Origin of the sequence: Gleimia hominis (assembly GCF_032085515.1) — a bacterium.
Lineage (GTDB): Bacteria > Actinomycetota > Actinomycetes > Actinomycetales > Actinomycetaceae > Gleimia > Gleimia hominis.
In genome coordinates, this window is the sequence record NZ_JASXSX010000001.1 from 23,558 (window position 1) to 81,228 (window position 57,671).

Consider the following 57,671-nt stretch of genomic DNA (forward strand, 5'->3'; position numbering starts at 1 on the left):
GCGCGACCCCGACCGGACTTGAACCGGCGACCTCCGCCGTGACAGGGCGGCGCGCTAACCAACTGCGCTACGGGGCCTTGGTACCCCCAACGGGATTCGAACCCGTGCCGCCGCCGTGAAAGGGCGGTGTCCTAGGCCGCTAGACGATGGGGGCCTTAGTCAGTGCCATGACTGACTTAAGAAAGTGTACTCAACACCAGTTTGTTTTGGCAAAACCCCCGACTGTGAATCGACTCACCGAACCACCTGGTGACAGCTGGAAATCGCAGTGGGAAGCCCGTTGTGACGCCACCCTCAAGGCTTAACGCGGAGCGGAACGCGCAATCACAATCCCAGCCACTTAAGCTGGAAGCATGGGATGGCAAACGCTTGGACTCAAGCTTCAAAACAACATGCTCACACTGAGCGGCAGCGGTTTACAACCAGCTGCTGATAACCCCGATGACGCCGTAGAAACCGCGGTGAACGTCCTGCAGATCGCCGCTGGCGTGGCGGTTGGTGCGGGAATCTCACTACTGGTCGGCATCGTCATCTGGTGGGTGCTGAAAATCAGTACGCGCCGCATCACTAACTTCCAACTACTGATGCGCCGCGCCAAAATCCCCTACTTCATCCTGTTTATCCTGGCTGGTGGCTGGCAGGGCCTGGATTACATCAGCGGTGTCCTCGACCCCGATAAGACGCAGAACTGGATTCCCCCAATCACCCACGTTTTGTTCATCGCTACGATCGTGGCTGCGGGGTGGATGCTGTTCAGCGCCGCATTCACCATCCAAGACATTGCGAAGCGGGGGCAGAAAACGGATCACCCGAACCGGTTGACGACGCAAGCGCAGATGTTCCGCCGAATTCTGCAGGCCCTGGTGGTGGCGGTGACCGTGATTTCGGTTATTCTCACGTTCCCGCAGGCACGGGTCGCCATGGGGTCCCTACTTGCATCCGCCGGCGTGGTTTCGCTGGTAGCTGGTATTGCCGCGCAAGACTCGTTGTCGAACACGTTCGCGGGCCTGCAGTTAACGCTCACGGACGCGTTGCGGGTTGGGGACGTGCTGGTGGTTGATGACGTTTTTTGCACTGTTGAGGAAATGACCCTCACGTACGTGGTGCTAAAGGTGTGGGATGACCGGCGGGTGATTGTGCCCTCAACCCGGTTCACCAAGAACAGTTTTGAAAACTGGACGCGGCTGCACACCAAACTGTTGGGCACCGTGTTGTTCCACTTCGATTGGACACTTCCGCTGGCGCGTTTCCGCGCGGAAGCGCGGCGCCTCATGAACCAATCTGACCTGTGGGATGGGCGCACCACGTCGATACAAGTTACGGACACAACCGCGGAGTACGTGGAGGTCCGCCTGGTGGTTTCCGCAGCGGACTCCGGGGATTTGTGGGACCTGCGGTGCTACATGCGTGAGCACCTGTTGGAGTGGGTGGTTGAGAACGCGCCCTACGCCCTCCCACGCAACCGGTGGCAGCAAGAGAAACTGGTGGAGCAAAACCGGGACCGTTCTGAAGAAGAGGTGGCGCGGCTCGCGCAGGAACTAGCGAATATTGAAAACCCGGGTGACGAGCAGCAGACCCCACCGAAGTCTTACCAGGACGCGCGAGTTAAGGCCTCTAAACGCAGGGCCGGGAAGGTGCGTAGGCGCCGGCTGCGGGGCCGGTCCGTTAAACGCGTGCCCACCCACGGAGAGGAAACGACTCAGGTGCTGAGTTTGAAGGACCTCAAGAACGTGGTGAAAATGACGGAGCCGAACAGTAAAGAATTCCCGGTGAAGGTCAAACCGCACAATGCGCACATGACTCCTGGCGACAGCGCCAAAGTACCCGACGGCGGCAGCGTACCTGGCAGCGTACCCGACGGCGGCCACGTTTCCGGCAGCGGCGACTACTCCTCGAACGCCGACCACGCTTCCGGCAGCGGCCACTATTCATCCGAAGCTGACCACGAAAACCCGGTAAGGAACCATGCTACCGACGCAGGCAACCCGGTCCACGTCAAGAACAGTTCGCCCCAAACCAACCACGCGGACCGGGCCGGTGCACATGGTCCCAACGCTGATGATGAGGCGGATACGGCAGAGGTAGAGTTGTCGAGTGACCGCATGTTCTCGGGTAGTCCGGAGGCTGAGGAGCGCTCGCAAGCGTTCAGCGGTCCGGGTAAGCAGGTGCAGCGGGAGCGGGAGCAGGCCCTCACGGGTGAACAAGAGGCCGTTAACGCGGAAACCAAGAACTCTGCGCGCGACGCGGCTTCCAACACTGCAACAGATGCCGCGTCTGCCAAGGTTTCTGCGGAAGACGCACGCACCAAAGATTCTACAGATGCCGCGTCTAACAAGGTTTCTGCGGATGAAACGGCAATTGACGGGCCGGCATCTGCGGGTGAACGCGAGGAACAAACACGGGAACTGGATGAAAGGGGCTGAGGGATGAGTGATGAACTGAAAGTAGATCCGGCAGCGGCAGCGTACACGGATGCGCAGTGGCGGCAGAAGTTGACGCCAATGGAATACCACGTGCTGCGGGAGGCCGGTACGGAACGCCCCGGCACAGGCGCGCTTTTGAACGAGAACCGGGCGGGCACGTATTTTTGTCGGGCGTGTGGGCAGAAACTGTTCCGTTCAGACGCGAAGTTTGATTCCGCGTGCGGGTGGCCTTCATTTTTTGAGGCCGAAGATGGAGCGGTGGAATACCTGCACGACGATTCGCACGGCATGGATCGCACGGAGGTGCGGTGCGCTAACTGCGGGTCGCACTTGGGCCACATTTTTGATGATGCCCCCCAAACTCCGACGGGCAAGCGGTACTGCATGAATTCCGTGTGTTTGCAGTTCCAAGCGCAGTAGCCTGCGGCAACAACTAGACCTTGCGGCTGCGTTATGCGCATAGTTACGTGGAATATTCAGCATGGGCGCGCGAACTTCGCTGCGTTTGAGGGAAGTTTTACTGCGTTTGAGGGAAGTGGCGCACCCGCCCCGAAAGGCCCCGCTTTAGGCCAGCAAACACCAGCTCGAAGCGGGAATGAAATAAGGGCAGAAATTCGACACCCGAGGGGCAGTGCGGGCCGGGTTGACGCGGACCTGTTAGCCGAAAGCGTGCGGCAGTTGGCGCGCCTGCAGCCCGACGCGATCGCGTTCCAAGAAGTGGATCGGTTTCAACCACGTTCCAACTGGTTGAACACTCCCGAGGTGATTGCCCGCGCGCTCCCTGGCTACTGGTTCCACTACGCTCCCATGTTCATCGGGTTCGCGGGTGGGCCCCGCATCGCACCCCCGCAGGTTCCAGTAGGTTCGCAGAGTGCCTTTGCTAAAGAGTGTGCCTTTGCTAAAAAGTTTTGTGCCGCGCGCCGGGTGTGTACCCACAGTTGGCCGGCCTACGGCCTCATGCTGGCACTACGTGAACCACCCGTGGCATGGAAGGTAGCGCGGTTGGGGCGAGCACCACTGCAGCGGATACCGCAACAGACCGGATGGTGGGCAAAAACCCTGGGGTGGCGGCCACTGCCTGGGCAAAATCGGAGCCTGCTGTGCGCGGTGCAGGCCGACGGCACAGTTTTCGCCACCACGCACTTAGAAGTACACGCCCCTACGGCCCGCGCGCAGCTGCGCCGCAGCCTGGAACTTCTGCAGCCACTGGGTAGCCCCGTGGTGCTGTGCGGAGACTTCAACTTGGGAGCCCAGGCGGTGCAAGCGCAACTACCGGCCGACAGCGAAGTTATCAGCGCCCCCACGTACCCTGTCGACGCACCCACGCAGTCGTTAGATCAAGTAGTAATCACGCCCGCTCCCAAAGGTGGAACGGAGTATTTGACACCCCCAACGGAGCGTTTGACACACCCACACGCCAACAGCGTATTGTTACCTGTATCCGACCACAGGGCATTGTACGTAGAGACCACCCAATAGGTCTTTGACAGTCTTCAGCTGCGCAGATCAACTCCCCCTGGGATGCTGGCGGCTGCGTAATCAGCGCGTCCCTTGCGCGCAAACCTGCTGGCGGCTGCGCAAACCTGCTGGCGGCTGCGTAAACCTGCGCGCGGCCGCATAAATCAGCGCGTCCCTTGCGCGCAAACCTGTTGCGAAAGGAGTGTCATGAAATCGAGAATCCAGTTAACAGCAAATACCGCTCCCCTCCTTTTGATAGGTTCAGGTCTCACTCAGTATGTGGGCGCTGCGCTCGCGATCGTTTTATTCACTCAGGTGACACCCGCTGCGGTGGCGTGGTGGCGGGTTGCTGTGGCAGCCACCGTTTTCATTCTTTGGCGCAGGCCCTGGCGGATGCGGCTTTCGCGGGTTGATTGGGGTCGTTCCGCTTTGTTTGGCGTGGTTATGACGCTCATGAACGTCCTGTTTTACGAAGCGATTTCCCGCATCGCACTGGGCGTTGCGGTGTCTTTAGAGTTCCTCGGCCCTGTTGCCGTTGCAGTTATGGGGTCGAAGCATTGGACTTCACGGGTCGCAGCTGTTGCAGCGTTGGCTGGGGTGGTGTCCATTTCTGGGTTCGGCGTAAACGTTCAAGATCCGAAAACTGCCCTCGGGATCATATTCGCGTTGGGCGCTGGGGCCTGCTGGGCCGGTTACATCGTGTTGGGGCAGCGGATCGCTTCGCAGCGTTCCGGGATTGATTCCTTGGCAATAGGCACGTTAGCGGGAGCGGTCGTTTTCCTTCCGTTTTGCGTTACGCAGATTCCGAAGGTAGTGGCGTCCCCCGTTTTGATTGGCGCGGTTTTGGGGGTGGGCTTACTGTCCACTGTGGTGCCTTATTCGCTTGAGGCACTAGCCATGTCTAAAGTTCACGCGTCCGTGTTCGCACTGCTCACGGCTTTGCTGCCCGCCACGAGCCTGCTGGTGGGGGCGGTGGCTTTGCAGCAGTTCCCGGCATGGCCTTCAGTGGCTGGTTTGATTCTGATTTCACTGGCGGTAGCGGTTGCGTCACGCGACACCACGCAGGGAGCACAGAACGCTCGCGAAGTAATTGAGAATGCGGAAGGAATATCGGATTAAGGAAAACTGTGGCCCATAGCATTTTGATAATGATTTGATAACTTTATTGTCCCAATTCGTCTAAAACCACCACTATGACTAGAAACCGTTGTGGTGTATCGCTAGCGTAGTATTTGTTCGAACTACTTCGAGAGCATGCTTATGCGTGCAAAGTTAAGGAGAGTAACTATGGGATACTCACTAATCGGATACATTGTTGCCGGTGCTATTATTGGTGCTCTTGCCCGCCTGTTCATGAAGGGCAAGCAACCTTTGGGGATCGTTTGGACGATCATCCTCGGTGCTTTGGGCGCGTTCCTGGGTGGCTGGATCACCGGTTTGTTCATGAATAACAACAGTGGTTTCATCGCCTGGGTGGTGGCCATTATCGTTTCTATCGGTTTGATCTCCGCCTACTTGGGGATCACGAACAAGAACGCTGGACAGTAGTTTCCACGCTCTAAAAGTGGCCCGTCAGGCTCTAACCCAACTGGGTTTCAGCCTGGCGGGTCACTCGTTTTTGTTACAGCGCCTGGACATGGTAAATTTTCCAGGTAGCTACGGCTCAGGTGTTCACCTACTCCAGTTGGCGCAGGTAAGCGCAAACCCGGGTGGCACCGAAAGGCAAGTAGCGGGCCTATAGCTCAATTGGCAGAGCAACGGACTTTTAATCCGTGGGTTCGGGGTTCGATTCCCCGTGGGCCCACAATCCCCGCGTGAACAACGCGGGGTTTTGTTCTACTCCCCCGCGGATTTTGTTTTAATCCCCTCGGAGTTTTGTTGCCCCCCGCCCAGGGCTTCGAAGAAAGTACCTCAAGTTCTAATATCGACTTCCAACCATGGTGGCTCTTGGGCACGCGCCGGAGCGGTTGCCGCCAGCCCCTAACCAAGCCGTATGCTTTAACCATGGGCTTATTGGAACCAGTATCGACGCCAGAAGACGCGATTGTGACCGCGCGTGGCCTCACGAAAATTTATGGTAAAGGCGACGCCGCAGTACAGGCGTTGCATGATGTTGACGTGCAGATTGGACGCGGGCAGTTCACCGCGATCATGGGGCCATCGGGCTCTGGTAAATCCACTTTGATGCACTGTCTGGCGGGTTTAGATTCCATTAATGAGGGTCATTTGGAACTCGATGGAACTACCGTGTCGAAAATGTCGCAGCGTAAACTCACGAAGTTGCGGCGCGACAAAATCGGGTTCATCTTCCAAACTTTCAACCTGATTCCCACGTTGAATGCGAAAGAGAACATTCTGCTGCCCGCCAAAATTGCGAAACAAAAAGTTGATCCGAAGCGGTTCAACCAGGTGGTGGACGCAGTTGGGTTACGTGAGCGCTTAACGCACCGCCCCGCGGAGCTGTCGGGTGGGCAGCAGCAGCGGGTGGCGTGTGCCCGCGCGCTGGTGAGTGAACCAGCTGTTATTTTTGCCGACGAACCGACGGGGAACTTGGATTCGAACGCTTCCGCGCAAGTACTGCGTTTTCTTCGCAGTGCGGTTGACGAGTTCGGGCAGACCGTGGTGATGGTGACCCATGAGCCAGATGCGGCAGCTTGGGCCGATCGGATCCTCTTCTTAGTTGATGGGCAGGTGGTAGCCCAGTTGACGCAGCCGAACCGCGACCGCGTGTTGGAGGCACTGCGCGAACTCGGTTCCGACGACGAGCCTGAACCGACGGCAGGTTCCACTGCAGCTCAGACCCCGGCCTCGACGGCCGCCGAAACAAACGCAGCGGCCACCAATGGAGCAGGAACGCCAAATACCACTGGTGCGCACTCCGCCGATGCTTCCAATACAGACGTTCCGCCTACCTCTAACGCAGGGGCTCCACTAACCTCCGATACGGATGCTCCGCCAACCTCTGATACAGACGCTCCGCTGCCCACTGGTACAGGTGGGCGGCCAAGCAGTCAGCCAGGTCCTCAAGCACGAAATACGCTGGTGGACGCGCAGTTACCGGGCGAAACCCTAGACCAGACGCTGCGCAGACTAGCGCCCGCAGGCGAGTTGGAGCCGGAAGCGGCCCGCGTGGTGGATGCGGCGCAAGAAATCTTGGCGAACCTACCTGGTTCTGTTGTTCCGGAGGAAGAGGACCCGGTGACCGGCTCGATCCCGGTTGTGCCCCGCAATGGCAAGCACCTGAACGAACCTCAAGAAAATCCGGTGAGCGATACGAGGGAAACTGAGGAAATACGCGCCGCAGGCACTGAAACGAATGCCGCAGGCACTGAGGAAATACGCGCCGCAGGCACTGAGGAAACGAATGCCGCAGGCACTGAAACGAATGCCGCAGGCACTGAGGAACCACACGCCACAGACGCTGAGGAGACGCACACGGTAGACACCGAGGAGACACAATCGTGATTAAACTCGCGCTGCGAGACGTGACGGGTAACTTCACCCGTTTTATCGTCACCATTTTGTCCGTCGTGCTGGGTGTCGCGTTCCTGTCGGGCACACTCGCGCTGCGCGCGAACCTGTCCGACACCCTGTCACAAGCCCTGTCGCAAACCGTTTCCGGCACGCTCCACGTTGAGGGCAAGAAGCTCGGGAAGCAAGAAAGCCCGCGCGCAAAAGTGCCTGCGAACCTCGTGGATCAGATCAAAGAGGTAGATGGCGTTCAAACCGTGCGGGCGCAGTACATGGTGCCCGTAACTGTGCTGGGCAAAGACGACGTCCCCCAGTCGAACGGCGGCGGGTTCATCACCGCTTTGCTGTCTGCACCAACTGGCTTCCAACCCTGGACGTTCGACGGCCCCGAACCAACTGAAGAAAACGACGTCACCCTAGAAGCCTCGTACGCAAAACGCCTGGGCAAACACACCGGCGACACTCTCACGTTCGTGATACAGGGCAAAAAGCATGAGGCACACATAGTTTCCACCGCCACCACGGGTAAACCAATTACCCTCATGAACGCGATAATGATGCCGCAAGAACATCTGAAAGCGTACGTGTCGGACCCGAGTATGGTGCAAAGCATTTCGATTCAAACTAAGTCGGGTGCAAACGTGCAGCAGGTGAAGAAGGCGGTTGTCGACAAGGTGGGCAGCAACCTGGATGTACGCACAACCGCGCAGGTGGTGGACGCGCGGAACCAGGCGATGGATACGGCGCTCGCGTTCGCGACCACGCTGCTGCTCGTGTTTATTGTGATCGCGCTGGGCGTGTCCACCTTTATTATTGCCAACACGTTCACGATGGCGGTGAAGGCCCGGCAGAAACAGTACGCGTACCTGCGGGCAGCGGGGGCGTCGCCGGGGCAGATTTTTGCGACCGTTGCGCTGCAGGCACTGTTCATCGGTGTGATCGGTTCCGCGATCGGCTTGCTGGCTGGGAACGGGCTACTGTGGGCGGCGCAAACCGGGTTGGAATACTTGGGGCTTGAGGCCGAATCCTCCCCGTTCTTGTCCACCCACATCATTGTGATCTCCATGATCGTGGGCACACTGGTGACCGTGGTGGGCGCCATTATTCCTGCACGCGAGGCCGCGAACACCCCACCTGTGGAAGCGATGCGCGAAGTTTCGGGTGTGCGCGAACCGTCATTAAGACTGCGCTCCACCTTGGGTTTCATTGGAATCGTCGGGGGGCTCGCGTGCTTGTGGATGGGGGCGAAGCAAATCACTTCTTACCCAGGTACCCTGCTTGGAGTTGGCTCTGTCGCACTGCTTCTTGGGGTTCTGGCGGCTTCCCCGCTGCTAGTTAAGGTCATCATTGGCGCGTTGGGTGCGCCTCTGCGGGTAACGGGCCCACTCACCGCGCGGTTAGCGGTGGGCAACACGATCCGGAATCCGCGCCGCACCGCAGCTACCGCGGGCGCATTGTTCGTTGGTATGGCCCTGGTTGCAGCCGGGATGGTGATTGTTGACTCGGTGCGTACTTCCACGGAAGACGCGGTGCGCAGCGAAGTTAAGGCCGACCTTGTGATCAGTTCGCAAACCGGGATGGAACGCATTAGTGACGAACAGGTGGACAAGATTCGTTCAGCTGCTGGCGTTGGGCAGGTTAGCGCTGATTACCAGGCTTCCCTCACGCCAATAATTACGAATGAATCGCCTGAGGAACCGACCCCCACAGTGTTTTTAGCGGCTAACCCCGATCAGTTGAAAGCCGACTACAACATGGAGTTCACTGAAGGTGGTTTGAACGCGCTTTCTGAGGGCAAGATTGCGGTACCGAAAACGTTCGCGACCACTCAGAAGTTGAAGCTGGGCGACGAACTGACGCTGCTGACGGATAAGGGTCCGCAAAAAGTGGCGGTCGGGGCAATCACGGACTCCACGTCGGGCGGACAATCGCTGCTTATTGACAGTAAGAAAGCGAAAGACCTGGGAATGACGATGATGGGGCGCACCACCGTACTTGTGCGGGTCGCGGACGGAGCTAAAGTTGCGGACGTGAAATCGACGTTGCAGCACGACCTGAAGGATGCGTACACGCTGACGGTATCGGATAAGGCGGATATGGTTGGCCAGATCGGCACGTATTTGAATATGGTGCTCGGCGTGCTGTACGCGCTGGTGGGCCTGTCGATTGTGATTGCGGTGCTGGGGATTTTGAACACGCTGGGGCTTTCTGTTTCGGAACGCGCCCCAGAGATCGCATTGCTGAAAGCGATTGGGTATTCGCGGGTAGCGAACGGGGCGATGATAACCGTTGAAGCGGTTCTGACTGCCCTGTATGGCACGATCCTGGGGATTGCTGCGGGCGTGGCGTGTGGCAGTGCTCTGGTGGTGTACTTGAAGGATTCTGGGATCTCTACCCTGTCGATACCCTGGCCGACCGTTGGTTGGGTGCTGCTCGCCGCGGTTGGGGTGGGGCTGGTGGCCGCTGTTCTACCGGCTATCCGCGCCGCAAACCAACCGATGCTTGCCACTATCGCCGCGGAGTAATACCACCTACTATTGCCGCGGAATAAATTGGGGCTTCCCCAGATGTTGTGGCTGGTTAGAATAGTTGTTACGGGTAACGAAAAGACGCGAAGACCGAGTAGACATGACAAACTAGCGTTATGACCTGTTTACGGTAGGTCCTACTTACGAGGAGTGAACTATGGCTGAAGATACGCGACCAACACCGCCCGTGGCGGTCGTGAACACCACGCAGTCCAGACCGAACACTAGTATCGGTGAGCTGTTTGGCGAACTTTCGAACCAAATTACATCACTGATCCGCGGTGAGATTGAGCTGACGAAGCTGAAAGCCACCAGCACAGTGAAGAAGGCGGGGCTGGGCGCTGGCCTGCTTGCCGGCGGCGCCGTGTTCGGCTTGTTCATGCTCGGGTGGATCTTCAGGACCATTGAGAAAGCTATTGCGTTGGCGCTGCCGGAGTGGGCAGCGGCCCTCATCGTGGTGGGGATCTTGCTGGTGATCACCCTGATCCTCGTGCTGGTAGGGATCCAGGCGTTGAAGAAGGGGATGGCGGAAAAGCCAGACCCGTCCACGAACCTCAAGTTGGATGTCGCTGCGGCGAAGATGGGATTGGACAAGAAGTGAGCGAAGAAAAACCACGGACTGTGGAAGATATTGAGTCGGAACTGCAGCGGACGCGGCTTGCCATGCAATCCACGGTGGATGAGTTGACGAGCCGGTTGGATCCGCGGGCGCAGATGGATCAGGCGAAGCAGAAGGCCCGTGTGAAAGCGGACGAGTGGAAGAGTTTCGCCACCAAAACGGTTGAGGATGCGAAAGAGGGCGACAAAACCGCGATTACTCGCTTAGCGTCCGTGGCGGCCGGTGTGGCTGCTATTGTGGGGATCGCGCTTCTGCGTAAGAAGTAGTTGTTTCCGCGGCCTCTGTATCGCGGTATACGACAGAAAAGTCCATAGAATGGAAAATTGCCCCGTTGATTTTGTACAATGGGGCCGAAGACAGCGTTAAACCTACGGATTGGATAGACCAGTCCGTTCGACATGTGGAGGGGGTCGACGCCTATGGGGCGCGGCCGTCAGAAGGCCAAGCAGACGAAAGTCGCTCGTAAGCTGAAGTACTACAGCCCAGAGACCGACTATGCAGCTCTGGAGCGGGAACTGGCAGCACAGCGAGGCGAGATAAAGAAAAGTGAGTACGGGGAAATCCCCCCGGCTACCGACGAAGATTGGGATGACTACCGACGGTAGAAATCCTACAGATTTGTGGGGCAGCGACTGGTTAGGTCGCTGCCCCACAAGTCTATGCGGGAGGACTTTAAGTACCGCTCCCCGACCTTCCGAGTCTTCTTGTCTTTAAGAACCTGCCTGTTCCTCCGCCCCAGCCTGCTTTTCGGTTTTCCCATCGGTAGCGCCCTCGTTTTCCGCGTCTGCATCGTCTTCGGCGTAGTCTTCAGCGTCTGCGTCGTCTTCAGCGTCCCGGTAGATGTCCCCTAGCGGGGTGCCGTCGACTTTCAGGTCGTCTTGTACTAGAGCGTCTAGGTCCCCTTGCCCTGTCCGGTATGCTGCCCGAGCCATAATATGCGTCCCGATCGGCGCGGTCACGGTTTGGAACAGTAGGATCATCACCGCGAGCGCCACCCACGTCACCGTCCGCATGGTCAGCACCATCCCTAAGCAGCAGAGGAATAGGCCGAACCACTGCGGTTTCGAGGCTGCGTGCATGCGGGCGAACACATCCGGGAGCCGCACCAGCCCTATCCCCGCGATCAGTAAGAACGTGGCGCCAGCCAGCAGAAAAACCGCCCCAATATAGTCCAAGACAATCATTTAGTGCCCTCCTTCCCCGCAGTATTTTCACCTGAGGTACTGTGGCGCGCGCTCGCTCCCGGTTTATCCTCGTGGCGCGCCCGGGCTTCACGCAGCGCCTCAGCTTGCTCTTTCTCTTGTTCCGCATGCGCCTCTCTGCTGAGGGCCTCCTGCTGAGCCCGCGCTTCCTCAGGCGTCAAAATCCGTTTCCGCGGATCCACACGTTTCGTAAGCCGCCCCACGCTCACCGGAAGAACAAAACTGATCATCACCATAATCGCCGGTAAGAACATGACGTCGGTGCGCCCAGTGGTGACGCACACCAAAATGGTTGCGATGATCCCAGCGACGGAAATGACGTCGGAAGCCAAGACCCGGTCCATCAAAGATGGGCCGAGCGCTAACCGCACCAAGCTCAGAATCATGGTGATCACAACTGCGGCAGCTACCAGAAGGTAAATCACATGCAATGCGCTCACGAGCCCATCACCTGCTCAATCTCCTCGCGGGTACCGAGCGCGCGGATAACCCGTTCCTCCTGGCCACGCGTCATTTCGTTAATGCCTTCGGGCCCGCCTTGCGCGTCGATGTCGAACACGTGCAAATACAGGTTGGAATTCTCTTGATCTAAAGACACCACTACCGTGCCAGGCACCAGGTTCGTCATCGCCGCCACAATCGCCAGCACAATGTCGCGGTCAGAGCGCAAATCCACCTTCACAATCGAACACCGATAGGCACGCCCCGTGAGCACCACGGTCGCAACCATGATGGCGGACAGCATCATGTCCCACAAAAACCGGGCGATCAACACGAGGGTGGGCCACGGCCTCACGCGTTTAAAGAACCCTGAACGCGGCAGTGGGAAAACGGCTTGCACGGCCACGGAAACTACGATGCCAGACAGCACTGTGAGCCACGTGATCTGGTGGAACAAAAACAACCAAACGGCGAACAACCAGATACTGAGGAACACGGAGAACCGGGCGCCACGCACCTGCTGACTACGGTCACTCATGAGAGCTTCCTTCCGTCTGGCGCGCTCCCGGTGTGGGCACGTTTGAGGAGCCGGCGCCGCGCCCTTCATCACCAAGTACTGCCCGCACGTAAGCGCGCGCATCAATCTGGTCGGACGCCGCGTTCGTGGCGTAGTGATACAGCGGGCCCGCGCCTATGGTCATTGCGAACATCACGCCCAGCAGCGCCCAGCCGGAGGCGTACATGAGTTTGGATGCGCCCGAGGATTCGCGTTCGCGCCGGGTGCGGGAGGCCGTCAGCAACCGCGTGTCCCGATCTGCGATCGTGTCCGCGTACTGCATGTAGCGGCGCAGTGCCCGCTGCCGCCGGGTAATCGCTTTCCCCTTCAGCTCCGTGTCCGTCGTAGCCGTATCCCCGCGGGGCTGCCAGAACGCAAGGTTCCAAACTTTCACAATCACATACAGGGTGAGGAACGAGGTGAGCATCCCGAATGCCAGTAGCACGTACCCTTCCCAATGCCCGTTCAGTACTGACGCTTGTGCCAGGCCGAGTTTGCCAATAAACCCAGTGAACGGGGGGATTCCCACCAGGTTCAACCCGGCGATCATGAACATGCCCGCCAGCATCGGGTGGGTTCGAATCAAGCCGCCGAGGGTACGCATCGAGGTGGATCCCTCATGCCGTTCGACAAGACCCAAAAGTAGGAAAAGGGTGGTTTGCACCAAAATGTGGTGGATCGCGTAGAAAATGACGGCCGCCAAACCAGCCTTATTGCCCAGCGCCAACCCCCACAATAGGAAACCGATATGCGACACGAGTGTGTACGACAGTAGGCGGCGAATATCATCCTGGGCAACGGCCCCCAGGATCCCCACGATCATGGTTAGTACGCCCACGACGGCCAATAGGTCACTGACGTTCTGGTTTGGGAAAAGAACCACTTCCAGGCGGATAATCGAATAAATCCCCACCTTCGTCAACAGACCCGCGAACACAGCAGTGACGGGTGCGGGCGCAGTCGGATACGAATGCGGCAGCCACGCCGCCAGCGGAAACACAGCGGCCTTAATCGCGAACGCCACCAGCAGTACGAACTGGATAATGCCCGCTACGGACGGGTCGATATGCTGGAACCGCACGGCCAGCAGCGCAATATTCAACGTGCCGGTCGCGGCGTACGCCAACGCGATCCCAATCAAAAACACTACGGAAGACAGCATGGAAACCACCACGTACACGGTGCCCGCGCGGGTGCGGGTGCGGGTGCCCCCAATGGTGATCAGCACAAACGACGCGGTGAGCAGGATTTCGAAACCCACGTACAGGTTGAACAGGTCACCGGTTAGGAACGCGTTCGACACGCCCGCTGTCAGCACCAGATAGGTGGGGTGGTAGATCGCGATGGGCACGTCCGGGTCTTCGTCCGCTAGGTTCTGCGCGATCGAATAGGCGTGCACCCCCAGGGTCACGATTTGCGAGATTACTAGCATGAGGGCAGCGAGCCGGTCGGCGACCAAGGTGATGCCTACGGGGGCGGACCAGTTACCCACGTCCAGCACCACTGGCCCGTTGCGCGCCCCTAAGGCCAGGCCCACGCCCACCACCAGTACTGCAATCAGCACTACGAGGGAGATCAGTTGCTGCACCCGCGGGCGGCGGCCAGCTGCGAGCGCCAGGCCGGCTCCGAACAGGGGCAGGAGGACGGGCAGGGGAAGCATCCAGCTCACGAGGTGGCCTCCGCATCGTAATCCACCCCGGGGTCCAGTTCCCCGGTTGATTCTGCAGCGAGGTCCTCGAGCACTTCTTCGCGCTCTTCCCGGCGGGCCACGCGCCGGTCTTCCACTTCGTCTATGACTTCGTCGTGGCCAGTTAGGCGCCACGACCGGTACGCCAATGCCATCCCGAACGCGGTAGTTACCATGCCGATGACGATCGCGGTGAGGATCATCGCTTGCGGCAGGGGGTCAGACATTTGCTCCGGCGCGGTGGATTGCAATAGGGGTGGCCCACCCGGCCGGCCTCCCGCGGCGATAATCAGCAGGTTCACGCCGTGCCCCAGAATCGCCAACCCAATCACGATCCGCGTTAGGGTGCGTTCCATCACCAGGTACAGGCCGGCTGCAATCAGGAACCCACCTAGTGCGATTACAGTTAACGATGGGGTGTTCACAGTTTCACGTCCTTCTTTTGGCTCTGGGATGGCTCTTGTCTCTGGCGCTGTTCTTTATGCAGGTTTTGGCGGCCCGGTTCGGCTTTCCGCACGGCTTCGTTTTGGCGGCCCGGTTCGTCTTTCCTTGCAGCCTGGTCTTGCCGCTGCGCTTGAGACTGTTCACGGTCGCGGTCGATTTGGGCGCCTAGGGAAGCCAGTAGGTCTAGCACGAGGGCGAACACGAGCACGTACACACCAATGTCAACCACGAGCGCGGTGGTGAAGTGCAGTTGGCCAACGAACCCGAGGGGAATGTCGATGGGGGTAGATTCCAGTACTCGTTTACCTTGAGCCAGGGGCATGAGCGCCCCGATCGCGGCGATGAACAGGCCCAGTCCAAGCATGCGGCCTGGCGCAATCGGTAGGGCCGACCAGAGTTCCGCGCGCCCTCCAGCTAAATATCGCAATACCAGTGCAATCCCGGCCACTACCCCACCTGCGAACCCACCGCCGGGATTGTTGTGGCCTACCAGGGTGAGCCAGATGGATACGACAATCAGGGTGGGGAACATGAGTCGCACCCCGATTTCTAGCATCACGGATCGCTGCAGCGGGGATAGGCGGGCGGTGGAGGGAAGCCAGGATCCGACGGATACGCGTGGGGCCCGTTCAATGCGGGTGTGGCGGCGCGAAAGGTAAATCAGTGACGCCACCCCAGTTGCGGTCACTAGCACTACGGACAGTTCCCCAATGGTGTCCCACGCTCGGATGTCCACCAGGGTGACGTTCACGATGTTTGTGCCGTATCCGAATGGGAGGGCTTCTTTTTTCATGAGGTCTGAGGACGGTTCGTGAACCCGGGCTTGCACGGCGAAAATCGTGGCTACGGAAACGGCAGCTCCAACGGTGCATGCCAGGGCTAGGCGGAGCCAGCGGGAGATCTGCAGGGGTCGGTTCGAGAAGAAGCGGGGTAGGGACCGCAGCACGAGGGCGAACACGATGAAAGAGACGATTTCAACCACGGATTGGGTGAGTGCCAGGTCGGGAGCGCCGTAGATCACGAACAAAAGCACCATGGTGGAGCCCACTACGCCCAGGGCAATCACGGATTTTATTCGCCTCCGTGCCTGCACGGCGACCACTGCGGCGGCAGCGCAAACAACGGCGATCCCCACTTCAAGCGGGGAGTTCCACAAGCTCAGCTTAACCGTGGGGTCACTAATGTGGGCGAGTGCGTAAACCACGATAGCGGCGAACACTGCCAGGATAGTGTTCACGTCCCACGGTAGAGAGCCGGGGTGCAATATGGCGGTGATGCGGGCCGAGAAGTTCTCTAGTGCTATCACGGACCACCGGTAGGCACTGACGACGTTCACGTGTTTGGGTTGCAGGCGTCGTTGCAGCCGGGCGACGGCGGGGCGTTTAACAGCCATGTAGGCACCCCCAATTAGGATCGCGCCCGTGCACACCGCGGGCACAACCCCGGACCACAGGGCAATATGACTATCTCCGGGCATGCCCGTTGCGATCAGGTTCGTGAGCGCATCCATCCACGCGGGGAACGCTCCCGCCAGGGATGCGGCGGCTAGTAGCGCGATCGGTGCGATGGATACCGCCGGGGTGGGTTCTACTTTCATGTCTACTTTTACGCGTTTGGGGGCGAACGCGCCCCACCAGTAGCGCCAAGAATACGCAACTGTGAACATGGAGCCCCCCACGAGGACCGCGAGGCACCCTAGTTCCACCGCGCGCATTCCCAGGGTCGAGACTGGGCTTAGTTCCAGCAGCCACACTGCGTGCGTACCGTCTACGAGCGCGGTCACGAACGCTTCTTTCCCCAGGTATCCCAGGAGCAGGGGCACGCCCGCCATTGAGATTGCGCAGATCCCACCCGCTGCGGCTAGCCATGGTTTGTACCGCATGAGGTTCGATAGTTCCCGCAGGTCCCGCGTGCCCGTGGTTTTTTCAACCAGGCCGACGCTCATGAACAGGGCGGATTTGAATACGGAGTGGGCGATGAGCATACCCAGACCCGCCGCCATGGTGGCGGAGGTGCCGAATCCGAGGGCTGCGCTGATTAACCCTAGTTGCGACACGGTTCCGTATGCGAGGACTAGTTTGAGGTCGATTTGGCGCAGTGCTCGGTATCCGCCCAGAACCATGGTTGCTAGACCGATTATGACGATGAGTGGGGACCAGCCGGGTACGTATGTCAACGCTGGGGTGAGCCGGGCGATGAGGTATACGCCGGCTTTTACCATGGCGGCGGCGTGTAGGTAGGCGGACACGGGGGTTGGGGCTGCCATGGCGCCGGGCAGCCAGAAGTGGTGGGGTACGAGCGCGGATTTGGCGGCTGCACCCCAAATGATTAGGATTCCGCCGACTATAACCAGGGGTGAGTGCACGTCGTAGCTGCCCGCTTGGATGGCGGCTACGAGCGCGGAGACGCGGTAGGATCCGCCCGTGGGGTGGGCAACCATGACGAAACCGGCGAACATTACCAGCGACCCGGCGCCAGTTACGTGTATGGCTTGCCGGGCGGCGGCGCGGGCGGCACGGCGGTCGAAGTGGTGGCCGATTAGGAGGAAAGACAGGATGGTGGTCATTTCCCAAAACAAGTAGACCATCATCAGGTGGTCGGCGGTGACGAGGCCGAACATGGCGCCAGCGAACGCTGTGAACACGGCACTGAACCGACCGAGGGAGGCGGCGTTTTCAGAGAAGTATCGGGCAGCGTACACCATCACCAGCGCCCCGACACCGCTGACGACCAGCACCATGAGCCACGACAGAGGGTCTAAGCGAAAAGCCACGTCAAGGGAGAGGGCGGGCACCCACGAATACTCCTCTAGGGGGGTGTCGCCACTGAAGACACTGCTGGTGTGTGCGAGCGCCCAGACCACGCCGGCTAGGGGGGCGGTTGCCAGCATGAGCAGTGCGTTCCGGCCCAGGTATCGCACTGCCACGGGGGCGAGTGCCACGGCTAGCGCGTGAATCAATAGTATTGCAATCACTTACCAGACCCCACTTTCGCGCCCCTCAACGTCAAAAACTGCTCCCAGGGTCACTGTACCGGTTATCACCGCTTAGAAGCACGCGCAGCCATTATGCGTCCGCCAGCCATCCGAGTGATGGCAGAGCCGTTTATTATGATACGAACCAGGTGATCGGTAGGGGTGTGGGTTATTCAAATGCAACCAGGAACTGGTCTTCGTCCAGGACTTGGCCGGCGGTGGCGCGGGCGATGGTGCCGGCTAGGGATTCGATTTGGTCTTTAACGCGGATGCGTTCTAACCGCACGGCCCGCCCGGGTTTAGACAGGGATTTGCGGTACACCTGTGGGGGTATCCACATGATTTGGTATTCCACGGCCCGCCCCTGGGGCCACTGTTCGAACCTGAGCGTTGGGGGGATGTAGTCCGCTGGGGTTGCGGTGATTTGGATTCTTGAGGTGTTCCCCGCCGATGCGACCAGCGCGTAGCCGCGGACCACAAAATCTTCGCGCGCTGCTTTTTCATCTGCGATTCGTGCTACCTGCGCGGCTTGCGTAAACTCGTTTTCGGGAATGTCAATGGCTTTCGCTACTTCCTCACGGGTTTGCACGCGCTGCGGGGAGTCAATGGGGGGCAGTGACGCCAGTTCACTTACGTTCACTATGTCCGGCAGGTAGCCTTTCAGCAGTTCCGTGAGGTCGTTTTCTTCTACCCAACGTGGGGAGAATACGCTCATTGTCACCGCAGAATCCGCGTCGGGTTCAAGGATTCGCCCCGAGGTGTTGATCCGGATTGCGCCTGCGAGCCGGCGGGCGATTCGCCGCAGTGCCTCAAGAATTTCTAACTCAAAACCGGTGGGCATGCCCTCTGGGAAGGCGGCAGCCAGGTCGTCTACTTTGCGGAGCACTTCGGGTGCGGGGTCGGTACGGGTTTGCGCCACGTCCACAACCCACGCTTGGTTGTAGCTGGTGGGAGTCCCCAGAGTGCGGCGCACAGTATTGTCCACCCGCCAGGGCCCGCGCAGCCGCGCATCCCGCGTTAACCGCAGAACTCCGGGTTCAATCCACCCCGCGTCGTCCCAAATGGACACGGCCAACGCTTCCAGCTCACGCGGGTCCACGCTTTCGTGTACGAGCAGGAGGTGGTGGTCCTCGCCTTTCGCCGGGTCCAGGTGGTCGGCGTGTGCGAAATCGACGCCCGCCACGTCCACGGCGGCACGCACGTCTGTTGCCTGCAAAGCCCCCGCCTGCGTCACGGTTAGCGTTGGGCCGTGCACATCCTGGTTCACGTCCCCCACCTGCGGGGTACCTTGTGCGAACAGGTCCGCTAGCGTGGGCGCGGGTTCGAGTGAGAGGGGTTCGTCGTCGAGTTTCGCCATGCGTTCACTGATGGGAATCCGGTCTGGTTCCGCGTTCCCCTGTTCCTCCTCATTATTTTGAGGGCGGTTCGGCTTACTAAAACTCATAGCTGCTTGCCTTCAAAATCGGCGGATGCGGGCACGTTAACGCATTCAAACCCGAGGTGTGAGCGTGAAGCCGTGGGGCCGCGTTGCCCTTGGTAGCGAGAACCCGTGGCGCCGGACCCGTAGGGGAACTCGGCGGGTGAGGACAGTTGGAAGAAGCACAGTTGCCCCACCTTCATACCGGGGTAAAGCAGGATCGGCATCGTTGCGGTGTTCGATAGTTCCAAGGTGACGTGCCCGCTGAAACCGGGGTCGATGAATCCGGCGGTGGAGTGCGTCAGCAGCCCCAGGCGCCCCAGGGAAGATTTCCCTTCTAGACGGGCGGCGACGTCGGCTCCGAGGGTGACGCGTTCGAACGTGGAGCCGAGCACGAACTCTCCGGGGTGCAGCACGAATGGTTCTTCTTGCCCCACGTCCACCAGGTGCGTGAGGCTTTCTTGTGGTTTCGCCGGGTCGATTACCGGGTACTTGTGGTTGTCGAACAGTCGGAAGTACCGGTCTAACCGCACGTCCACGCTGGAGGGTTGCAGCATGGGTTCGTCCCACGGGTCCAGTGCCACGCGCCCATCGTCGATTGCGCGGCGGATATCGCGATCACTTAACAACATGCTTCCATTTTGGCATGAACGCTTCGGGCGTGGTTTATTTATCCAGATCTGTTAACAATTGTCCGGCGTCCATCCGGTAGGTGTGGTGGGCGCGGCGGATCGCTTCGGGGTCGTGGGACACCATGAGGATCGCGGTGCCTTTGCGGGCGAGTTCTTCCAGGAGGTCCAGCACTAACCCGGTGCTTTGCGCATCCAGATCACCGGTGGGTTCGTCTACCAGCAGCAGTTTTGGTGCGCACACCAGCGTGCGGGCAAGGGCTACGCGGCGGATTTCTCCGCCGGAGAGTTCGTGCGGGTAGGCGTCCGTGAGTTCCTCGATTTGTAGTTGCTGCAAGTACTTTTGTGCCCGCTGTTCGCACTGCGGATCCGCGTTCTTGTACATGCGGGCTGGGAATAATACGTTGTGCCACACGTCTAGGGAAGGCAGCAGTGTTTCGCGTTGCGTCACGTATCCGACGGTGTGGTTGCGTAGCGCGGACGCGTGGGCGTCGTCGAGTTCGGTGATGTCTTGGCCAGCTATCCGCACGGTGCCGTCCGTTGGGTCCAGCAGGCCAGCGATCATGTTCAGTAGCGTGGTTTTCCCATTTCCAGACCGCCCCACGATCGCGAGGAACATGCCTTCACTTACCGTAAAGGACACGTCGTCTACTGCGGCAAACACGGTGCCGCGGCGGGTGAACTCGCGGGTAAGCCCAGATACCTCTAGCAGTGGTTCGCGCGTGGGCTTTAGTGTGCCGCTGGTGGTCACTGCCCCTCCCTCAAGGTTAAATAAGTTTCTTTACTGAGCATGCGGCCGCTACTGGTGACGCACGCAAGTACGCTAACTAGGGCGGCGCCGGCGATACAGGCGACGGCGAGCCACACGCCAGTGGTGAAACCGCTTTCTAAGTACGGTAGTTGCACGGTTTGGCGGATAAAGGACGCGAACGGGAACATGACGAGCGCACCCAACCCAGATCCGATCGCACCACCGGCAACGCCGATCACAACTGCTTCTTGCATGAACATGCGGGCCAGTAACCGGCGGGTGGCACCCATTATTCGCAACGAAGCGAGTTCTTTTTTGCGGTTTTGCGCGGCCGAGGTGAATACGGCGAACAGAACTGCCAGGCCAGCTACCCAGAATAGGGCCACGAAACCGGTGACGTATAGGGTGACGATGTCCATTCCGGCTTTGACTTTGTTGGTCAGAGTGGCGGGCGAGATGGTGACGGTGTCCTCCATGCCGGGCAGTTCCCGGATCCGGTCTTTCACTTTTTGCGACTTGTACCGGTCCCCCACGTTCACCATCACCGCGGAGACGGCGTTGTCGATTTGCGATTCGGGTAGGGTCCGCCGTCCGATTCCCGCGGCTCGTTTACGCATGTCGCGGATGGTGTTGCGGTTTACAAATACGGTGTTGTCGTATGAGGTTCCAGTACCTGCTAGCTGCGCGGCTACGGGGAAGCGGTGGCGGAACAGACGGATTTTTCCGTCCGAGGACGGGTGCACGTTGGATCCGACAATCAGTTCCCCATCTTTGAGGTTCCCGCTGTACGCTGTTTTGATCCACGGTTGAATCACGAAGTCTGTTTGCGGGTCAAACCCGATGATCTGCACTTTCGCCGCGCAGCACCCGAGATTTAGGGAGGCAATGAAAGTTTGTGCCGTGGCTTCTTCTACGCCCGCCACGGATTTGATTTGCTCCAGCACGTCCGTGTCAAAGTAGAAAGTTTGCGGCCCACCTTCGAGCATCACTTGTTCCGCTTGGTCACGAGCGTCTTTGGGGACGATCATGAGGTCCGCGCCCATCCGGTTTTGCAGGTTAGTTAGCCCCGAATACAGGTTGAGGGACATGAGTGACCCAGCGTAGAACACGAACGTCAAGATAGCTACCACGGTGGTAAGAACCCCGGTGCGCAGCCCTGCTTGCCGCAGATTCTGTACCGCCAGGTACCGCCACAACCCACTCCCCTGTTTCACACTTCCTCTTTCTAACTCTGTTCTGCTGCTAGTGGTTCGCCTGGTGCGCTAACGGTCTCGATGGTTGCTCGGGTTAACGGATTGCTGGCTGCTTGGGTTCGCGGTTCGGTGAGTGCCGGTGCTAGTGCCGCGCTGGTCTAGCGCGAATGCGATACCCCCACACACCATGGCGAGTACGGATACGACGATTAGGGTGGGTTTCATAACGGAGTGGCAGTGCATCATTGGGTCGTCACACACGCCGATCAGTACGGTCACAACTGCGAGTTCTAACGCGCTGGTGAGCACCACTCCGATAGAGATCCCCGCTCGCATCGCCGGTGGAGCCATGAGGGCGAACGTTCCCATGAGTGCGATCACGACACCGATTCCAAGTGAAGCCTGCGCGGTCCAGTGGCACGCCATCGGCATGCCCGCCACTGGGCATGGGGTAGCGAATGTTTGGGGTGCAATGGCGATGAGAAGGCCAAAGATGATGGCCGGTGCGCTGGCAATTATTTTGTTACGCATTGTGTAGTTTCGCTTTCACTGTGGGCAGGTCTGGGTGGGATCACTGCCACGTGGTACCCCCATTTCTTCGGGCGCGCACCAAAAAGATGCGCGCCCTTCGTTGGGAGAGACCCTCGTTTCGAGGACTAGAAGAATAATAGGCCACATCACTCACATTTAGCAAGGTTCACCTAAGTTAGGTGTAGAGAACCGCGCAAAAGACTTGTCTACGCACTAAGCGTGGGCAGTGCCTCAAAAACTGCTTATGGGCCAGAGCGCACGCCTCCCTCAGGGCACGTGCTCTGGTGAAGCACTATGGTGGCTAGTATGGATTTTGAGTGGTTGAACTTACCGGCTCCGCAGGCGGCGCGTGAACTGTTGGGCTGCCGCCTGGTCAGCACAATTGGTGGCGACCGCGTGGAAGCGCGGATTGTGGAGGTTGAAGCCTACGATCAAAACGACCCCGCGAGCCACACTTTTAAAGGCCAAACCCCACGTAACAAAGCCATGTTTTTGTCTGCCGGCCACGCGTACGTGTACCTCAGTTACGGGATTCACCATTGTTTGAACGTGGTGTGCGGCCAGGCGGGTTTTGGTGCGGGCGTTTTGGTGCGCGCTGTGGAACCTGTGGTGGGGCTTGAGGTAGTTGCCGCTCGCCGCCCCACCGCACGGAAAGAGTGGACGAACGGGCCGGGTAAAGTGTGCCAAGCGCTGGGAGTTGACCTGGGGCTCACTGGGCATGATCTTTGCGAACCACCGCTGCAGCTTGAGCGCGCGCAGTTGCGTGCGCATGAGCGGATTCTTGAAACCACGCGGATCGGTATTTCTAAGGCCGCGGAAGTGCCGCACCGGTTTTACATCTCAGAACACCCCGACGCCTCTAGGCGCGACCGCGCAGCAGAGCGAAAGCTACGCAGCCTTCCCTGAGTGAACTGCACGGCCACCCCTATATTTACGGGCTCCCTAATTTACTGCGCGGCCTCCCCTCAGTTATTGCGTGAACCGCCGCTAGGTTAGTTCGCGTAGGTTAGTTCGCGAAGCGGTCTTTGAGGTCTTGGACTAGTTCGCGGCGTTTGTGCCGCAACTGTTTCGCCCCCTGCAACGCCCGGTAGTACAGGGGGTGTACGGGCACGTCCCACGGTCCCGGGACCTCGGTGACTTCTTTGGAGTATTTGCGTTTGAACCGGCCCACGCCCGCCAGTTCGGGGGCTCGTGGGGAGTCGATTCCCATGAGGTCCAGGTAGTGCGCACCTTCTTTCGCTAGTGAGCAGGCCATGAAGTAGTACAGCAGGTCGGACGCTCCGGCTTTGCGGCCTTTAGCGTTTGACGCCCCGTAGTAGTACGCGGAGTCTTTTCCGTGGATTGTGGCGATCGCCCACGACACCGGTTCCCCATCTAACCGCGCGGTGTAAAGCTTGCAGTATTTAGGCCCGAGCATAGACAGCATTGTTTGGTACGTGGTGCGGGGGTTAATGGTGAACCCGTCGCGGTCCGCGGTTTCTTCTAAGATTTCGTACCGTTGGTCGAACACGTCCATCGCCTTATCCGTGTCATCCGTTGCGGACAACGCGGGGTTGCGTAGGCGTTGACGTACTGCCCGGCGGCCTTTGGCGTCAAAGGACTTGAGGATCTGGTCATCACTAAGCCCAGCGAGTTTGATCACCACGGTGCGGTCGTACCCCATGGTTTGCAGTAGGTCCTCAAGATCATCGGCTTCATGCCACGTGTGTAGGCGAACGAACACGATAAGGGGGTCGATCCGTTTAACTCCGGCCACTAGTTGCTGGCGGAACGCGTGTTCTTCTGCGGCAGTGGGCTTATCCCCCACCCAAATCGGCCCTTTTTTGGCCCACAGGTAGCGGAACCCGGTGTCCTGGTACAGAGAAAGGCTAATCATGGCGCGTGGCTGCCCGTCCACGTACCACACGAGCTTTCGCCACGGTTCCCGATCGTCCATCGCCTGGTCGTACCGGTCCCAGTGTGGGGTTTGTTCTATTGGTAAGGTCACGTCCAAATCCTGCGCTATTTGCAGAAACTGGTTACCGGTTACTTCCTCAAATTTGCCTACAACCATACTTCAACCTTACATGACCCCACTCCCCCACTTACCGCAACCCCGCGTGACCTTTGGCGCCACCCCTGGGCGATTTCCACGCGGAACCTGCGCTTGACCTGCGCCTGACCGACCCTGCCTACCAGTACGCGCTAGATTTTCCCGACGCCCGCGTGGCGCCAGCGGCTCAACACTTGTTTTGCACAGTTTTTTGTAAGCCGCACCTAGCTTTCACGCGTGGTTGTTTACCCGATATCATGAATGGGTTTTGTTTGAACAGTGTTGGGAGTGGGGCAGTGCCTCAAACGGGATTGGAACTGAAGCAAGCGGACGGGAAAGATGTTGCCCGCACGCAACGCGCGTACGAGGAAATTAAGGATTTTTTAGCGTCTGAGGTCACGTACAGACATTGGCACACAGAAAATCACCCGTCGGAGCAAGACATCCAGCGGTGGATTGAGCGCGGGCAGATGTTCATCGCGCTCCATCATGGGGCGGCGGAGCTTGGGGCGCGCAGCTCAGCGGCTGGCAGTGCAGCTGACACGAATGCAGGCGGCCAGGAACCGGCCGATGCGGAACTGGTTGGGGTAATGGCCCTGGATCAAGCCGTCCCCCAAGGATATGAGGCGGCCCCGTGGCTGGTGGACGCCGCACCCAGTGAGGTACTAGCTGTGCACGCCCTTGGGGTTGTGCCCGGGTATCAGCGACGTGGGGTGGCGAAGTTTTTGTTGGATGGTGCGCTGGAGGTTGCGCGTGAGCTCGGTTGCGTAACCGTGCGGTTAGATGTGCTGGCGCAGAACACGCCGGGGATGAAACTGTACGCCGATTATGGTTTTAAGGACCTGGGGTTGTTCCACGTCGACTATGACACCACAGACCTGCACGACTTCCACCTGTTTGAATACGTTTTAGACCAGCCGTGTAAAAGCGAGGTCTAGCCGGCCACGTAAAAGCGAGGTCTAGCCGGCCGCGTAGAAGTGGGGTTTAGCCAGCCGTGCAAAAGCGGGGTTTAGCCCACTTGATTGAGACGTCGTTTACTGCGCGTCTTTTTCGCGGCGTTTACCAGCCAGCAGTAGGCCGAATCCGATTGCGGATGCTGCGAGCAAACCTATTCCCAGCACGGCTGCACCGGTTCGTACCAGGTGGTTGTCTGACTTGTGCGGCTTATCTGTAGGCGCAGGTTTAGCAGGCTTTGATGGGCTGGGTTTAACCGGTGGCGTTGTCGGTTCCGGCGTGGGTTGTTCTGGTGCCCGCTTCGGGGTTACGGAAATGTGGTAGACCCATTCGTTGGTGGCGTCGTTCCACGTGGGCACGGTGAGTACGAACGGCATGGTGGGTTCGTATTCTTTCGGCGCGTTTTCCGCCACGACTTCTTTCACTAGGTACACGGCGGGTTCAAGCCCGTAGAACGTGACTTTACCTTCCGAGTTCGTCACTCCCTCACGCGTATTTTCTAAACCGTGTTTTTGCGCGGTCTCGGGCGTGAGTTTGCGGATGGTGTCCCAGTTTTCTTTGTTCAGTTCCAGGCCGGAAACGCGGGCGATGCTGTATTTGATGCCAGCTACGTTGGTGGTCCACCGGGTGGCGTTGTCGTTGTATGGGTTGTCTGCAGTACGTTGGATTTCGAGGCTGCCGTCGCGGCTGTGGTCGATGGTGGCGAGGTCATTGGGGTTGGGGTCGCCACCTATTGTGGCCCACGCTCCTGCGTTTACCCCGAAGAGGGTAACTAGGATTGCGGCTACCCCGGCGAGAATCCTATTTCGTAGCGTGTTCATTTCAGCTTTCCTTATTGGCCTGTTGGTCCGACTGTGGGTTGTGCCCGGTGGTGTCGTCACTGTGCGCCGTTGTTGCCTGGTGCTCAGGCCGTGGCTGCAGTTTCGGTTTTTCTAGTATTGTACGTCGAGTTTGGGCACGTTTGGCGGCCCTTTGGTTTTGACGTGTTTGTTCGCGTTGTTTGCGGCGTTGGTGCCGGCGCCACAACCAGTATATGAGCAGGAGTAATGCGAGCAGGCAGATGATTGTGATTGCGATCATCCACCATGTCCACGTGATTCCGTTTGTTTTAGTGAATACTTGCGGGTTGTCTAATGGTGCTCGTTCACCTGTGACGAGCAGCCGGTGCGTGTTGATTCCGTATGGTGTGCAGGTGAGTACGGTTAGTAGGTCTTTGCCGTCTGCTACTTCGAGTCCGTCTACTTCGGTGGGGAGTACTACGCGGATGTCGTTTACTTTGTAGCGTAGTTTTTCGCTGCCGACTTGTATGTAGATGGATTCACCTTTGACTACTTCTTTGAGGTGGTCTAGGAGGGTTGCGGATGGGAGACCGGAGTGTCCGGTTAGTACTGCGTGGGTGTTTTTGCCACCTACTGGGAGTGAGGAGCCGTAGAGGTGTCCGATTCCTTTTTCAAGGGTTTTCGGGTCGGTTCCGTGGTAGATGGGTAGGTCCACGTTGATTTTTGGGATTATGAGGCGTCCCATTTGTGGTGCTAGCGAGAGTTTAGACAAGTACGTTTGGTATGGGTTGTTGTCTTTGGACACGCGGGCGAGCCACGGGTCTAGGATCGGCATGCCGGGTACTTGTTTGTTGTATTCGCGGGCTTCTTTGATGCTTTTGTTCCACGCGCTCATGTCTTGCCCGGCGACTGCTTTGGAGTATTGTTCCGCAGCTTCGTTTTGCCTTAGGTTGTTCCAACCGGTGGCGATTACGGGGTACATGAGTACGAGGATTCCAGCTATTGCGAGCAGTATGGGTAGCAGGGCGGTGCGGCGGGTTTTTACCGGTTGGCCGTTGCGGCTTTTGTTGTTGCGCTTCCGTTTGTGGTGTGCGCGTTTCCCGGGTTTTACCTGTTCCTGCACCGATTCTCCCTGCTACCTCACACTTAATCGAGGAGGTGTTCAGCCGGGCCCCGCTCCCCTCAGTTTTTGTTACCTGAGGGGGTGGGCCGGCCTGTACCTACTTACGCCTGCTCGCGCTGCTTACGTGCGTAGTAGTACGCACCACCAAGCAGCCCAGCACCAATGAGGAGGAACAGGGCGATACCTGCACCACCAGTGAGAGGCAGGTGCTGACGGATCGAATCAGACGAAACGTTCTGGATATCAACCGTGTTCTTCGCATTGTCCATATCTACCGTGTGGACAACCGGCGAAGCTAGCTTCTCGTAGCCAGCAGGTGCTTGCGTCTCAACAATGCAAACCTTCGAACCAGTGATCACCTTTCCGATAGTGGCTTTACCATCAGCATCCGTTGTCCACTCGGATGCACCATCGGTCGTAACTTTAATCGCGTTGCCCGTGGCCTTGTTATTGGCATCGCACTTGTAGATTGAGAACTTCGCGTTCTGTAGTGCCTTGCCATCCTGGTCGGTCTTGTTGATGGTGATGTCCTGAGCCTTAACGACTGGGTTCTCCGGGTCGTCCGGCGTAGTCGGGGTGAAGGTGTTCCCGCGGTCCGTCTCAATGTTTGCGGTGGCCGAGTTTCCAATACCGTCAGCGGGGTTACCCACAACGGTCATTTCGAACTCAACACGCAGGAACTTGCCCTGGGCTGCCTGAACCTTGGCTAGGCCTGAGTCAGTCAAAGATACCGTAGCTTTGTGAGCGTCAGTATTTGTGAAGTTGTAGTCGCCAGCTTCCAGCGTCACTGCATCTTGACCCGCAGCGGTATCTTTTTCAGTAACAACTTGAACCTTCAGAACCTTACCGTTCTCACCATCAGTCTGCAGTGCACCGGAAGGAGTATCTACAACCTCGAACTTTGTAAACTTCTCAGCTTCCGTTCCCTCGGCTGCTTGAGCCAACGAAGGGATGGGGGTATCCACGCGGAACTGCATCTTCGACCCTTGTACTACCGGCGTGTTCTCGTCAGTAATATTGGTTTTCGAAATGTTCTCTAGAGTCTTGCTCTTGGGGTATACGTGCACGTCGTACAGGTAATCCGTACCGTTGCTTTCCGGGTCAGTCATTGGGATAGCGACAATAGCGGGGGCAATCCCTGTGGTGCCCTTGGGGGTGACAGTTTGCTTCAACAGGTAGATACCTGGATCTAAGTTACCGAAGGTCACTTTTCCGTCTGCACCGGTTGCGTCTGAAGTCATGGTGCCGTTTGTACCAAACGCGTTGTCAGTAGCACCAAAGTTCAGCGGGGTAAGATCCTTGGCCTTAGCGAAGTCTGCGTTGTCCAAGCGGTTCAGAGTGGACTTCTGCAGTGAGAAGACTGCACCTTGAACCGGGGTGGATTCTGGAACCTCGGTCAGTTCCTTACCTGTTGGATCAATGGCTGTCGCACCTTCCTTAAGGTTCAGTGCGTGAACTGTGATTGAGCCTTTGTGGTTCGGGTCAATCTGCGTTTCTGCTTGGGCGGCTGTCACGCCCATTGCGGTTAATGCCAGTACGCCAACCGCTGCTACTGCGGAGCGCACCAACCTTCTAGTTTTCGTAAACATTACCTATCCTCGATTTCTCGTGATCTCTCTTGGGTTGCTATATTTTCTTACCTTTACGATCCCCACAGTGTGAGGACAAACCCACCCCGTGGGGTGTGGGAAACCTCTGTTAGTGCCCTACTCCAGCTCCTTCCGTCGCCGGTACACCACATAGCCACTGGCCGCCAACAAGCCCAAACCAGCCGCAATCACCCACGGGAGGAACCCACCCGTGAACGGCATAGCCCCAGACTTCAAAGTAGCCACGCTAATAGTCGGAACATCCACCTGGCCATCAGACGTCGGATTCTGAACCGTAACCAAACCCGCATGCTCCGTATACTCAGCGAGTTTCACCACGTAATCCTCACCAAACGAACCAGCATCCGCGTTCGGCTCATTCACAGCCACCACGTCAAAACGCCACAACTGCGGCATCAACTCACCCACACCAGCACGCACTTCCTCAAGGAAATACGACTGCCCAGGTTTCACATCAGCCTTAAACCGCCACTCACCCGCATCATTTTGAATCCACTCAACAGGCACCGGATTATCCAGATCAGGCCGCGAACTCGAACTCTCCAACGTAGAATCCGCATCCCGATTCGCCACAGGCGCGTCACCATCCACAATCGCCGGATAGATCTTAAACACCTGCGCGCCATCAGCGACCTTCTCACCACCCGTCGCATCGCTATCACGGAACGGGCGGTCCGCATCCCCATCAGTGGCAATCACACGCTGCACGTGAATCTCGCCCTTGTCTTTATAAACGGTCACCAAAACCGCGGCAAACGCCTTATCTTCAGTGTCCAACACGAACCCGTTCTTCAAATCCAAAGCCGGACGTTCCGTACTTTCAAACTTCGGGTCCTTATTATTCACAGTCGACGCGATCTCATTTTGTGTCGGATACAGCACCGACCACGCGTCCGCTAGCCCTTGTTTCTTCAACTCAGACTGAACCGCATCCGGCACGTCACTGCGTTTCACCGTGCACTTAGAGCCAAACGGAACCGCGATATCCCCGGTGCTACCCGGTTTCACGTCCTGCGTTCCAGTCTTCACCCACTTACCGTCAACCTGTTCGTAACCCAAAGTCTTGGACAAGCTCTCCGGCAAAGCAGATGCCTCACACGTGTAATCCCACGGGATTGCCACCGAGCCATCCTGCGCGTTTTCACCAAAAATGTCCTTCGCACGATCTCCCTGCGGGTACAGACCCCAGTGCACAGACCGAGCCCCCAGCAGGTAGGCGGTAGTGAACGTCACCGTGGTTCCGTTCGCATCCGTACCATCACCAGGCACTGGCTTAACATCAGAAACCGTCATCACGATATTCTTGTCTTCCGCAACCGGTGGGTAATCCTTAGCATCCGACTTACCGTCCACACGGTTATCCACTGACACAAATCCGTAAGCACCGATGCTCGGGTAGTCCTCAATCGGTGACTTCCCTTTGTCCCTAAAGTCGAACTCGCATTTCACGCCCGCTGGTAAATCCGCGCTCTCAGGCACTTTAGCGGTCCCATCTTTAGCCAGTTCCGCCTCACCCTGGTACACCAGCGGTTTCGAATCCGAATCCGTCGCATACAAGTCCTCACATCGGTACTTCACATTGAAACTACCAATGTCTAACTTGTCTCCAATGTTTATAGCACCGTCTTCAATCGTGTTCCCCGCCAAAATCGTGGTATCCACGTGGTGCTTCAACGTGATCGCCCCAGCTTGCGGCCGGTCGTAGTTCACATCCACGTTCAGTTTGATGAGGTTCTGGTTCTCCTCAACACGTTTCGGATCAACCTGGAATACCCACGCTGCGTTCTCCGCAGGGTTAGTGGCCAGCTGCAAACCCGGGTCCTTCAAGTAATCCCGAGTGAGGCTGAACAGTTTCTTCCACGCGTCTTGATCCTCGAAAGGCTTGTCCGCATCCAGCTTCGTGACGTCCGCATTGCTTGTATCAATGTTCGTGACCACCTTCGCGTCGCCCTCATTGAACTCCTGCTGCGTCAGCATGCACCGGTAGTTTGCCGGCACCTCAATCTTGTACGTCCCGTCCCGATCCTTGTCGGTATCGCGCAACGTGATTGGTTCACGCAAGATAGCTGCTGCGTCCGTCTGGTTAATCTTCTCCAGTTCTGCTTTCTGGTCCTCTGGCAGATCGTCGGGAATCTCCACCTGCGTCGGCTTACAGTACAAGCTGTACGTGTACTCCGTACCATCCGACAGGGCCGTGCCGTTACCAGACGTCTTCAAATCTAGTTCCACTTTGGTCTTCAGGTACGTGTACGTATTCCACGCAACCACGGTGCCGAAGTAGTTTTCAGATAGTTCCTGAGGTTGAGCCGGGTTAGTTTTCCCCGTTTCCTCCCCGTTCGACGGGCGGGCAGGCTGATCAACCGGCAGTGTTACGTACACCCCGTAGTTAATCTTCTCGCCACCTGGCCGGCATTCGCGATCGCCCGCAGCAGCACAGGAACTCTTCAGGTCCGACCGGCCTCGGAAGTCGTTCATCACTTCCCACCGGGAGGCCCAAGATGCTGCATCTTCGGTAACCCCACCGTCTTTACTGCTGATGTCCGCATGCTCTTGCACACTGCATTCCGCGCCGGCGGGTAAGCCTTTAGCTTGTGCCCATTCGCCCTGTTGGAACCGGTAGGTCATTACCGACTGCGTATCGGCGAACGCGCCTCGCTGCGGCGTGGCAGACGGCCGGGCTCCGGAAGTATCGATCTTCCAAGGGGCAGGCACGTCAATTGGCTGGCCGTTCAAAGAACACGAGTAGCTCACTTTGAACGGGCGTGAACCTTGAATCACCGCGACACCGTCGCCACCCACCTTCTTCTTCACGTTGAAGCTAGCGGTTTGCATCTGGTAGTTCAGCGCCAAATCCAGTTCTTGCGGCTGCTCGCTAACCGTGAAGTCGATTGACGTGGTGCCGTCATCTTCCGGGATATTTACTGACGTATCCGCCAGGGTTAAGGTACCTCCCTTGAAGTTCGACCCGGGGATGCGCGTCATCCGCTTGTTATCCAAAGTTAAGGAGCAGTCCCACCCAACCGGGAGGTTCCGCGACACGTGGGAGCCGTCGCCGGTGCGGGACACTTGGGCGTTGAAGCGCCGTTCAACTTTGTTCTCCCCTTCACCGAACGTGCATACGGCTGATGGAATCAGTTTCGCGCTGGCGTAAGGCCCAGCGAAGAACGCGTCCTTCCACTTTGCAAGCGCGGTGTCCGCGTCTTCACCCAGTTCACTGTCATCCACACTCAAGGAACTCTTCGCGTCGAAGTCAACGGGAGCTTCTGGAATCTCGTATGCAATAGTAGCGTCTAGTTTCTTAGTCGCGTCTTCAGCCGGTGAGGTGAAAGTGAAAGTCCGTGCGTTGGCGTCATCACTTTGCGGCGCAGCCCCTTCGTCGGACACATTGAGCGTCGCTTTGAACGGTGCAGGCACCAGCGGTTTCCCATCCGCTCCGGTTAGTTGCGCAGTGCACTCGGAGTTTGAAAGCAAAGCTGTGTCGCCAGCGAAGATCGCGGTGTCACCAGATTTAACCGTCATCGTTTGGCTCACGTCACCACACGTAACGTTCAAGTTCATGCTGGTGGGCAACAGTTTCGCCAAGCCGGGTTCCAAGCCCGCGGGCGTGGTGCGCGTAACCTGTATGGCCACTTCCCCAGCCGTGGTTGGCCGGAACGTGCTGGTTACGTTCACGGTGTTTCCACCGGGCGCAATCTGGATTCGCGGCGAGTTCGTGGATACTTGCGTATTCTCTGGCAGGTCACCCGTCAGTTTTGTAGTAATGTCACACACCGTACCTGCAGGGTAATCACCGTCGAGGTTCTGCGGACCATCCCCCGTATATTCACGCGTAACCGTGCTTTGCTCTCCGTTCGGGTCCGTGCAGGTGATAGTTGAGGTTTTCTGTAGTTTCTGCGCATCTGCCTCACTCACCGATGTGCCATCTTCTAGCTGCGTCTTGTGGTTCAACGTGAGGCTACCGCGCTTGTAGTTCGCGGTGGTAGTCGACGTGACCTCTTTGGTGTCCGTGGAGGACGTGAGTGTGAACTCCTGCGGTGGCGTTGGCTTCACCTCCACGTTCTTCAGCGTGGATTCCCAGTCTTGCTGATTCTGCGTTAGCGTGCAGCGCGCATGCGTTGGCACGTTCTTGATGATCTCGTGTCCACCTGGCCGCAAGCTAATCTTCCCGTCGAAGTTACCGCTGTCTATCGGCAGTGGTTTCCCGTTTTCGTCCACGCACTGAAGGTTCATGTCAAATGCCTGGCCGATCAGAGTGCTTTGCGCGTCACCGTCCACTGCTTTAGTGATCTGGAGGTTACCCTCACCGCGTTTGAGCACCTGCTGCAGGTAAATGTGCTTAGCACCTTCACTTGATGCCCAGAAAAAGTTCGATCCACAGTTGGCGTAGTTCTGCCCCTGGTCGCCAGTGGGGCTTTGGCACACATCGGATTCCCATTTGCGGTCAAACTTGAATCCGTCGGGCGTCCACATTTGATCGTGGTACTGTCCGTATCCTTCTTCTTGAGGGATGTCGGGGGTGAATAAGCAGTGCGTACCCACCGGCCATGCTTCCCCGTCTTTGTTCGGTAGTTTGGTGGGCGTGCCATCGGTATTCACCATAACTACGCCGCGGCCCACGAAGAAGGGGTTGCCAGGTGCAGTCGATGAGATATCGAGTTCCGGTGGGTTGTCTTTATCTGCCATGTACCGGCATTCGTAGTACATGGGGATCTGCTGGGGCTTGCTCTCGTTTGCAGGTAACAAGCTCAGCCCAGCGTAATCCATGGACACGTCGATTGTTACCTGTTTACCGCTGAGTGAAGAGTTCGACTGAAATGTCGTCGCAGCGTCTTCATCTAGCGGTTCGTTAACGTCCGTGAACTGGTATAGCACTGACGCTGTGGTCGAGGTGGTCAGCCCATCGGTAATGGAACCACCGTAGCTGTCGGCCGGCGTGGTGTTCTCGAACTTCGTGTTATTACCGTCTGGCTTCCAGCTTTGGGTGTGGTTGATCGCCCGTTGAATAATCTCTGGTTTGACGTCCTTGGAGTAACGCGCGGTTTCTTTTAGCATACATTTGGCGCCAACCGGCAGCTTCATTGGACTTGAAGGCGCGGTCTGCCCTTGGGATTCTCGGTAGTTCCCGATTGGGATGTTGCCTTCCCACGTGGTTACCGCGGATTCAACGAGTCGGCTCGCGTCACCTTGTGCGATGATCTTCTTAGTATCCACCCCGAGCGGGTCCACGCACGACCATTCGTAATTAATGGTCATGTTCTTCACTTCGTTCGCGATCTGGATCGGTGGGTTCACTTGCACGAACTTGTCGATCTCAGTTGGTTGAGTATCGCGGAAGTAAAAGTTGCATTTAATGTGCGTGTATGCGGTCTGTTGTCGTGTGGTGAGCCGCGCCCCGATTGGGTTTCCTTTTGCGTCGTCGATATTGTCGGGGTAGAAGTTTTCTGACTTCTCAGCTTCCCAGTATTTCGAGTTGATGTACCCGAAGCAGCGAGCATTATGGCCGTTAAATCGAGTTAACACCTTGTCCGCCTGCGTCTGCGGGCGTATTTCCACGGCCTGGCGATTATTAATATCGGACTCGCTGATGCCGTCCGTACCAGAGGTTTTCGTTTCGTTTACGCTAGCTCCCGCCTGGTTGAACGTAATCTTCGTCTGTATCCCCACGTTGGGGCGCACATAACGGAAGCTTTCATCCACCATGTCATTAGTTATGGACAGTACACGGCTGCGATCCAGCAGCTCCGTAACCGCATCTGCAAACAGGCCATTGCGCACGTCATTAGGGGAGCTATTCGGCGGGCTGAGGAACATGTTGCTTGGAGTTAATGCCCCGCCTGTAGTGAAGTCTTTCCAGTCGTGGTAGGCGCTGACAATACTGTCACGGCGGCTGTTTTGGGAACCGTAAGTCTTGACGTAAGTGCGGTCGTTAATGTTCTTTATGTCGGTGCGTGCTAGAAGTTTTGCACATGTCCCAATTTCATTCTCAGCGGTTGGGCCGAGCGCGATTCGACAAAGCTGTTCCTTGTCAGAGTAGGTTTGTCCCATCGCCATGACGTGAATATTGGTGCCTGCCTGGCGTAGCTTGTCAGCTTGCTGAATGGTGCTAAGTTTACCGTCGTTGTCAGAGGTATATTGACTCTGAAGGTTAATTCCTGGGCTGAAGATAACTACGTCTGTGTATTTTGCTCGCGCATTGTCTTTAACTACCTGGCGCAGCGCGAAGTCAAGCTGTGACGTGTTACCGTTTGTGAGCCCTTTCCCGGTACCGCCAGTAGCATCGATTCGATCGAGCATGCTCATTACTTTTTGGTAGCCCGCTTGCGTCTCGATAGAAGTCAAAGATAAGTTCGGCGGATTGCCAATGGCGTATGGACGAGCCGTCATTGTGGTCGAATCGGACGTGTAAACGCCAAGTGACATTGGCAGACCGCGTAGTCGTGAAACGTTTTGTTTGATCGTTGCCACCTGGTCGCGGTTCGGCGTGCAACCCGTCGGACTGGTTTTCAAGAAGGCATCTGGACACTTACCTGACAACGTTGGCAGGTTCCCACCCAACGTCTCCCAGGTGTACATACCGTGAAAGTCAAAGATGAGGGCAACGCGGTTGTTTTTTAGCTCCACGTCGTGAGTACTGCCATCTGGCCGCGTGTAATCCGTTGGCCAGGGATCATCTTTACTACCAACTACCGGTTGAGTATTAGTTTTGCGCGGCGGAACGCGATCGTGGTCCGGGTTTGGGTTTGCGTCTGCCGCGAATGCTGCGTCAATAAAACCTTGAGCAAATAGGGGTAGCACCAGTGCGCACACACTCAGCAAAGAAATAAGACGCACCAAACCGGATCGTTTACCACCGATTCGACGCAACAAGATGAACCACCTCAGACCACAATTAACCACCGTTACTGTTAGACAGTACCGCTAATTACAAAACAATTCGACTGTTATTTCGTATCACGGACTTATTGTTAAACCATGCATACGTGCAGGTAATCGTTACAATTTTAGCTAACCTTGAATCAAATTATTATTTACGCACTCACGTATGTATTGATTAGTAGTGGCTAATAAAGGACTTTAGTCCTAGAGTTCGGCGGTAATTGCGTTGCCCCAAGTACCGGTTTTATGCCCCGCGCACGGTGCCACCTCCACGTAGTTCAACGCGGCCCTCAAACGCAATATTGCCAGCGAAAGTCCACGGTCCTTCAACGGTAAACGACTCGCATCCAGCCAGGGACGGCAGCGTTTGGAAACGCGTTTCAAAATCCTGAATGAACTTGTAGTACTTGGAATCCAAAGACACCACTGGGGCGGCGTCGGTACGCAACACGAGCCGCGCCTCGTCGGTGTATTCGTACGCGTCCGAACGCACAGTCAACAAATCATTCGTGGTCTTAACCGGTAAAAAGCGGCCGCGGGGCACACAAATCGGGGTGGAATACGCGAACTTCTCAACAATCGCACCCATCGCACACTCCATCTGAATCACCCTGGGCGACGCGCTATCGGTCGGATCCACGTTCTTCTCGTTGCGGATCAATGGCAAATCCACCACGCCCTCGGTCTCACGCAGCAAATCGCGCAGCGACTCAATGTTGAACCACAAGTTATTCGTGTGGAAGAACGGGTGGCGATGCAGGTCCGTGAAGTGATGCATGTCCGACTCCGGGGTCTGCGCTGTATCGCGCAAAATCACGCGGCCATCGCTGTTGCGCCGCGCCAAATGCCCACCCTTCAGGTCCGCGAGCGTTCGCTCGCACACCTCCGGGGCATAATCCGCGCCCGAAGCCGCGAACCAACCCGCGATCGACGCGGACGGGTACGCACCCAAATTGTCCGAATTAGACGTGTTCAAATACCGGTACCCCGCATCCAACAACCGGGTGAGCACGTCCCCGTCGTACAGGGTCGTGTAAATATCGCCGTGGCCCGGTGGGCACCACTCCAACTCCGGGTTCTTATTCCAACTCACGGGTTTAAGCGAATCCGCCAGAATTTTCGGCTCCCGGTTCTGCAGCACGTCCAACGGCAGGTCGGTGCGCAACTGCGGATCCAGCGCGTTCAAAGTGTCGGCCCGGGTGCGGAACGAGTTCATAAACAACAACGGCACGTCCACACCTGTGCGTTTGCGCACCTGAAAAATCTGGCGGGTCATGATGTCTAAAAACGTCTCTCCGTTGCGCACCGGCAGCAACGACTTCGCCTTATCCAACCCCATTGACGTACCCAACCCACCGTTGAGCTTCAAAAACACGGTGCGCCCCAGGGCCTGCCGCGCATCATCGGGATCCACCTGCGTGTTCTCAATCCGCTCCACGTCCGTGATCGGCGTGATTGAGGACTCTGGGATCAAACCCGTCGCCCCCGCCGCAACCTGGTGGAAATACCGTTCAAAGACCCGCATTGCCGTGCGCGACGCTCCATCTGCACGCAACTTCTGCAGGTTCTGCTGCAACGCTTCCTGCTGCTCGGCGGTTAACTCATCGCGGACCTGCTGACCGTTTCTCGGCTGGCTATCTTGCGAGTGTGCCTGCTGGCTGTCTTGTGGCATTTGCGTCTCTTTCTCGTTCGACTCCAAAACTTGCGTCCCCACTAGCGTCCGCGCGGCGTCGTTTTCGCGCGCTTGCGTCGGCGTGGCAACGTACGCGGCGTCGTCTGCGTCCGCTTGCGTCGGCGTAGCAACGTACGCGGCGTCGTCTGCGCCCGCTGGCGTTAAGACCTGCGCGTCCTCATGCCCTTTTTCAGAGGTGAAAACCCGCGCGCCCGCACCCGCATACGTTTCTAAGAACTGCGGCTGCGCATACCCGCGGCGCACACTTTCTTCTTGCACGTGCGCGGCTACCTGTTCAATTATTTCTTGAGGCACCAGGGCAATCGCAGAGCCACCAAATCCGCCGCCCGTCATCCGGGCCGCAACCGCGCCCGCTTCCACCGCGGATTCAACCACGCAGTCCAGTTCCTCGCAAGACACCTGGTAGTCGTCGCGCAAAGACACGTGCGAAGCAGCGAACAGCTCCCCCACCTGCGCGTAATCTTGGTTCGCCAAGGCCTCAACAGTGGCTTCAACCCTCTGGTTCTCCGTTATTACGTGCCGCACGCGGGGCCGCAACTCTTCGGGAAGACGCTGCAAGTCCTCCAGTTTTGCTTGCCGCAACGACTCCAACCCCAACAGGTCCCGCGCCTGTTCACACTGTTCGCGCCGCTGCCCATACTGCCCATCCGTGAGCGAATGCGACGCCCGCGTATCCATCACCAACAGTTCCAGGCCGTGCGCGCGGAAGTCCGCTTCCACCAGCTCGTGGGTACCCGCGTGGAAATCAATCTTCAACGCCTGCCCCGCCTGCGTGAACACGGACGCCGTCTGATCTAACCCCCCGGTGGGTGCGCCCGCCACCTCATTTTCTGCGCGAATACAGGCATTCACTATGCGGGTGCGCGCCTCCTCATTGTCATAATCTGGCGCTAACATAGCGACCGCCATCGCGCATTCAATAGCTGCGGAAGACGACAAGCCCGCGCCCAGCGGAACACAAGACGCGACCGCAGCGTCAAAACCCCGGTCTACCCCCAGCGCCCACGCCGGGCCACCCGCATAGTTAACCCAAGAAGATTCCATTCCGGGTTTAATGTCACTGATGTGGCCTTCCCACAAGCTCGCGCCCTTAGAGATCAAACGGACCACGTCGTCGTCCCGCCATTGGAACGCCACAAACGTAGCATGCGGAAGTGCGATCGGCAGGCACAAGCCGTCATTGTAATCCGTGTGCTCACCAATGAGGTTCACCCGGCCCGGCGCAATCCCCACTACCCCATTAAAAGGGGCGAAAGTCTGTTCGAACAGTTCGGTTGCCTGCCGCGCCCCCTGCGGATCGCTCCAGTGCGGAATGAAAGTTACGGACACGATCTGCCTCCACGTTCCTCTCTAGCAAGTCCCCTCAACGGCAGCTAACTACCACCATAAATCTTTTCACATTCAACAACCCAAAGGCAGGACTTCAACGGCGTGCACGCGTGGCCCAGCCGTTTCAAAGCCGCTCCCGTTCCAACGCTGCTCCCGTTCCAAAGCCGCTACCGTTCCACCAAGCGCAGTCCCTCTTGCGTCAAAACGGCTCTCACTTCACCAAGAGCCGGTCTGAAATGCGTGAGGTTGGGTTCAAGTACTCGTCAAAGTTCACCTCTTGCCCGTCAACCCGGTAGGTGTAGCGGCCTACCTGTTCAACACGCGGGTGGCGTTCGAAATGCGCTATCCACCGCTGCACGACCGCAGCTTCTTGGTCGCTGAGCCACGCGCGCGGATCCGAACACTGCGCAAACCCACACACCAACCCTGCTTGCGCGGTTAAAGCATTTACCTCGGGCGACAATAATGAACCCCGCGTACGGAAATACGCCACATCCGGGTCGCAATCCGCCAACGGTTTCAACCAGGCGCGCGAAAGCGAATTGCGAAGCGCATTCACCACCGCCGGGCCCGACGGATCCCGCTTGCGTTCCGTGTTATCCCAATACGGCGCCGTATCCGGCCCCACCCGCATACCATCCAACACACCAAGCGACGCATTCACCACCGCACCCGAACCGAGCAAGTAAACGTCGCTCCCGACCGCTTCGCGCATAGTCTCTAAGCCCGCGCGGTAGGCAACCTCCCGGTCCATACCATGCTGCCGCTGTGCTTGCACTGCTGCTGCGTACAAAAAGTCGAGTTTGAACATGTCGAAACCCCACCGGGCGATTTCACTCATGGTTTCTGCCAACCAGTCGTGTGCCTGCGGTTTCGAAAAGTCCAGCGCGTAGTATTCTTGCCCCCAGTTAAACCCGGAGGGGGTCAGCGACCCATCTTCGTTATGCAAAAACAGTTCCGGATACGCCTCTACCGTGGGGGTGCCCGGCAGAGCAATAAACGGTGACACCCACAGACCTGCCTTCAAACCCGCCTGGTGAATATCGTCCACCACCGGTTTCATGCCGCGCGGGAACTTCTGGTTCGCCCGCCAATCCCCCACTTTGCGTTCCCAGCCGTCGTCAATTTGCACCACGCCGTAGCCCAGTTTTTTCGCTGCAGGAATCTCACTGGTGATGATCTGTTCGGAAACCTCTTCAAACCACGAGTACCACGACGACCACACCGCACCGAGAACATCCACTGCTTGCTTGCGTTCTGGTAGTTGGCGGTATTGCGCAAGGGCTTTTGCGTAGCGGGCGAACACTTCCTGCTCCGCACCCGTGGTTACGAACCAGGCGCCACCATTCGCGTGCGCGCTACCTGTATCTATACACGTTGCTTCGATCGTATTTGGCGTGAGCGTCAGCACCGGGGTGGAACCACTCAGTGCTCCCACTAACAGCACTTCCCCCTGCTCGGAAACAACCGCGGTCACCATCGAGGAGCGGTGCTTAGTAGTTGAATCATTCACCACATCTTCCGCGGTTAAGCTGCGCAGCGGGTTATCCCAGATTCGCCACGGATCCCGCTCGAGCGACCACCAGCGCGTGGGCGTCCAGGAGTTCCACCCGTGCCGGTAATACTCACTCACACCCCAGTTGTGGGTGACCTTCACGTGGGTTCCTTTAATTAGGTGCCCGCTACTTAGGTGCCCGCTATTAATTACGTGCTTGCTACTTAGGTGCCCGCTATTAATTACGTGCTTGCTACTTAGGTGCCCGCCGGCAGTTTCTTGCCCGCCCGGTGCGGAGGCGTCCTCTGCGGGGGCGTCCACGTGGATCGTTCCTGCTGGTGACGTGATTCTCATGGGGTTTCATTCCTTACAATTTTTTGAGGGGGTGGGCAGTCGTTTGCGCGTAAAGTCAAGCTTTCTGAGGTAGTGGGCGGCAGCTTGGCCGTGGGGTAAACACGAGTGGTGTTAACGGTGGGGTGCGCATAGGAGGTGTTCACGAGTAATGCCGCGCACCCCACCGGGTCTTTACTTCGACAGAATACTGTTTACCTTCTCATTCAATTTAGGTAGAGCGTCCTGTGGGGTAACCGAGAGGTTTTCGATCTCATCAAACGTTACCTGTCCCTCACTGGAAATCTCATTACCATTATTAGTAATCGGGTAGTAAGCCAGTTTCTGCGGATCCTGCGCAATATCTATGTAAGCAGAAACGTCGTGGCCCGCATCCTTGTGTGCCTGCGCGGCTTTCTCCGAATACTCCTTCAGTGACGGGAACACGATCGCGTCTTTCGCAACAATTGCCTGGCACTTGTCGGAAGTAAGGAACTTGACCCACTTCCACGCATTCTCCGGGTTCTTCGCCTGCTTCGTAATCGACGGAGCTAACCCGTTAATAATCGTCTTCTGCCCCACCGGCCCGGTTGGCAGCGGAGCGAACGCGAACTCGTTCTTCTCCGAAGACGTCCACAAGTTAATCCGCCACGACCCATCCGGTACCAGCGCGGCCTTCCCCTGCTCCATCATCGGTTCCAAACCAAGTGGCCCAGCGACCTCCAGGGGCGTAACAAAACCGGCTTTAATCTGATCTTGCCACCAACTGATTGACTCTATTAGCTTCGGGTCACTCATCTTGTACTCGGTGCCAAACGGGTTCTTATCTAAGTATTCAAACCCGTTAGATAGTGCTAGCCACGACCACTGGCCCTGGCCCACAATGCCACCACCTTGTTCTAAGCCCCAGCCGTAGACCTCAACATTATCTTTATCGAAACCGGGTTCGTCCCCGCGTTTACCGTTCTTATCCACCGTTAGGTGCGCGATGAGTTTACCGAACGTACCCCCATCTTTGGGGTTCCAAGTGAGCTTGTTCAGATCCTCAGCTTTATAACCCGCATCTTCCACGAGTTTTGTATTGTAAACGAACGCTATCGTATCCCAGTCTTGTGGAATACCGTAACGCGCCCCATCCTTTTCCCACAGTTTAGTTAGTTCACCGGTGTACTTAGAAAAATCGATCTCATCGTCTTTGATGAACTGATTCAGGTCAATAATCTGTTTCTTCCCCACCAGTTCGGGGTAGTACTGGACGTGGTTCGTAATCACGTCCGGGGCGGTACCAGAAACCAGGTCGGTCGTGAGGTTCTTCCAGTAATCATCCCACCCCTGCTGTTCAATTTTGACCTTGAGGCCACTGTCTTTCTCAAATGCGTCAGCACACTTCTGATACGTGGCTTGCTGACCGGGGTCCCACAGGCGGTATGTGATTTCTTTACTATCACCCGCCTTAGTATCCTTTGCTTTTTCACCCGACACGGAGGTACCACCAGAGCATCCTGCTAAAAGCAGGCACGTGGCCGCTGCCATGGCTGCTAGTTTGCTTATCTTATTCTTCATGGTTGTTTCCCTTTCAAATTTTCTAACCAGCCGCTACTTCGCCGCTGTTAGCCCTAGAGAGTTCACTAAACGCTTCCCAAAAATCAGGAGCAGTAAGAACATGGGGATTATCTGCAGTGTCGCAGCTGCCATTAAACCCGCCCAGTCTGGTCTTGTTGAGGGGGAGGACTGCGCGAATACGGACAGCGCCACGTTCAGCAGCCGCACGTTCTCTGCCTTAGCGATCAGTTGTGGCCACATGTATTCGTTCCACCCGAACACCGCTTGAATAATCGCCAGCGTGGTTATTGGCGCGGCGCACATTGGGACAATCATTTTGCGAAAAATTGTCCACCGCGATGCCCCATCGATCATCGCCGCTTCCTCCACTTCGCGTGGTAGCGAGAGCATGAACTGCCTCAGGAAAAAAATTCCAAACGGGCAGATCAAAACGTATGGGGCGAGGAGGCCTTGGAAAGTGTTGATCCACGCCAACTGGTCCATCAGTACGAAGTTTGGCAGGGCAATGAAAATCGGGGGAATCATGAGGGCGGTTAACAGGATTACGAAGATCGTGTCGCGGCCCCGAAAGTGCAGTCTAGACAGTGCGTACGCGGCCATGGTTGACGTCGTTACTTGCGCGACCACCAGGATGATTACGAACACCAGGGAGTTACGCATGTACAACCAGAAGTTAATGGTAGCTGCGGTTCCGCCGGCGGCAACGCTCTCTTCCGGGGTCGTCATGCCGAGCACGCGTTTGAAGTTAATCCACGTGGCGTTTTCTGGGATCAGTGAGTAGTTGCCAGAGAACACTTCTGGGTTCGGCGTCATCGCTGTGCGCACTGCCCACAGAAGTGGCAAAACAGTGACGATCATCAGGAGGATCAGTAGCCCCCAGCCAGCTAGTTTGCCTGAGTTTGTTTTTCGTTTTGCCGCCATACCTAGTCCATATCCGATTCGTTTGAGCGAGCGAGGCGCAGTTGGAAAAGCGTTAGGATCACGAGGGCTGCCATGAGCACCACGGCCATAGCGGAGGCGTACCCCATGTCGAACTGCTCGAATGCTTTTTCGTAGATATATAGGTAGATAACGCGCGTGGCGTTTCCAGGCCCGCCTTTAGTAGCTACCGAAACTGTGTCGAAAATCTGGAACGAACCAATCATCGAAACCACAATCACCATCACCAGTATGGGGCGCAGCAGCGGCACTGTGATGAAGCGGAAAGACTGCCAGGTGGACGCGCCTTCCGTGTCGGCGGATTCGTAAATCATCTTCGGAATAGTCTGCATACCCGCAAACAGCAGCAGGCCCGTGTACCCCATGTTCCGCCACGAGTTCACCAGCGCCACCGTGTAAATCGCTATATCGGGGTTACCGTAGAACGAAATAGGTCCAATATCTAAAAAGCCAATCACGTGGTTCAGCAGCCCCACGGTTGGATCCAGAATGAACAGCGTGATCGCCGCGATCGTCACGTTGGGAACCAACCACGGCAACAACAGGGTGGACCGCACCCACGTGGATTGCGAAACACGCTGCATCAGCACCGCAATTAATAATCCCAGGATGGTTTGCGTCGTAATGTTTACCACCACGTAGATGACGGTTACTTTTACCGCGTTGAGGAACGTGGCGTCGCTTAGCAAACGCGTGTAGTTGTCGAAACCGATCCAGTGTGCGTCCTCAAGCAAATTCCAGTCGGTAAACGACATCTGAATCCCGCGCACAATGGGGACGAAATAGAAAATGAGGAACCCGAGAACTGCGGGTGCAAGGAACCAGATTGCTGCGCGCGCGTCCTTACTGCTGTGCTTGTGGCCCGGTTTGTTGCCATGCGCAGACTTGTTCGCGCGCAGGCGCCCGCGTAGTCCCCCACGATTTTGTGCGCGGGTCGGTTGCACGGCAGTGGTTGTCATCTGCGCTCCCATCATTGCGGTTAAGCTTCTTCGCCCAGTTTTCTTGCTATTTGTGCGGTAAACCGAAGACGCTGTTGTCGTTTGGCACCCCTGTTTCAGCAAGTTTGAGTTGCTAGACACACATTATTACGTTAGTTTCATATGTATGTCAAGTAACCACGGAAACCCACGAACGCAACGCGCTCCCCGCACCACCTCCCGACCGCAAGCGCGAACTGATTCGAAGCAGGAAACTCAACACGCGCCTCAGGGGAAGGCAAAGTCGAAAACGCAACGCGCCCCTCAGGGGGCGCCGCGTCGAGTTCAGCGGCGTGTGAACCTGCTGAATACGTTCCGTCAGCTCACGTCTGCGCAGACTATAAGTACCCTGTCGACGCAGATTAATGTGTCGCGTCCGGCAGTGGAACGTATCGTAGCGGACCTGGACAACTTGGGGTGGGTGAAGCAGCTGGCGCCCGACAATTCTTTTGGCCGACCCGCTACGCGATGGACTTTGGATGCGGATACCGTTCACGTGCTCGGGTTGGATATTGGCGCGCACCACTGTACGGCAATGGTTTGTGATTTATTTGGTGAGGTTCTAAGTGAACTCACCGTCGATCTGGACGCTAAGACTCCGGCTAAACAGCGGCTATTGGACGCCACAGAGGCTGGTTGCGAAGCGGTTAAAGCGGCCGACCTGTCGATTGAGGAGATTACGTTGTGCGCAGTGGCTTCCCCCGGGGTGGTTAACGAAGGGGTGGTCACGTATTACGGTGGTTCGGGAATGCCGGATTGGCGGGGAACTGATATTGCACAAGAAGTGTCGGGGGTACTTCATTGCGAAACCGTGGTGGCCGGCGACTGTGCGCTCGGCGCGTTAGGGGAATCTTGGCGGGGCGCCGCGGAAGGCCACGACGATGTCGTGTACATCCTCTCGGGTGAACGCACCGGAGGGGCAGCGATTATTAACGGGCAGATTCACCGCGGACTACAGGGCGCAGCCGGGCTGATCGGGGAGCTATCTCCGATTCGGTGGAAGGATATTGAAGCCGAAACGTGTGCGAAACGCGTTTACGAAACCGATGAGATCACCAGCCGCACCGAAATCTTCAATGCCGCCCGCACCGGCGACGCGAAAGCAGTGTCGGTAATCGAAGACTTCGCGGACGCACTGTCACTAGGCGCGGCCGCCATGGTTCTTACGCTCGCTCCATCACACCTGGTGGTGGGTGGTAAATACTCCGCATTTTCCGACCTATTCTTGGAGCGATTTGTAAACAATCTGCAGCATTGGTGCCCGGTAATGCCGCAAGTGTCCGCATCCGCGTTAGGCCCGCGGGCAATCTGCTTGGGGGCACTGCGTCTAGGGCTCGACACGCTCTTTGAGTACTTAGAAAACACTGCGCTGGCGGGCGATGTGTTCCCCTCAGCAGAAGGATTCAAAAAACAATTCCAAGCCTGAGGTTCGTGCCCGACTTGTGTGCGGATGTAGCCTCGCGCACCTGTCTGGTCCACAAGTAGCGCCACTGCCTCCAAGGGCGCTTGTTATGCTTCCTTGGAGGTTTTTGTCGTGAATCCCTCTCTTTGCTAGCTGGTACAGAGTTAGCCCAGCTAGTACGAACTTGGTGCAGCGGGTACAGAGTTAGTCCAGTTGGTATAACCGTTGCGCGTTTGTGCGCAGTATGGAGTTCCGTTGTTCCTCAGGCAATTTGGCTTGCCGCACGTAATTAAATGCGCGCACGTACTTGTCTTCTTGGAAATAGGGGTGGTCGGATCCCCCTAGAATTTGCGTGTCCCCATAGCTTTCAACCGCTAGGCGCAGCGCGGGTTCGTAGAAGTTCGCGGCGTCAAAGTAGAAGGTTCGTAGTGTTTCTTGAGGGGACGCGGGGAACGCATCCCAATCCGTGTAGTTATCCTCAATGCGTTGGAACATGAACGCTAAGTCGCCTCCCAGGTGCGCGATGTGGAAGCGAATATTGGGGTATTTACCGGGAATCCCCGCTTTCAGTAGGTGGAGGGTAGCGGTGGCGTCCTCCACGGGCGCACCATTAACCCACGCGAGCCCCTTATCTGCAATCAACGGTGAGCACACCCCATATCCCGTCGGGTGAATATTCACTACCGCGTGCCGGTCGTTCAGCTGCGTCCAAATCGGAGCGAACGATTCGTCATCCAACGTGGTGCCATCACGGAAAACGGTGGGCAGTGAGACCCCCAGGAAGCCACGTTCGAACACATGCGGCAGTTCCGCGAGCGCAGCCTCAACATCTGGCAGTGGTAACGCACCGTACGCATGGAACCGCCCCGGGTAGGTATCGATCAGCCTCGCGTACTCGTCGTTAATCCACTGCGCGGTCTGCGCGTCCGCCGGTACCTGCGGCGTCACGGCCAGCACCTGCTGCTCCACCCCAGCTTTGTCCATCCACTGCAGGCGAGTGCGCATGTCCTCATCGGAAGAATCCGCGTTCATGCCCCGCGCAATCGCAGTGGTATCCGGATCCACCCCAGCTTGTTCCAGCATGTCTAGGTATCGGGCAGGGTAAACGTGAGCGTGTGTATCTATCGCCAGTGTGTCGTTAACAGTCATACTCCCAGGCTATAACGGGTAGCAGCCATGAGCTACAGGGAATGAAAGCCCCCGCTCAGCACACTCAGCTACCAGCTATCGTACGGGCAACGCCCCACTCAGCCGCCAGCTATCGTACGGGCAACGCCCCGCTCAGCCGCCAGCTATCGTACGGGCAACGCCCCACTCACCTGACGCGCACCATGCCCCGCAGAACATGGTGGATGCGCGCCGGGCAAGTAGGGCGAGGGGTACTACGCCGGGCAAGTGGGACGCGAAGTACTACGCCAGGCAAGTAGGGCGAGGGGCACTACGCCAGGCAAGTGGGGCGCGGAGCACTAGGCCGGGCGAGTAAGCGTCATGCCTGGCGCACACCTGTTATCCCTGGTAGATACCCGCGAATTCCTTCGCTGTAGCATACGAAGTTTGCGTCCCATACTTCGTTACCGAATCCGCTGCGTACCGGTTCGCAGCTTTCAACGCGGCCTCCACATCATCAGTTTGCATGAGGTAGTGGCTGAAACACCCGATGAACGCGTCCCCCGCACCAGTTGTGTCCACCGCATCCACCTTCGTGCTTTCAATGAGCGTGTCCGTGTGTTTGTTCATCCACAAGCACCCGCGGTCCCCCAGCGTCACAATCACATTCTTCACTCCGGCTTCCAGCAGAGCACTCGCCGCATTCCGGATATCGTCGATTGTTTCCACCGGCATACCTGTAAGGAGGGAAAGTTCAGACTCGTTGGGCATAAAGTAATCTACGTCCTTAACCTTCTCTAACACGAGGTCCGGTTGGGCAGGCGCTGGATTCAGTAGCACTGGAATCCCGTGTTCTTTACCGAACTGGATAGCGGCGTAAACCGTTTCCAGCGGTATCTCAAGCTGCAGCACAATGAGCTTACAGGCCTTCACTTCCTCAGACGCATCATGAATATCCACGGGAGTGAGCTTATCGTTAGCGCCCTTGACGATAATGATGGAGTTTTTCGAATCCGGATCCACAAAAATCGGCGCCACCCCCGACGTGGCGTCCGTGCGCAACACGTGAGTGGTGTCAATCCCATTTTCCTCAAAATTACGGATCGTGTTATCGGCAAACAGGTCATTCCCCACCCGGGTGAGCATCAACACGCGCGAGCCCAGGCGCGAAGCCGCAACCGCCTGATTCGCACCCTTACCACCGCAACCCATTTTAAAATCAGGGGCCTCAATCGTCTCCCCCTCACTTGGCATACGGCGGATATACGAAATCAAATCCACCATATTAGAACCAATAACCGCAATATCCATAACTAGCCCTCCACTCCAGTCGTCACCGCAAAGGTGCGGGTAGCACCCGGATCCACTTTAACTATCGTCCCAGCTTTTTCAGCGGCCAAGAAGCCTTCTGGCCTCGACGTACCCGGAAGCACGAAAGCCGCCACCTGCTGATCCGGATTGTACAAAATCCACCTAGTCGCAACCTGGAAGTCGGAGCTCTTAAACTGCGTAGTGAACACTGTGCCATCCGGGCTAGTCATCGTGAACTTCATATCCTCACCATATTGCGGCAAGTCATCAGCAAAGTACACGATCTCTGGATCAAAACCTTCAGCGGCAGAAAGGTCATCCGCATCCACTTTGCCCGAGATAATATCCTCATTCAGCTGAGTCCATTCCTTTGTCGGCTTCACGTGGGCAGGAATAGAACGCCGCAACTGGAATGCGCCCTTACCAATCGACTGATCCAACTTCCCATTTTCCACAAACGCGTAGTTCATGTGACACATGTACTGCATTGAAAGCGGCATGTATTCAGACAAGTTGGTTACAGACAAACCAATATCAAACAGACCCGAATCAGCATGCAAGGTAACTGACGGCCGTGCTCGGTAGTGATCTCCAAACCCTTTGACATACTCATACGAAGACACCGCGCTAATAGCATCACCATTTTCAGAAACTTCAAGCCAACACCGGTCCATAGGTGCGCACGGAAACTCGCCGTGCATCTGATGCGTGTCCTCAGGGGAAGGGCATCCCGCACTCAAGATACCGGAATGGAACGCGAAACAACCGTACGTGTCTGTTATTTCTTTAGCCGGGTGCGGCTCCTCAAACATATTTTTCATACGCAAGCTGTGACCATCAAAGTTTGCGTCCCAGATTATTTGCCCCATAAACGGGAGGACTTCCACGTACCCGCGTTCGTTACCTAACGTGAGCGATTCAATGCCGGTGCGGTAACGTTTTCCCTCTACTTTAAATCCGTCATTCTTCAAGAAAACCTGAGGTTCGTTCGAAAACGCTTCTTTATAAATTGGGATTTGTAACATGCTTACTGCTCTCCTAAAACCTGTTCTTTTCTTCTTTGAAATGTTTAATAAAGTACACGAAAATCACTGCGAAACAAACCAGGGACACTGCGAACGAGGTCTGCATCGAACCCGTTGCATCCGAAACATACCCCTGCACCAGCGGCACCACAGCACCCCCGATAATAGACATCACGATAACGGCTCCACCGGTTTCGGTGTGACGCTTGTCCTTGATCGAATCTAGGGTTCTCGCATAGATGGTTGCCCAGCATGGGCCAAACAGACCGGACGTGAGAATCGCTGCGTAAACGGCGCTCATATTCGGAGCAAACACCACCCACAGCAGCGCCAGCATGCCAAAAATCGAGTATCCAATAAGCACTAGGTTCTCATTGAACTTCGTCATGAGGATATTCGCGACCACTTTCCCAAAGAAGAACGCGATGAATGCGCCGATCATGAAGTTCGAGGCACTCCGCTCATTGAGGCTTGTGTCTAAGTTCAGCGCAAGCCGAATTGTGAACGACCAAACCGCAGTTTGCATACCGACGTATAGGAACTGGGTGAAGATGCCGAACAAGAAGTCCTTGTTGCGGGTTAAATACTTCAAGGTCTCACCAATCGACGCACCTACTTCTTTCTTTCCCATAAGAGGCTTACAGTGCGGCATTTGGGTAATCGCTAGAATAATCAAGAGAATAGCTAGCACAATTATTATGAACCGGTAAGGCCCAAGCGTGCGTTGCAACATTTGTTCGGCAAACTGCTGTTTTTCAATACCCGTCAAATTCTCTAGTTGCACGTGGAGTGCATCGCCTTCAGTGAAGATGAGGTACTTGCCAAGTAAGATTCCAAATATAGACCCCAGCGGATAGAACGTTTGAGAAATGTTCAGCCGTAACGTTGCGAACTTTCGAGGCCCAATCATTGAAGAATACGTATTGCACGACGTCTCTAAGAATGACAATCCTGTGGCGATAGCAAACAGTGCAGCTAGGAACACAGAATAGGTAGCCATTTTGGAAGCCGGGAAGAACATCGTGCAACCAATGATGTAGCAGCTCAGCCCAATAAGAATGCCGGTCTTATAGCTCCACTTACGGATCACGCGCGAGGCAGGGATTGCAAGAACAAAGTAACCACCATAGAACGCGGATTGCACAAATGCCGAAGCGAAATCTGTTAGTTCGAATATCGATTTGAACTGCGTGATCAAAATGTCGTTCAGACTTGCTGCAATTCCCCACATCGGGAAGCAAATGGAAACCAACAGGTACTGGATCATAGGGGTTTTACTAAGGTACCCGTCTGGCATCTGCTTTGAGCTGTCTTTAATTAACCCAAACGAGGTGTTCTTCAGGGGAGCTTCTTTTGTTGCCATGGTCAGTTAGCACCCCGCTTCAGTAGTTTCTTACCTGCGGATGCTCCGATCCGATTTGCGCCAGCTGTTAGCATGGCTTCCATTTCTTCGTTTGAGTGGATTCCGCCTGAGGCTTTGACTCCAAAGTCTGGACCCACCGTGGCTCGCATCAATTCCACGTCAGCGGTGGTGGCTCCCCCGCTTGAGAACCCGGTTGAGGTTTTCACGAAGTCCGCACCTGCCGCAACAGTGGCTTTGCACGCTAACTTGATTTCCTCATCTGTCAGCAAACAGGTTTCTAGTATTACTTTTACGGTTATGGAATCGAACTTGCGGGCTACCTGAACTACAGCCTCAATATCATTTTGTACTGCCCTCCAGTCACCGTCCTTTGCAAGCCCGATGTTCATCACCATGTCTAGTTCTTTTGCACCTGCTTCTAGTGCTTGGTTTGCTTCAAACGCCTTCACCTGTGAAGTAGTTGCGCCAAGTGGGAAGCCAATTACTGTGCACACTTTTACCGCGGTACCGTGCAAATTCTTAACGCATTCTTTAACCCAGCTTGGGTTCACGCACACGGCACCAAACGAATACTCAACTGCTTCTTTGCAAATAGCCTGAATTTGTTGCCGAGTAGAATCCGGCTTAAGCAAAGTATGGTCTATGGGAAATATCGCCATTGTTTTCTCCTTCCGCATTCATGGTATTGATGCGCAAGGACTCTGATGGCTACCTACGTGTTACCAGAACGATTGTGCCCAATAGGAACAAACGTGCCCACTTTGTTTTTCCAAAAGCGTGTTCGTGCTTTCTTTATTCCTCTGAAGACGTGTTCGCACTTTCTTAACCACGAGGTACAGGTTTAAACTTTTTCACTATGGCCGCAGCAGTGCTGTAGTCCGTCACCAGACGGTTTACGTAGCCATTTTCAAGTGCTGCAAACACCGCCTCCACCTTTCGGGTACCACCCGCAATGAGAACCTTCTGCTCTTTGCGCCGCAAAGATGGTAGAGAGATCCCCACGGTCCGATTATTCAAGTCAGGAACGCAGATGCGACCGCGGCTATCTATAAACCTAGAACAAATATCCCCCACAGCCCGTTGATTTATCACTTCCCTTTCCCTGGGCAGTATCGGTGTCTTTAGAATCAACTCCCTATTGCTCACCAGGTCCCCCACCGTATACACCGCGATCCGACACGAATCGCCCATAGCAAGGACCTCACGCAAGTAACTCTGGCTTAAAAGCTGGTTCTTCTCTTGCACGCTTGCGACAAATAGCGGCGAACCTAGCTGGAAGTAGTGCCCTCCGAAAGCGCTGGCCAGATGCGCTAAAGTGCTCGGATAATAGTTGACGGTATCTTGAGGAGAGGTCAGTCCGCGGCTTAACTCAACGACGCTCACGTTGCTGCGGGTTTGCGACTCCAAGTTACTGGCAAGCGCTGCCACGGTACGCGAATAAACCATGCCGATAGTGTCACCATCACGCACCAGCGAAGACAGTGTCTGTGCACCAGCTACGCCAAGTGCTTGCCGGATTCCGTTAGTTGTTGTATCTGCTGGCGAAACGAGTGCAACTTCGTGCAGACCATACCGGTGTTGAAGAGCTTCGATAAGTACCTTATCGTCTTCCCGAGGGTCCTTAACAACGGTTTGAATAAAACCGCGCTTGCGCGCATGCGTTAGAAGCTTCGACACGGTTGTGCGTCCTAAGTGGAGGCGCTTGGCAACCTCGGCCTGCGATAAACCAGAGTAGTAAAACTTAGCAGCATCAAGCGACAATTCGTCACGCTCAGAAAGCCGGTACTGATCCATGAAATCGTAGTATACGACAAACTGTGCGCTAGAAAGGGGAAACGAGGATACGCTACTCAATCCCGTTCTTGCTTGAACAACTCTCCCATGGGTTTGAAGTTGTGGAGTAGTACTCTAGAACCATGAAGTTCGGAATGCGTAAACCATCTTTTAAACGCTCTTTCAAAGCACGCACCTCGGGGCGGCTTAAGCGATCACTGAAACGTGCCGTAATCCCAGGATACGGCCGTAAAGGCATGGGTTTTATTAAGAACCCGAAGCGCTCGTTGCGCAATGCTGTTTACCGCCGTACCACGTTTAGCATCTGGAGTTTGTTTAAATGATTTCGCGCGCCGTAGCTACTTTGAACTACAGGCGCGCGGACACATTCAAGGTTTAATTATTACAGCTACGCGTTTGCCTTCGTGACAGCTATGCTTTTGCCGCCAAATTTTTGGGGCGCATAAAACCCCACACCGCGAGTACTACACCCACGATCGTCAAGGCAATCCCCGCGTAGAGCGCAATCTGACCCAGCAGCGACCAGCCGTACACGTTCAGCAAAGTTCCGCGCAGCACGTTACCTTGGAACAGCGTGTTGTTCTTCAGATCGTTTAGTGATTTCAAGTCGCGTGCCGAATCGTATTTCGTGAGGGGATTGGTTGACTCCGCTTCCATCAGCTGCTTTACGCGCTGCTCATCAGCGCCGGGGTTAGCTGCCTCAATGTCCTTCTGCAGCGCCGCTTCTTTTTCTTTAATAGTGCCGGTAACCGTAGCGAACGTAGCCCCGGGCACGCCAGCGCGTTTCGCCGCGCCCTGCATGTGTTGGGCAATAAAGTTATCCGCATACGCTTTCGCTTGGCTACCCGTAGTCATTTTCTGACCAGCCCACTGCGAAAGCACTTTTCCGCTTTCTGCGTTAATAGCGCCCGAATCCACCTGCGCCTGGATCGCTTGCTTGTCAGGGAACTGGATGTCTTGCGCCTTCATTTGCCCAGCAATAAACGAGCGCGCAAACAAGCCGCCTCCCAGCGCGGCAAGCCCGATGACCAGCAAGATTACCCCGAAAATCTTTCCGAAGTTCTTGTATATTTTCTTGTCCATACCGTCCTCCTAGATTGAACGGTTAAACATTACCCTCTGGACTAAGGTCCCGATTTTGTGAACACTAGATTCAGCCCCACCTAACATCGTGCCAGCATGCCCTCTAGCCTGAAACAGAGCTTCAATCCAGGCTTAGGTGATCTGTGCTACACGCGTTTCAAGAATTGGATTAGCAGGTTTTAGAAAGCGAGTTATGCGTCTGAGAACGGCGCATCAATGCAGAAAACAGATCACCACCCGAGACAAACCACCAACCGGCTAGCGGTAGCGACAGTTCGAGACAGCGTTACGTTAATCCGCGAGCCGCATGTCACCGGGTTTAATCCACCGGCGTTTACGCATGAACTCACTGATACCAAGCGACAGCAGGGCGGGGGCAACAAAGTGCATCAGCAGGATTAATAGCAGTAGCCCCATCGTTGAATACTGAGGGCTCATAACATTCCACGTCATTATTTGCCCCACGAGGCCCGACGTGCCCATGCCAGAACCGGCAGCGTTCGATTCCATGTGGAACACCATGGTCGCCACGGGCCCCAAAATCGCGGAAGCTAGCGTGGGCGGAATCCAAATCAGTGGGTGCCGCATAATGTTAGGCACCTGCAGCATAGACGTGCCGATTCCTTGGGAGATTAAGCCTGAGATCTTGTTTTCGCGGTATGAGGACACGGCGAAACCAACCATTTGGCAGCAGCACCCGACGGTGGCGGCGCCCGCAGCGATCCCAGAAAGCCCTAATACGATCCCCAATGCGGCGGATGAAATCGGGAGAGTCAAGATAATCCCCATCAGCACGGACACGATAATGCCCATTAAAAGGGGTTGGCGTTCCGTCCCCCAGTTCACCATCGCCCCCAGTGTGGTCATTACTTGCGAGATGCCAGGGCCGATCGCGAGCCCCACTAACGCGCCAGAACATAGCGTAATAAATGGAGTAACCAGGATATCGATTGGTGTTTTACCGGCAACGAGCCGGCCAACCTCAACGGCCACGAACGACGCGATGAACGCACCCAGCGGTTCGCCAGGACCTTGCAGTTGCATCTGCATACCGTCAACCACGCCTCCGGAAAGAATTTTTGAGGCATGTGCACCTATCATGCCTGCTAACGCGGTTCCCGCTACCACATAGGTGGAGGCGCCAAGTCGGTTAGCAACGCCCAAGCCGATTCCTGCGCCAGTTAGAAGGGAGGCGATTGAACCGACCATTATGAAGAAGTGCCCTACGGAGCCGGGGATTAGGCCACCCACTTGGATTAGGATCGTCCCCAGGATGAGGGTGGCGAACAGGCCGTGCGCCATGCCCGTCATCGCATCTATGAAAAATAGGGAGAGCCAGCTGCGAATTTGCGATTTCATCGACGTCCTAAAGGTTCGTTTTAGTGTGTAGTGTAAGAAAGCTACACGCGGATCGCTATTTGCAACAGGTTCTTCTCACTATTCGTACTATTGCCAGAACTACTTGTGCTGCTAACCGAATACCGGCCAGGCATTACTCAACCAAATATCCGCTCGGTATCACGCAACCAGTTTCGCATGAGCAAGCTTTCCCGATCTTATTGCACACAAGCCAGCTTCACCGCACGCTGTTGCCCACGTGCCATTTTCTTACCCCAACCAGTTTTGCACGTACGCCATTACGCAAAGAAGTGCGGCTACACAAGCGCCGGATAACGCGATTGCTCGCGTCCAAAGCTTCGGTCTTCGTTTCGGACCGTCGTCGTCAATGCTGAATTCAGATTGTCCCATGCCTGAATCTTACCCGACTCCACCATTTTTGAAATCTTCCTCTGTACAGCCAGGTTAGGTATTGCTAAACTCACTTAAAAATAATCGACCTGCAGACCAGATGTATTTTACTGGTCGCCAGTCCAGATGCGGTCTAGCGCCCCTTACGAGAAACGATTTTGAGGAAGTGACCATGACTTTTGAGCCAATGACCCTCACCACGCGAACTGTTAACGACCTTTCGCCGAATTACCGCCGCATTTCTTTCAGCTCCCCGCAGTTAGATCAGCTGGAACCACACCACCCGTTCGACCAGCGGATCAAGTTCATTTTCCCTCCTTCCTCAGGGAAGCTACCGAAAATGAAAACTCAGGATTGGTATCAGGCGTGGCTGGGTCTTGACGAAACAGAGCGCGGTTGGATGCGGACCTACTCAATTCGCGCGATCGAAAAGAACGCGGGGCACGTGGTTCTCACGGTTGATTTTGTGCTGCATGGTAAGGCAGTTGGCGAGGAAAGCGGGCCGGCATCCAGGTGGGCTCAAGATGCTCAGGTGGGTGATGAGGTCATTTGCGTGTTCCCCACGGCGGGCGCCCAGTCGGGTGGAATCGAGTTCGCCCCCGCAGATGCTGAACAGATTTTGCTGGTTGGTGACGAGACTGCAGCCCCGGCAATTGCCCGCATTTTGGAGGATCTTGCGGCTGGTGATGACACCCAACAGGCCACGCGGGGAGCAGCTTTAATTGAGGTTCCTACCGCTGACGACGAGTTGCATATTAATAGTCCTGAGGGGGTGCAGGTACACTGGCTCCCCCGCAACGGCGGGGACTATGGGAGCTCACTCTTACCAGCGTTGGAGGAAATCGTTGCACCTTCTGAGAGCGGAACTGTGGTTGCGCTTGATGAGATTGAGGAAACTGCGGAGGCGCCGCTGGTTTGGGAAACTCCCCTGTACTCCGCTTCGGGAGCGCAGTTGGACAGAGCCAGTTCAGATGAGCAAGTAACCAGCGCGGATCCTGATGCTCAAGCGGGTGCTGAAACCTCGGACATAACCCCTCAGGCAGAGGAAGAACCAGGCGTAAAAACTACGCGGTCGACTGCGCGCACGTTCTACTGGATCGCAGGCGAATCTGGAGTGGTGAAGCAGGCACGACGCTACCTAGTTAAGGAATGCGGTGTGAAACGTTCAGATGTGGCATTCATGGGCTACTGGCGGATCGGCGTAGCAATGCGAGGGTAGGTTGAAAAATAGGAGAAGCCCCAAGGCTCTACACCTACTAGCTCGTCGATCCCTTCATGTTCGAATAGTGCGCTACCTCACCAGCGTGTGCTAGCGTTAAGGACAGTCAAATATTTGACCCCCACCGTGAGGAGTACCACGATGAGAGCTCGACTTACCAAGAGTCTTGGCATCGCGGTAGTTGTGGCTAGTAGCCTCGTATTAAGTCTACAGGGGTTGTCAGCAGCTCAAGCTTCCCCACAAAATGACTCTTCCACCACCTCGTCGTGTATAGCATCTTCAGGCTCTTCGCAGTCGCAATCGCCCGGAGAGTACACTGAGATCCTCAATGTGAAGTTTGAGGAGAATCGTGTTGTTACCGCATCGAACGATAAACCGCTGTCTGTTCCCAAGAAGATTGCAGCAATTAACGGGGTAGCAGAGTATTCTCTTCCCTCAAACCTCGGATATTCATACGCGACTACAAATGACGGCGAATCACTTTTCATCTCAAACGCCGGGCATGAGCTTGTTGGTCTCATCGATTCCGTATCCGCAGTCGACATGGATGGTGCAACATGGGCTGCAACCATGAGCGTCTCCAATAATGTGGTTACTTTTTCTAGCGAGGAAAGCGGAATTCATTATTTCCGAGTCGAGTATGTGGGTGCTACTGCAGAAGATGAGAGTGAAAACGACTTCGGGCATCGAGCGTCCCTTATCGGGGTTCCGCAAAACTATGTTTACAACCCTGCCCTGGGCTCTCTTCACGATTACTGCACTAAGTCGCCTGATGAATTCCCTAATCCTTTCGGCAAGAACGCCGATTTTAGGGGTGCCGTCCGCGTTGCCCATACGTTCAGTTCATGCGCATAGAGGGGGCATAATGAGGTACATTCCGCTCGCTACAACCACGACAGGGGTCCTTGGTGGTGTCCTGCTGTCGTGGTTCGCGTTGAATGTTGATGCTCCTTTGGAAGCACCCGACTACCTGGTGTTTTCGCCGCTAGCGTTCTATCTTTTGCTCACTGTTGTTGGCATCTTGTGTGCATTCAAAGTCTCGGGTGTGCGCGCCAGGAGTGTACTGTACTCGGTTTTTATGACACTTAGTCTCGCCGGGGTTGGGTCGTTCTACATCTTTAACGAGCCTACAACGATTAACGTTTTTGGGTTCTTAGCTGTTGTGATTGGACTTCTTGGAGCGCTAGCGCCCGCAGTAGTCGTATCTCGCCACGCTGGAGCAAACTAGCCTGCGGCCTTTTGCGATGCTGAGGCGCTGGTGTTCTGGAGACGTTGTGATCTGATGTTTGTCGCCGTTGCGCCCACTCGGCAGACGCGTATTTCTGGCTGTTCAAAGACATGAGCCCACTCTCGAAGGAACTGATGAAGCTCGCGCTTAAAGGTCGGTTACCATGGCGGGCACCCAGTCCTAGCCTGTATGGTCGACAACACCCACGTTCGCCGTGACCCGGCAGGCAACATAAAACCCAACAAACAAAAATCCACCGAGAAAATCGACGGCGTGGACGCCACGATCATGGCTCTAAACCCAGCCATCCGAAACGGCACCGGGCACGCCAGCGGCAGTGTTTATGACGAACGTGGACTACCCGTG

Annotated in this window: 44 protein-coding genes, 3 tRNA genes and 2 pseudogenes (1 of these 49 cut by a window edge); 17 read left to right on the top strand and 32 right to left on the bottom strand. The window is 56.5% G+C overall.

All coding sequences use genetic code 11. From position 1 onward, the window contains the following. Positions 1-3: 3 nt before the first annotated feature. A tRNA-Asp gene (locus QS713_RS00120) sits at positions 4-77 on the bottom strand. Position 78: 1 nt separating this feature from the next. Next, a tRNA-Glu gene (locus tag QS713_RS00125) sits at positions 79-154 on the bottom strand. Between the two features lie 199 nt (positions 155-353). Here QS713_RS00125 and QS713_RS00130 point away from each other — a divergent pair. From QS713_RS00130 to QS713_RS00180, 11 genes are all read left to right on the top strand, one after another. Then, positions 354-2,423 carry a mechanosensitive ion channel domain-containing protein gene (locus QS713_RS00130; protein WP_313271432.1) on the top strand — a complete coding sequence of 690 codons (2,070 nt, stop codon included), beginning with the start codon at positions 354-356 and terminating at the stop codon, positions 2,421-2,423. A 3-nt stretch (positions 2,424-2,426) separates the two neighbouring features. Further along, positions 2,427-2,843: a peptide-methionine (R)-S-oxide reductase MsrB gene (gene msrB, locus QS713_RS00135; protein WP_313271434.1), complete on the top strand. Its 417-nt coding sequence runs from the start codon at positions 2,427-2,429 to the stop codon at positions 2,841-2,843. A gap of 33 nt (positions 2,844-2,876) precedes the next feature. After that, positions 2,877-3,902, top strand: a complete 1,026-nt coding sequence (locus QS713_RS00140) for an endonuclease/exonuclease/phosphatase family protein (RefSeq protein ID WP_313271435.1) — start codon at positions 2,877-2,879, stop codon at positions 3,900-3,902. 186 nt (positions 3,903-4,088) lie between these two features. Further along, complete coding sequence (locus QS713_RS00145) at positions 4,089-5,000, top strand: EamA family transporter (RefSeq protein WP_313271438.1); 912 nt, start codon at positions 4,089-4,091, stop codon at positions 4,998-5,000. Between the two features lie 168 nt (positions 5,001-5,168). Further along, positions 5,169-5,429 carry a GlsB/YeaQ/YmgE family stress response membrane protein gene (locus QS713_RS00150; RefSeq protein ID WP_313271440.1) on the top strand — a complete coding sequence of 87 codons (261 nt, stop codon included), beginning with the start codon at positions 5,169-5,171 and terminating at the stop codon, positions 5,427-5,429. Between the two features lie 183 nt (positions 5,430-5,612). Then, positions 5,613-5,685: transfer RNA gene (locus QS713_RS00155), tRNA-Lys, on the top strand. Positions 5,686-5,885: 200 nt separating this feature from the next. Continuing rightward, positions 5,886-7,346, top strand: coding sequence for an ATP-binding cassette domain-containing protein (locus QS713_RS00160; protein ID WP_313271442.1), 1,461 nt, complete (start codon positions 5,886-5,888; stop codon positions 7,344-7,346). Continuing rightward, complete coding sequence (locus QS713_RS00165) at positions 7,343-9,877, top strand: ABC transporter permease (protein WP_313271444.1); 2,535 nt, start codon at positions 7,343-7,345, stop codon at positions 9,875-9,877. The genes QS713_RS00160 and QS713_RS00165 overlap by 4 nt, the downstream gene beginning before the upstream one ends. Before the next feature lie 160 nt (positions 9,878-10,037). Continuing rightward, positions 10,038-10,481 (top strand): phage holin family protein, encoded by a 444-nt coding sequence (locus tag QS713_RS00170; protein ID WP_313271446.1) that lies wholly within the window; start codon positions 10,038-10,040, stop codon positions 10,479-10,481. Continuing rightward, positions 10,478-10,765, top strand: coding sequence for a DUF3618 domain-containing protein (locus tag QS713_RS00175; RefSeq protein WP_313271448.1), 288 nt, complete (start codon positions 10,478-10,480; stop codon positions 10,763-10,765). Before QS713_RS00170 ends, QS713_RS00175 begins: the two co-directional genes overlap by 4 nt. Positions 10,766-10,918: 153 nt before the next feature. After that, positions 10,919-11,104 carry a DUF3073 domain-containing protein gene (locus QS713_RS00180; protein ID WP_313271449.1) on the top strand — a complete coding sequence of 62 codons (186 nt, stop codon included), beginning with the start codon at positions 10,919-10,921 and terminating at the stop codon, positions 11,102-11,104. 105 nt (positions 11,105-11,209) lie between these two features. On the opposite strand, the gene mnhG is transcribed toward QS713_RS00180, so the two are convergent. The 11 genes from mnhG to QS713_RS00235 form a co-directional block, all read right to left on the bottom strand. Continuing rightward, positions 11,210-11,683 carry a monovalent cation/H(+) antiporter subunit G gene (gene mnhG, locus QS713_RS00185; protein WP_313271451.1) on the bottom strand — a complete coding sequence of 158 codons (474 nt, stop codon included), beginning with the start codon at positions 11,681-11,683 and terminating at the stop codon, positions 11,210-11,212. Further along, positions 11,680-12,141, bottom strand: a complete 462-nt coding sequence (locus QS713_RS00190; RefSeq protein WP_313271453.1) for an MrpF/PhaF family protein — start codon at positions 12,139-12,141, stop codon at positions 11,680-11,682. Before QS713_RS00190 ends, mnhG begins: the two co-directional genes overlap by 4 nt. Beyond that, entirely contained in the window at positions 12,138-12,680 is a 543-nt protein-coding gene (locus QS713_RS00195; protein ID WP_313271455.1) for a Na+/H+ antiporter subunit E, read from the bottom strand. The genes QS713_RS00190 and QS713_RS00195 overlap by 4 nt, the downstream gene beginning before the upstream one ends. After that, entirely contained in the window at positions 12,673-14,358 is a 1,686-nt protein-coding gene (locus QS713_RS00200) for a Na+/H+ antiporter subunit D (RefSeq protein ID WP_313273676.1), read from the bottom strand. The genes QS713_RS00195 and QS713_RS00200 overlap by 8 nt, the downstream gene beginning before the upstream one ends. A 5-nt stretch (positions 14,359-14,363) precedes the next feature. Beyond that, positions 14,364-14,810, bottom strand: a complete 447-nt coding sequence (locus QS713_RS00205) for a Na(+)/H(+) antiporter subunit C (RefSeq protein WP_313271457.1) — start codon at positions 14,808-14,810, stop codon at positions 14,364-14,366. After that, on the bottom strand, positions 14,807-17,803 hold the full coding sequence (locus QS713_RS00210) for a Na+/H+ antiporter subunit A (protein ID WP_313271459.1): 2,997 nt from the start codon (positions 17,801-17,803) through the stop codon (positions 14,807-14,809). The genes QS713_RS00205 and QS713_RS00210 overlap by 4 nt, the downstream gene beginning before the upstream one ends. 169 nt (positions 17,804-17,972) lie before the next feature. Then, positions 17,973-19,247 (bottom strand): hypothetical protein, encoded by a 1,275-nt coding sequence (locus QS713_RS00215; RefSeq protein WP_313271461.1) that lies wholly within the window; start codon positions 19,245-19,247, stop codon positions 17,973-17,975. Beyond that, positions 19,244-19,852, bottom strand: a complete 609-nt coding sequence (gene dcd, locus QS713_RS00220) for a dCTP deaminase (RefSeq protein ID WP_313271463.1) — start codon at positions 19,850-19,852, stop codon at positions 19,244-19,246. Before dcd ends, QS713_RS00215 begins: the two co-directional genes overlap by 4 nt. 34 nt (positions 19,853-19,886) lie before the next feature. Next, entirely contained in the window at positions 19,887-20,600 is a 714-nt protein-coding gene (locus tag QS713_RS00225; protein ID WP_313271465.1) for an ABC transporter ATP-binding protein, read from the bottom strand. Then, entirely contained in the window at positions 20,597-21,814 is a 1,218-nt protein-coding gene (locus QS713_RS00230; RefSeq protein WP_313271467.1) for an ABC transporter permease, read from the bottom strand. The genes QS713_RS00225 and QS713_RS00230 overlap by 4 nt, the downstream gene beginning before the upstream one ends. A 48-nt stretch (positions 21,815-21,862) precedes the next feature. Beyond that, positions 21,863-22,324: a DUF4418 family protein gene (locus QS713_RS00235; RefSeq protein WP_313271470.1), complete on the bottom strand. Its 462-nt coding sequence runs from the start codon at positions 22,322-22,324 to the stop codon at positions 21,863-21,865. Between the two features lie 306 nt (positions 22,325-22,630). Here QS713_RS00235 and QS713_RS00240 point away from each other — a divergent pair, with 306 nt between their 5' ends. After that, entirely contained in the window at positions 22,631-23,230 is a 600-nt protein-coding gene (locus QS713_RS00240; protein ID WP_313271471.1) for a DNA-3-methyladenine glycosylase, read from the top strand. 100 nt (positions 23,231-23,330) lie between these two features. On the opposite strand, the gene QS713_RS00245 is transcribed toward QS713_RS00240, so the two are convergent. After that, positions 23,331-24,377, bottom strand: coding sequence for a lipid II:glycine glycyltransferase FemX (locus QS713_RS00245; RefSeq protein WP_313271473.1), 1,047 nt, complete (start codon positions 24,375-24,377; stop codon positions 23,331-23,333). A gap of 275 nt (positions 24,378-24,652) precedes the next feature. Here QS713_RS00245 and QS713_RS00250 point away from each other — a divergent pair, with 275 nt between their 5' ends. Next, entirely contained in the window at positions 24,653-25,294 is a 642-nt protein-coding gene (locus QS713_RS00250) for a GNAT family N-acetyltransferase (RefSeq protein ID WP_313271475.1), read from the top strand. A 96-nt stretch (positions 25,295-25,390) separates the two neighbouring features. Here the strand turns inward: QS713_RS00250 and QS713_RS00255 are convergent, their stop codons facing one another. The 10 genes and pseudogenes from QS713_RS00255 to QS713_RS00300 form a co-directional block, all read right to left on the bottom strand. Next, positions 25,391-26,131 (bottom strand): pilin N-terminal domain-containing protein, encoded by a 741-nt coding sequence (locus QS713_RS00255; protein WP_313271477.1) that lies wholly within the window; start codon positions 26,129-26,131, stop codon positions 25,391-25,393. A 1-nt stretch (position 26,132) separates the two neighbouring features. Further along, complete coding sequence (locus QS713_RS00260) at positions 26,133-27,212, bottom strand: class C sortase (protein ID WP_313271478.1); 1,080 nt, start codon at positions 27,210-27,212, stop codon at positions 26,133-26,135. 101 nt (positions 27,213-27,313) lie between these two features. Then, positions 27,314-28,801, bottom strand: a complete 1,488-nt coding sequence (locus QS713_RS00265; protein ID WP_313271480.1) for a SpaH/EbpB family LPXTG-anchored major pilin — start codon at positions 28,799-28,801, stop codon at positions 27,314-27,316. A gap of 117 nt (positions 28,802-28,918) precedes the next feature. Further along, a complete protein-coding gene (locus tag QS713_RS00270) occupies positions 28,919-35,689 on the bottom strand; it encodes a DUF5979 domain-containing protein (RefSeq protein WP_313271481.1) in 6,771 nt (2,256 codons plus the stop codon). Positions 35,690-35,942: 253 nt separating this feature from the next. Continuing rightward, complete coding sequence (locus QS713_RS00275) at positions 35,943-37,223, bottom strand: UTP--glucose-1-phosphate uridylyltransferase (RefSeq protein ID WP_313273679.1); 1,281 nt, start codon at positions 37,221-37,223, stop codon at positions 35,943-35,945. Positions 37,224-37,649: 426 nt separating this feature from the next. Beyond that, positions 37,650-38,720 (bottom strand): annotated as a pseudogene (galK, locus tag QS713_RS00280) (galactokinase); the annotation flags it as partial. A 211-nt stretch (positions 38,721-38,931) separates the two neighbouring features. After that, on the bottom strand, positions 38,932-40,569 hold the full coding sequence (locus QS713_RS00285) for a glycoside hydrolase family 36 protein (protein WP_313271483.1): 1,638 nt from the start codon (positions 40,567-40,569) through the stop codon (positions 38,932-38,934). Between the two features lie 171 nt (positions 40,570-40,740). After that, complete coding sequence (locus QS713_RS00290; RefSeq protein ID WP_313271485.1) at positions 40,741-42,108, bottom strand: ABC transporter substrate-binding protein; 1,368 nt, start codon at positions 42,106-42,108, stop codon at positions 40,741-40,743. A 33-nt stretch (positions 42,109-42,141) separates the two neighbouring features. Beyond that, positions 42,142-43,029 (bottom strand): carbohydrate ABC transporter permease, encoded by an 888-nt coding sequence (locus QS713_RS00295; RefSeq protein ID WP_313271486.1) that lies wholly within the window; start codon positions 43,027-43,029, stop codon positions 42,142-42,144. 2 nt (positions 43,030-43,031) lie between these two features. After that, positions 43,032-44,006 carry a carbohydrate ABC transporter permease gene (locus QS713_RS00300; RefSeq protein ID WP_313271488.1) on the bottom strand — a complete coding sequence of 325 codons (975 nt, stop codon included), beginning with the start codon at positions 44,004-44,006 and terminating at the stop codon, positions 43,032-43,034. A gap of 145 nt (positions 44,007-44,151) precedes the next feature. On the opposite strand from QS713_RS00300, the gene QS713_RS00305 reads away from it, so the two are divergent. Further along, entirely contained in the window at positions 44,152-45,450 is a 1,299-nt protein-coding gene (locus QS713_RS00305) for an ROK family protein (protein ID WP_313271489.1), read from the top strand. A gap of 180 nt (positions 45,451-45,630) precedes the next feature. On the opposite strand, the gene QS713_RS00310 is transcribed toward QS713_RS00305, so the two are convergent. The 8 genes from QS713_RS00310 to QS713_RS00345 all read right to left on the bottom strand — a co-directional run bounded on the left by QS713_RS00310 (position 45,631) and on the right by QS713_RS00345 (position 54,468). Further along, positions 45,631-46,575, bottom strand: coding sequence for an amidohydrolase family protein (locus tag QS713_RS00310; RefSeq protein WP_313271491.1), 945 nt, complete (start codon positions 46,573-46,575; stop codon positions 45,631-45,633). Positions 46,576-46,932: 357 nt separating this feature from the next. After that, complete coding sequence (rbsK, locus tag QS713_RS00315) at positions 46,933-47,844, bottom strand: ribokinase (RefSeq protein ID WP_313271493.1); 912 nt, start codon at positions 47,842-47,844, stop codon at positions 46,933-46,935. 2 nt (positions 47,845-47,846) lie between these two features. Then, entirely contained in the window at positions 47,847-48,869 is a 1,023-nt protein-coding gene (locus QS713_RS00320; protein ID WP_313271494.1) for an aldose 1-epimerase family protein, read from the bottom strand. 13 nt (positions 48,870-48,882) lie between these two features. Continuing rightward, entirely contained in the window at positions 48,883-50,232 is a 1,350-nt protein-coding gene (gene fucP, locus QS713_RS00325) for an L-fucose:H+ symporter permease (protein ID WP_313271496.1), read from the bottom strand. A 2-nt stretch (positions 50,233-50,234) separates the two neighbouring features. Further along, the gene (gene deoC / locus QS713_RS00330; RefSeq protein WP_313271499.1) at positions 50,235-50,891 is read right to left on the bottom strand and encodes a deoxyribose-phosphate aldolase; all 657 of its coding nucleotides are present in this window, start codon (positions 50,889-50,891) and stop codon (positions 50,235-50,237) included. Positions 50,892-51,054: 163 nt separating this feature from the next. After that, positions 51,055-52,026 carry a sugar-binding transcriptional regulator gene (locus tag QS713_RS00335; RefSeq protein WP_313271501.1) on the bottom strand — a complete coding sequence of 324 codons (972 nt, stop codon included), beginning with the start codon at positions 52,024-52,026 and terminating at the stop codon, positions 51,055-51,057. A gap of 411 nt (positions 52,027-52,437) precedes the next feature. After that, positions 52,438-53,109 carry a hypothetical protein gene (locus QS713_RS00340; RefSeq protein WP_313271503.1) on the bottom strand — a complete coding sequence of 224 codons (672 nt, stop codon included), beginning with the start codon at positions 53,107-53,109 and terminating at the stop codon, positions 52,438-52,440. A gap of 291 nt (positions 53,110-53,400) precedes the next feature. Then, a complete protein-coding gene (locus tag QS713_RS00345; protein WP_313271504.1) occupies positions 53,401-54,468 on the bottom strand; it encodes a PTS sugar transporter subunit IIC in 1,068 nt (355 codons plus the stop codon). A gap of 562 nt (positions 54,469-55,030) precedes the next feature. Here QS713_RS00345 and QS713_RS00350 point away from each other — a divergent pair. The 3 genes and pseudogenes from QS713_RS00350 to QS713_RS00360 all read left to right on the top strand — a co-directional run. Continuing rightward, a complete protein-coding gene (locus QS713_RS00350; RefSeq protein WP_313271506.1) occupies positions 55,031-56,077 on the top strand; it encodes a siderophore-interacting protein in 1,047 nt (348 codons plus the stop codon). A 330-nt stretch (positions 56,078-56,407) separates the two neighbouring features. Next, entirely contained in the window at positions 56,408-56,932 is a 525-nt protein-coding gene (locus QS713_RS00355; RefSeq protein WP_313271508.1) for a hypothetical protein, read from the top strand. A 474-nt stretch (positions 56,933-57,406) separates the two neighbouring features. After that, positions 57,407-57,671 (top strand): annotated as a pseudogene (locus tag QS713_RS00360) (terminase TerL endonuclease subunit) (its annotated part continues 6 nt past the right edge of the window); the annotation flags it as partial.

Coding starts and splice junctions, on each gene's coding strand:
- mnhG (WP_313271451.1), bottom strand. CDS start 11,683: ATGATTGTCTTGGACTATATTGGGGCGGTTTTTCTGCTGGCTGGCGCC.
- QS713_RS00200 (WP_313273676.1), bottom strand. CDS start 14,358: ATGCTTCCCCTGCCCGTCCTCCTGCCCCTGTTCGGAGCCGGCCTGGCG.
- QS713_RS00265 (WP_313271480.1), bottom strand. CDS start 28,801: ATGTTTACGAAAACTAGAAGGTTGGTGCGCTCCGCAGTAGCAGCGGTT.
- msrB (WP_313271434.1), top strand. CDS start 2,427: ATGAGTGATGAACTGAAAGTAGATCCGGCAGCGGCAGCGTACACGGAT.
- fucP (WP_313271496.1), bottom strand. CDS start 50,232: ATGGCAACAAAAGAAGCTCCCCTGAAGAACACCTCGTTTGGGTTAATT.
- QS713_RS00320 (WP_313271494.1), bottom strand. CDS start 48,869: ATGTTACAAATCCCAATTTATAAAGAAGCGTTTTCGAACGAACCTCAG.
- QS713_RS00305 (WP_313271489.1), top strand. CDS start 44,152: ATGTCAAGTAACCACGGAAACCCACGAACGCAACGCGCTCCCCGCACC.
- QS713_RS00215 (WP_313271461.1), bottom strand. CDS start 19,247: ATGAGTTTTAGTAAGCCGAACCGCCCTCAAAATAATGAGGAGGAACAG.
- QS713_RS00345 (WP_313271504.1), bottom strand. CDS start 54,468: ATGAAATCGCAAATTCGCAGCTGGCTCTCCCTATTTTTCATAGATGCG.
- QS713_RS00180 (WP_313271449.1), top strand. CDS start 10,919: ATGGGGCGCGGCCGTCAGAAGGCCAAGCAGACGAAAGTCGCTCGTAAG.
- QS713_RS00290 (WP_313271485.1), bottom strand. CDS start 42,108: ATGAAGAATAAGATAAGCAAACTAGCAGCCATGGCAGCGGCCACGTGC.
- rbsK (WP_313271493.1), bottom strand. CDS start 47,844: ATGGATATTGCGGTTATTGGTTCTAATATGGTGGATTTGATTTCGTAT.
- QS713_RS00140 (WP_313271435.1), top strand. CDS start 2,877: ATGCGCATAGTTACGTGGAATATTCAGCATGGGCGCGCGAACTTCGCT.
- deoC (WP_313271499.1), bottom strand. CDS start 50,891: ATGGCGATATTTCCCATAGACCATACTTTGCTTAAGCCGGATTCTACT.
- QS713_RS00340 (WP_313271503.1), bottom strand. CDS start 53,109: ATGGACAAGAAAATATACAAGAACTTCGGAAAGATTTTCGGGGTAATC.
- QS713_RS00255 (WP_313271477.1), bottom strand. CDS start 26,131: ATGAACACGCTACGAAATAGGATTCTCGCCGGGGTAGCCGCAATCCTA.
- QS713_RS00300 (WP_313271488.1), bottom strand. CDS start 44,006: ATGACAACCACTGCCGTGCAACCGACCCGCGCACAAAATCGTGGGGGA.
- QS713_RS00170 (WP_313271446.1), top strand. CDS start 10,038: ATGGCTGAAGATACGCGACCAACACCGCCCGTGGCGGTCGTGAACACC.
- QS713_RS00150 (WP_313271440.1), top strand. CDS start 5,169: ATGGGATACTCACTAATCGGATACATTGTTGCCGGTGCTATTATTGGT.
- QS713_RS00335 (WP_313271501.1), bottom strand. CDS start 52,026: ATGGATCAGTACCGGCTTTCTGAGCGTGACGAATTGTCGCTTGATGCT.
- QS713_RS00130 (WP_313271432.1), top strand. CDS start 354: ATGGGATGGCAAACGCTTGGACTCAAGCTTCAAAACAACATGCTCACA.
- QS713_RS00350 (WP_313271506.1), top strand. CDS start 55,031: ATGACTTTTGAGCCAATGACCCTCACCACGCGAACTGTTAACGACCTT.
- QS713_RS00160 (WP_313271442.1), top strand. CDS start 5,886: ATGGGCTTATTGGAACCAGTATCGACGCCAGAAGACGCGATTGTGACC.
- QS713_RS00295 (WP_313271486.1), bottom strand. CDS start 43,029: ATGGCGGCAAAACGAAAAACAAACTCAGGCAAACTAGCTGGCTGGGGG.
- QS713_RS00235 (WP_313271470.1), bottom strand. CDS start 22,324: ATGCGTAACAAAATAATTGCCAGCGCACCGGCCATCATCTTTGGCCTT.
- QS713_RS00145 (WP_313271438.1), top strand. CDS start 4,089: ATGAAATCGAGAATCCAGTTAACAGCAAATACCGCTCCCCTCCTTTTG.
- QS713_RS00240 (WP_313271471.1), top strand. CDS start 22,631: ATGGATTTTGAGTGGTTGAACTTACCGGCTCCGCAGGCGGCGCGTGAA.
- dcd (WP_313271463.1), bottom strand. CDS start 19,852: ATGTTGTTAAGTGATCGCGATATCCGCCGCGCAATCGACGATGGGCGC.
- QS713_RS00195 (WP_313271455.1), bottom strand. CDS start 12,680: ATGAGTGACCGTAGTCAGCAGGTGCGTGGCGCCCGGTTCTCCGTGTTC.
- QS713_RS00310 (WP_313271491.1), bottom strand. CDS start 46,575: ATGACTGTTAACGACACACTGGCGATAGATACACACGCTCACGTTTAC.
- QS713_RS00285 (WP_313271483.1), bottom strand. CDS start 40,569: ATGAGAATCACGTCACCAGCAGGAACGATCCACGTGGACGCCCCCGCA.
- QS713_RS00245 (WP_313271473.1), bottom strand. CDS start 24,377: ATGGTTGTAGGCAAATTTGAGGAAGTAACCGGTAACCAGTTTCTGCAA.
- QS713_RS00275 (WP_313273679.1), bottom strand. CDS start 37,223: ATGCGGGTCTTTGAACGGTATTTCCACCAGGTTGCGGCGGGGGCGACG.